The following is a 56,386-nucleotide window of genomic DNA, read 5'->3' as shown; positions in this document are numbered from 1 at the left end:
AAATGCTGCTCTTTCAATAGCCCAGCAGGCGGTGGATTCGGATTGGTGACGATCGCCGGATCAGCGTGCCAAGCTGTCGTGTTGCGAATGCCGCGAAGCCTTGGCCCGGCCCTCTCGATCATCTCCTCCAGCACCGGAGCAATCGCAAGACCGTGGGTCAGATCAGCTCCAGCAACGATCGCAGCACAAGCTCGAAAATCACCGTACTGCCCACTGGCAGACAAAGCCGCGACACCGTTGGCAAACTCCACCTCTCCAACCGATCGGAATTGCTCCTGTCGTGAGATATCGAACATCGTCTTGCACTGGACATAAACGGAAGCCCGCACGTTGTGGCCCGAGTAGGCATCCTGCAGAAGATCCTCGAACAAATATCTGCCGGAAGCGCGATCCCAGAGGTGATGGTGGGCGTCGATGATTTCGAGCTCAGGCTCCAGTACCGGCTCATCCCACTGGCGCAGCCACTCAGGGCGTACCAGGATATGAGGCGATGAAACCGCCAACGTGTCAGTCCCGGTCATAATCAGTGAGCCCGAATATCCGAGATGAACTTCGCCGCCCTTGCGTGGTTTGGGGCATTGAAGAACTGGTCAGGTGCGGCACGTTCCAGAACCTCTCCGACATCCATGAACCAGATCCTATCTGCGACTTCCCGAGCAAATCCCATCTCATGGGTCACGCAGATCATCGTCATCCCTTCGGCAGCCAGATCCTTCATGACCTGAAGCACTTCACCGACCATTTCAGGGTCGAGTGCGCTAGTTGGCTCATCGAACAGCATCACCGGCGGCTCCATCGCCAATGCACGGGCAATCGCCACGCGCTGCTGCTGGCCACCAGATAGCTGAGGCGGCATGGCGTCTGCTTTATGAGCCAGCCCAACCTTTGCCAGTAAATCGCGAGCCTTGACTTCAGCCTCCTGCTTGCTGCGCTTGAGCACCGTTGTAGGCCCAATCATGACGTTCTCCAGAACGCTCATGTGCGGGAAAAGGTTGAATTGCTGAAACACGAAACCGATTCGGCTCCGCATTGCGTTGAGATCCTGCTTCTGCCCGTGCACATCTTCGCCTGAGATCAGGATGCTGCCGGCTTGAATTTCTTCCAGTCGGTTCACAGTCCGGATCAAGGTAGATTTACCCGAACCCGACGGGCCACAGACAACCACTACTTCTCCAGCCGCAACGGTCTCGTTGATTTCGTTGAGCGCCTTGTAGGGGCCATACCACTTGTTTACGTTTTTGAACTCAATCATTTTGATTCCCCTACGAGAAGCTGGCTGCTGTTTTTGCTCTCCGAAACGGCGTTATACGTACCCAGTCGTTTCTTCTGAATTGACTGCTCAACCCACTTGGCAAGCCGGCTCAGGGAGAAGCACAATATGAAGTACATCGCGGCCAACAAGGCGTAGACCTCAAATGGTTTGGTCAGCACCTGGTTATTGATTTGGTACGCAGCAAAAGTCACCTCCTGAGTCCCAATCAGGTACGCGAGGGAGGTATTTTTGGTAATCAGGATGAACTGGTTCAGGATGCTTGGGAGCATGTTGAAGAGCGCTTGCGGAAGTACGATCTTCCACATCGTCTGCCAGTACGTCATGCCAATAGCGCGAGCTGCTTCCACCTGACCTTTCGGAACCGCATTGATCCCAGCTCGGACGACTTCTCCAAGGTATGCCCCTTCGTACAGCACTAAGGCGACAACCATGGTGATCGTGCCGGAGATGTTCACTCCAGTGATCAGTGGGACTGCGAAGTACGTCCAAAAGATCAACAGCAGCAGTGGTACTGCACGGATGACGTAGGTGTACCCCATCGCCACCTTCCGGACTGGGTTGATCGGACTAGTGCGCGCCAGGCCAATGGCGATAGCCAAAGGAAAGGATGCAATCAAACTGACCAACGCTAGAATGACAGTGAGCGCCAGGCCACCTAATGGCCCGTTAGGGTACTGGCCGACCAACAGCAGCACCCCGTAGTCTTGAATAATTTCCAGCATTATCTAGCCATCCTCAGTTCTTGCCGGTGTTGCCACAACGCGCCGAGCGCCATGATGCTCCACGAGCCAGCCAGGTAAAAAAGGCTCGCCACGGCGAAGGTCTGGAAGGTCATGTAGGTCTCACCCTCGATCTGCCGGGTGATGTACATCATCTCAGCCGTACCAATCGCCATCGCCAAAGCAGTCGACTTAAACAGCACGAGCGCCTGGTTCACCATTGACGGAGCAGAGGCTCTGATAGCCTGAGGTATCAGGATTTTGCGCAGAGTCTGAACGTAGGAAATCCCCAATGCTCGCGCAGCCTCCGTCTGTCCACGAGGAAGCGAACGGAATCCGCTGCGAAGGTCTTCAGAGATGTACGCCGCAGCATTGAGAGTAAGAGCGATGATCGCGAAGATCACCTCCCCTCCATGGCCGTTTACCCAATCTTGCAGATGCGTGGGCAGAAGCTGAGGCACGCCGAAATACCAAACGAAAAGCTGCACCAGACTCGGCACGTTTCGGTGGTATTCAACGAACGTGGAAACCACTAGGTTTCCGGCGCTGCCAGGAATCAGGCGAATCCCCATGAGCAAACAGCCCAACAGGAAGGCCAGGACTCCAGAGATAAAAAACAGCTGCAGAGTAACGAAGATCCCGCCCAGAAACAGGCTCAGGTAATCGCCCTGCAGCAGTGAGGCAAAACCATTGAAAATTGACACCAAACACCTCAATCAGGCCGCATTACGCGGCCTGCAGCAATCACTGAAAATCGGAAATAGCGGTTAATTTCTTTTCCCGAACCAGCTTGTATTCGGTGTCGTTGCCATACCAGTGATCCCAGATCGCCTGAAGCTCACCTGTGCTTTCCATCTCGGCCAACGCCTTATCAACGGCTTCGGTAAGAGCCGCCTCGCCCTTCTTGATCCCGATGCAATTCGGCTCAAAATGCAGCGCCTGGTCGAGGAACCGCATGTTCTGATCACGTGCATGGAAGCGAATCGCTGCCGGCACGGTCATCGCCATTCCTTGAACCTTGCCTTGCTGCAAAGCCAGGAACGCTGCCGGAGCATCTTCGAAGCCGATGACCTTGGCATCTGCGATCTGTTGACGCGCATAAAGCTCTGGGGTGGAGCTCTTGACCGCGCTGATACGCTTGTCAGCAAAATCAGCAAAGCTGCTGATACCGGTATCGCTCTTGACCAGAATCTTGATCGGCACCTGGTAATAAGCGCCCGAGAAGTTGATCTGTTCTGCCCGATCCTTGGTGTAGCCAAGCGCCGCCGCGACGACGTCGGTGCGACCGGAAATCAGCGAAGGAATTCGCGCACTGACGGCGATGCCCTGCATTTCCGGTTTAACGCCAAGGTGCTTGGCTAGAGCCTTACATACGTCCACATCCAGGCCGACGATTTCACGGCTTACCGGATCCTGGTAACCAAGCGGAACGCTATCGGTCAACGTTGCACAGCGCAGCGTGCCACGTGCTTTGATGTCGTCCAAGGCATCAGCCATAGCTGTTGTCGATGTGATTACGCATAACAGTGCAAGGGCGGCCCTTTTCATTTTTAAAAGTCTCTTTTTAGGTGGAGGGCAGAAATCAATTTGAGCAAAACTTCTTATTCTGGGCGGTCGCTGAATCTTACTTCAGCGCCTGACAAGCCTCTTTAATCCGGCGGCATCCTTCGGTGATCACCTCGTTGGAAGTGGCGAAAGACATGCGGAGGTAAGGGGACAGGCCATATGCAGCGCCGTCTAGCACTGCCACATTCGCAGTTTCGAGCAGGTAGTCTCGAACGTCCGTGTCGGTCTTCAGGATCGTTCCATCAGGTGCCTGCTTTCCAATCAGTTCCGAACAGTTAGGGTAAGCGTAGAACGCGCCCTCAATCGGCAGACACTTCAGGCCTGGAATGTCATTCAACAGCCCGGAGATCAGGTCACGGCGGGCCGCGAACACTTCAGCGGCTTGGCGAATGAAGGATTCACCCTCATCCAGCGCTGCGACTGCAGCAGCTTGGCTAACAGAAGAGGCACCGCCGATACTCTGGGACATCAGCTTGTCCATGGCTTTGACAAGAGCCACTGGGCCACCACCAAAACCAATGCGCCAGCCAGTCATGGCGTACGCCTTCGAAACGCCATTGATCACGAGCGTCCGCGCCTTGAGTTCGGGAGCAATCACCGAAGGGGCTGCCAGGGCGGCCCCGCCGTAGTTCAGGTGCTCGTAGATTTCATCAGTCATCAACCACACTTGCGGGTGATGCAACAGGACATCCGTCAGAGCTTTCAGCTCGCCCGGGCTGTAGATCGCTCCAGTAGGGTTGTTTGGAGAGTTCAGCACCAACCATTTGGTGCGTGGCGTAATAGCTGCTTCCAGCTGCGCTGCAGTGAGCTTGAAGCCTTGAGAGCCCGGACATTCCAAGATGACAGGAACACCCTCGCAGAGCTTCACGATGTCGGGGTACGAAACCCAGTAAGGCGCAGGAATGATCACCTCGTCGCCCTGATCGACAGTGCAAGTGAAGGCGGTGTAGATCATCTGTTTTGCCCCGGAGCTGACGATGATCTCTTCGGGGGCAAAATCCAACCCATTGTCGCGCTTGAACTTGCGCTGCACGGCAGCCTTCAGCGCCTTGGTACCGGTCGTCGGGGTGTAGTGAGTCTGCCCCTTGAGTGCAGCTGAACTTGCCGCCTCGATAACGTTGGTTGGCGTTACAAAATCAGGCTCGCCGGCGCAAAAGTCGAGAATGGAGATACCGGACGCTTCGAGTGCAGTAGCACGTGCCTTGGCTGCGATACTCGCAGAAGGAGAGAAACGATCAAGTCGGTTGGAAAATGGGTATGTCATGGAGGCTGAGCCCTATTGTCTAAGTCTGGCAAGTCGAGGTTACATAGTCCGGAATTGGATGAATAACGATATTTAGTTTGATTTATTCATACCAATATGGAATCTTTTATGGCCTTTTCTGCCTTCTGCGGAGTCAGACATGATCACGATCAAACAGGTTGAAGCCGTCTACTGGGTGTCGAAGCTGGGCAGCTTCGATGCGGCGGCGGAACACCTGAACACGAGCCAGTCGGCCATCTCCAAGCGCATCCAAGAACTGGAGTTGATGTATGAAAAACCGCTTTTTGACAGAAGCCGCCGTACCGCCCAGCTCACGCCTTTGGGAAATGAAGTGGCGTCCTTGGCACTCTCGCTTCTGAACCAGCGCGACGCCATTCTTCAGCGACTGGAAAGCCCCGAAAACCTTCGGAGAAAACTGCGATTGGGCGTGACCGAGCTCACGGCACTCACTTGGTTGCCCGACCTTGTTCAAGGGATCAGGGAGACGTACCCGAATGTGGAAATCATTCCGGAAGTCGACCTCAGTCCAATCCTGTATGAGCGCCTGACGTCCAACTCGATCGACCTGATCATCGTGCCGGATATTTTTCAGGACAACCGATTCACCTGCACGAGACTGAACTCCGTGGAGAATGCCTGGATGTGCGCCCCAAGCCTGATCGGAGATTCCGGAACGCTGACGCTTAAAGAGCTGACGGGACGAATGCTGCTTGTCCAAGGGGTGCTGTCCGGTATGGGTAAGGCATACGGCCAGTGGTTCAGGGAGGAAGGGGTCGACGTCAGTCGCTCCATCACCTGCAACAACCTCCTGGCTCAGATAGGCATGGCCGTCTCCGGCTTGGCGACTTCCTACCTCCCACTGCACTGTCTGAAACAGCTGCTTGATCGGAATCAGCTCCAGGTGCTCAACGTTGAACCTGCCCTTCCCCAAGTTTTCTACAAGGCCATTCACCGTGCTGCGGAAGAGGATTTGTTCATGACGCAAATCGTTCAGATAGCAGCGAGAACTTGCGACTTCACCAAGTTCATAATCTGAGGCCAATTTCACGAGCGATGAACAGGCGATGGAGTCAGCTGGCCCCACCTCCTGAACCTGATTCATATGCCATTTCATGCCGCTTGAGACTTCACAACTGGCACTTCTTTGGAGGCGCTCGCCACTGGTGTAATCGGCAAGCGGGCCAACGTCAGGCAAGCAACGATACCCAGGCCTGCGATCACCAGAATTGGAACAGTGAATCCACCCGTGGTTTCGCGGAGCATCCCGACCAGTGAGCTGCCCAGGAATCCCGAGAGGCTCCCAATTGCCACAACCATGGCAATACCACCGGCAGCAGCACGGTCTTTCAAAAATTGCGTGGGGATGGTCAAGATCACTGCCATCGATGCAAAGCTACAGACAAGAGCAACGGTCAGACAGGCGAACTTGGCCCACGGAGCGTCGAACATCGTAGAGAAAATGAGGCCTGCGCAAGCACAACCCAGTGCGATCAGCACGTGTTGCTTACGCTCGCCCTTGCGATCAGACCGACGGCCCCAGACAGCCATGGCAACAGCGCTAAGCATGTAAAGTCCCGCCATCGACCAGCCGATGTGCTGTGCCGTCCATCCGAATTCACGGATGATCTGCGGCAGCCACAGCCCTACCGTTTGGTGGGTGATCAGCACGCCGAAATTGACCATCCCGAGTGCCAAAACACTCTTGTTGGTCAGCACAGCCCAGAGCTTGAAGGAAGGCTTATGGGCAGACTCCTGATTGATCGTGGACTGGAGAAAGTTCTGCTCTTCCGGGGTCAGAAACTTCGCTTTTGACGGTTCATCGCGCAGGCAAGCGAACACGACAAATGCCAAGAGTATCGAAGGAGCTGCTTCCACGACGAACAGCAACTGCCAGCCTTTGAGACCAAAAACGCCGTCCACGCCGATGAGCCAAGTGGACAGTGGAGAACTGATCAAACTCGCAACCGGCACCATCATTAGGAACATCCCGGTCGCTCTGCCTCGGTAGTTTTCCGGGAACGCTTTCGCCAGATATAGAACCACTCCTGGGATGAAGCCTGCCTCAGCAACCCCCAAAAGGAATCGAATGCCGATCAGGCTGGTGCCGTCCCAAGCAAATGCAGTCAGTCCCGAAATGATGCCCCAGGTAAGCATGATGCGGGATATCCAGAACCGTGGGCCGAACTTATGGCAGGCCAGATTCGATGGGATTTCGAACAGCAGGTATCCCAGGAAGAAGATGCCGGCGGCAACGCCGAAAGTAGAGGCATCCAAGCCTAGATCAGCGTTCATTTTTAGCGCGGCGAACGAGATGTTCGTGCGGTCGATGTAGCAAGCCAGGTAGCTCACCATCAACAAGGGCATGAGGCGCCAGCTCAATTTTGTTATCGCCGATTTCTCGACGCTGCTGCTTGGATTGTAGTTAGTCATCACGCTAGGCCTGTTAATTATTTTTGTCTATTAGATGGCTGCCTGTGGTCAGGTCGCACATGTCACGCCCGACAATTCATAACCACTTTATGAAAATTGTAAAGCCCCCTCTTGAGCATTTTCATAACGCAGTTATGATAACTGCACGCACCGGCTTCCCCCATCATGTCCGGGCACACCCGCAGGAGACCAACAATGACAACTCGAACTACCCCAGTGACCGACCGTAGCGCATGGACAGCAGCATCGCTGCACAAGGACGAATCCTGGCTGTACCGGCTGGACGAGAAGGTGATCAACGAGCTCGACGCTGCCTTGGCGCGAGTACGCCATCTGCCGATCACCGGCATCACCAAACAGGACTTCCCGCTGGATCACACGCTACTGGTGCTGAAAGCCGTCGATCAGCAAATCCACGAAGGCGTGGGCATGGCCGTGCTGCGTGGCTTGCCTGTGCAGAACTACAGTAAGGAAGATGCGTCTCGAATCTACTGGGGCATTGGGCTGCACTTGGGCATTCCGGTGACCCAAAACTCGCGCGCCCATTTGCTGGGGCATGTGAAGGATGAAGGTGTCACTTACAGCCAAAAAACTCGTGGCTACAACACAAAGGCGAAGCTGAATTTCCACACCGACAACTGCGATATCGTAGGTCTGTTGTGCCTGCGCACTCCGCAGTCAGGGGGCCTAAGTCGCTTCTCCAGCTCGCTCTCGATTTACAACCGGATGTTGGAAACCAACCCTGAGCTTCTGAAACCGCTGTTTGATGGCTTCTTCTACGACCTGAAAGGCGAGCAGCGCCCAGGTGCTGGCGAACTCAGCGACCATAAAATTCCAGTCTTCAGTGACTTCGAGGGAAAGCTGAGCTGCCGTTACGTTCGTAACGCCATCGAGCCCGCATTCACAAAGAGTGGCGAGGAAAAAACCGAGCAGCAGGAAGCCGCGCTGAACCTGTTCGACAAGCTGGCCGACAGCGCTGAATTTTGCTTCGAGATGCAGTTCGAACCCGGCGACATGCAGTTGCTGAACAACCACACAATCGTCCACTCTCGCACCGAGTTCGTTGACTTCGAAGAAGAGGACAAGAAACGCCATCTGCTGCGCTTGTGGCTACGTAACGACACCCGTCCACTCGCTCACGAATTTGCTGAGCGCTTCGGCCCAGGCACTGCTCGCATGGGCGTACCGATCTTTCAGCGCGAGCCTTCCGTAGCCTGATCCCTCCGCGACACCAGGGTGACTGGATTACTCCAGTCGCCCCCCTTCCCTGCTATTTGTCGCCCCAAGAGCCCGACTGATCGTTAGCGCCTGATCGAGCATCAACTGGTGAAAATCTCGACGGTAAGGATCGAACCGGTTATTGATGCCTGAGAGAGTCAATGATCCGAGAAACTCATTGTTTGCGCCAAACAATGGGGCGGCGACCGATGCCAGAAGCGGATCACCAATCCCCGTGGAATGCTCAATCACGTCAATGGTGAGCTCATCGATGTCATGGATCGGTTCTTCAGAAAACCGTCGTAAAATCCGGCTGGTGGCTGTCTGATCCATCGGCAGACGATTACCTGGCAGAATCCCAACCCGGATCATGTGACTAGACTCAGCCCGCAGCCAACACACCCGCCAGTCTCCATCTCGGATGTACACTGAAGAGGTCTCGGTGGTTTGCTGAGTGATGCTGTTCAGCACAGGCTGGATGATCTCACTGATATTTAACGCGCGCTCAAAGGCCCGTCCAAGCTGGAAAGCTCGCGGGCCCAACCGGAACACGCCGTTACCAGTCTTGGTTGCGTATCCCCAGCGCTCGAAGGAAATCATGTAACGTAGGATCACACTTTTAAAAAGGCCCGTACGCTCCTCAAGCTCTCCCAAGGAAAGCTCACGTCCAGTGCCAATGAAGGCATCCAGGAGAGCCAGCGTTCTCTCGGCAGCAGTTACACTGCGATCAACGGACTCGGATTCTTTTGTTTTGGCCATTATCGTAATCGTTGACAAATAATCCGATCATAACGATTAGCCAACTACCTAACAACCAATCACCTGGCGACGCCAGCAAGGTGCGTCCAGAAAGCCCCCGGTGTCAGGATAGTTGTCGCCTCTCCGAATTTTCCTGAAGACGCAGATCGGGGGCGGAAAGAGACTGTTCGTGCCGTACTATTCACCGGAACGCAAAGCCGCATTGCTCAAGATGCTGCTTCCCCCGCTGAGCCTGTCGATGGCGAGGTTGCTCGGCGCGAAGGGGTCAGCGACATGTCATTGGCCAACTGGCGCAGAAAGGCCCGCTCTGAAGGAAACGCAGTGTCCGAGAACAGCCCATCGGCCCAGAACTGGACAGCCGAAACCCAGTTTGCCGTCGTCCTTGAAACCGCCGGTTTGTCCGAAATTGAACTGGCTGAATACTGCCGTCGCAAAGGCCTGTACCCCGAGCAAATCAAGGCGTGGCGGCAAGCCTGCATCAACGGCCAGAAAGCAGACAAAGCCCAGCAAAAAGACGATCGCGAGCAAGCCCGCAAGGACAAGAAACGCATCCAGGAACTTGAGCGCGAACTGCGCCGTAAAGACAAGGCGCTGGCTGAAACCGACGCGTTGCTGGTGCTGCGAAAAAAGCTCAACAATTACTGGGGGATCGACAGCGAGGACAACTGACCGCCTTGCCGGAACGGCAATTACTGGTGACCTGGTTGAGTGAAGCCCGGATGTTGGTGGAATGGGTGTCCGGATGGTCATGGAATCCCCACATAACGCGCAAGACTCTGGAGTTTGCCCCGAGTTTTGTCATCAGCCATCAGCCAATGATTATGCCGAACCAGGCGGCCAATACCTTCACATGTAATAGCCTACCGTTTTCTTCAAGCAATCCGAGTACTCATAAATATCGTCCACCGAGTTGATCGGGTGCCGCGTCTCGTTTTTTTCCTCATCAAAGATCCCGATGTATTTCTGTGAGCGATTAAAATGCAGGCGGCAAATCGGCTTACGATTGTTATCATCCAGCAGGATACCGAAGTAGCTCTGAGTGTCCCGCTGCACGATACGTTTCGCATCAACGACAGAACGCACCATCGCACGAACAATGTGATAACCCTCCAGCTCCTCCAGTGTCGTCAGAATTTTAGCTTCTGAATCGACACTATCAGTCGTACTATTTACGCCCTCCGTAAAGACGCACTTTGGCAGCGAGACTGGCGAGCTTTTCAAAAAAGTCCATGAACGACCTCTGACCTGTTCAGATCCATTGATGAGGATGATGGCAAAATGACCACTCTTGAGAGTAGACATAAAACAGCACAAAGAAAGGCCGCCTTCCAAAAATCGGGTAAACCCAGACAGGTGGGTTAGAAATAACCTCATGATTTAATTTCACGTACAAATCTAATCAAATCAGCATAGCGGGGTGGGCGTCACAGTTCCCGGACAGGCCAAACGGCTGGCTTGGCATGCGGCATTGGTGCTGCACACCGGCAGGAGGCTTACGTAAAGCCTTGGCAGCATCAGCTTTGAATGCTGCCCTCAAGTCAGTCGGTTTCGGGGTACGAAGAGGAGCCCAGCGCCCCTTTTCTTCCTTTTCTCAGCTCAACGCTGAAACATGGTTGATAGCGATAAGCCATCTAACGATAATCCGGCCTCCCTACACTCACGCAAGGATATGCCGTGAAAAAGTCCCTTCTGTTGCTCCCACTGCTCGCCCTGTTGCTGCAAGGCTGCGGTGTGACCATGACCCGCTACGAGCCGAGCTACGAAAACGTCCAACAACTCAAGCAAACTCCACCGCTGCAATCGATCAGCAATGCCGAGGTGAAAGCCGCCTCTGGCCAGGGCTCGCTGATGGTTCGGACTAACCCGATCCGTTCACCGAGCGGCAGCATCCCCCTGCATATTCAGCAGGCCATCAACGAAGAGCTGAGCAAAGCCGGCCTGCTGGATCCGCAAGCAGAGCGGCACCTGAATGTATTGCTGGTCAATAATGAGCTGACGGCAGGAGCCAGCACCGGTACCGGGCAGCTCTCTGCCCGCTTTACTTTGCTCAAGGGCAATGAGGTGGTCTATGACGCGACCAAGGACGTGAACCACGAGTGGAGCAGCAGTTTTTTCGGATTCATTGCGATTCCGAACGCCGCCAATGCCTACAACCCGATGGTGCGTGATTTGCTGAAGGCGCTGTACAGCGACCCGCAGTTCATTCAGGCCTTGAAGAAAGGATAAAAAAGGGCCGCTATTGCGGCCCTTGGTTTATCAAGCCCGTGGTACGCCGGAGTTGAGCGCCGAGTATTTCAGGCCATTGCTCTCGACCATTTGCTTGAGCAGCGCATTGACCTGGCGGCTGAACGTGTCGTTGATCGCCGCTTTCGGGGTATTGCCCATCAAAGGTACAAACCAGATCCCCATCCAGGTATTGATCGAGTCATGGTTGCTCGCATTGCTGATTGCCACCCCTTGTTGGTCAACCGCTTCGAGACTCATGGTGTATTGATCAGTGGCCAGCGCCGGGATGATCATGAGGCTGAGGCCACTGATAAAGCCCATGACCAGTTGGCCACCACCCGCCGGATGGTTGTAAACCTTGAGGTGCAGGTTGTAATCACCAGGCTGCTTCTGGAATTCGTCCAGCGTGACACGACTGAAGAGTCCGGAATCGTTCAGCACTTTTTGCAGTTCAGGCTTGAGCATCTCGCGCGCTTGCGGCACTTCAACGGCTGAGGCGCTTTTTGGCACACCTTGGTAGAACTTGAAGTCCACATACACATTCGGCTTGTTCGAATAGCTGGACATCGATGGCAGCTTCACCGGCGCCACTTCGTCCTTGGTGAAGCTCGCGCAACCACTCAGCCCGAGCACCAGGGCCAACCCCAGAATTTTTCCAATTTGCATGTCGACTTCCCTAATTGATGGCATAGCGCCTCCATGGCCGGAGCGCGGAACGGATTCTAGAGAGTCACCAGTAATAACAAAAGGCCATACTCGAGAAATCTGGCCAAATTGGAAAAAAGCCCCCAGCCTGGTCTTTACAAGGCCCACTCCGCGTGGCCCCATAACGTATTTTTGGCGCATAAGAATGGATATCGAGCTGGCTAAAACCTTTCTGGAAATCGTCAGATGCGGCAGTCTGATTGCCGCCGCGCAGCGATTGCATGTGACCCAGACGGCGATCACCGCCCGTGTGCAAAAGCTGGAAAGCAGCCTCAATAGCAAGTTATTCGTCCGCAACAAAGCGGGGGCCAAACTGACAGCGGACGGGGAAGCTTTCGTTGTCTATGCCAACCAGTTGGTACAAACCTGGGAGGCCGCGGTCAGGGATTTACCCCTGCCCGAAGGTTTCCACAAAATATTGCATATCGGTGGCGAAGTCAGTTTATGCAATCCGCTCATTCTGGATTGGGTTCGTGAAATCCAGAAATCCATACCGACGCACGCCATCAAAACGGAGATCAGGGACGGCTCAACGCTGTTACGACAATTGGAGCTTGGCCTGTTGGATGCGGCCTTGGTTTATCAACCGGCCTACTGGCCCGACTTGCAAGTCGAGCAGATTCTCGAAGAAAAATTGATACTGGTCCGCCTGATCGCCAAACCCGAGCCTTATGTCTACATCGACTGGGGCGTTGGCTTCCGGCACTCCCATGACGCGGCCTTGCCGGAAAAAGCAAAGGCAGCGCTTTCCTTCAACCTGGGGCCCGTCGCCCTGCAATATATTCTCGACAATGGCGGGTCCGGCTACTTCAGGACCCGTGTCGTGCAATCCTATATTGAAAGCGGCATTCTTGAGCGCGTCAGCTCCGCCCCTGAATTCAGCTACCCAACCTTCCTGGTCTATTCTCGTAGCCGATCATCGACCGAGCTGCAACTCGCCATCAAGCTATTAAAAGATATTGTCACCCGGGATAGCGATTGGTCCCAACGCTGGGATCCGCTGATCTGACTAATGCAGGTGCACAATCAAATCGCGGTGCAAGGCCGCGATCAAGTCTGTCTGTGTGATCACCCCGACAAATACGTCATTTTGCAGGACCGGAATACAGTGCAAGCCCTGCTTTGACAGTAACGGTATCAGCTCGACAATATGAGCCGTCGTCGTCACACAGGTCACGGGCGCCTGCATGATGTCTTTCAACAAGGTCTTTTTCTTGACCCCGAACACGCCAGGCAAACCGCTGCTCCGACTGGCTAGCGGGTGTTTGATAATATCCGTAAGGCTGATAATACCGACAATATGGTTTTCTTCATTCAGTACGGGCAAGGTTTTGATGTGGTGGTGCATCAGGATCCGCACCGCCTCTTTAATGGTTGTTTCCGGGGTCCCCGAAAGCACGTCCCTCGACATGATATGGGCAGCTTGAATATCCCCCATGCTCCGTCTTAACGCGTGCTTTTCGGTGGATCGGATAATGCTTTCCAGGTCCTCTTTCGTGACGTCAACAAATCCGTCAATATCCGCCAGTGCCGCGTCAAGGTCATCACTATTAAAACCGACCCGCTCGAACGGAGGGATATCCCGGGTGTGGTTGATCTCCGCCGATGGATTGAGATGGGCTTTGGGGTAGCGAACCCCGGTCAGATTATTGAATACCAGTGCACACCCCAAGAGAACTCCGGCATTCAGCATCACCGGATAAAAAACCTGCAGCCCCAAGGGGGCCAAATCGCTTTGAGACAGCACAACACAGAGCGCCACGGCAGCACCGGGAGGGTGCAGGCAACGAAGCATGAACATGCCGCCAATGGCCAATCCCACAGCGACGCTGGCGCTCAAGAAAGAATGACCGAGTAACGGTACCGCTATCAACGCGGCCACGGTAGCGACAAAATAACTGCCGACTATCGACCAAGGCTGAGCCAGTGCGCCCGTAGAAACAGCAAACAACAAAACGGATGACGCGCCTACCGGACCTATAAGATGAAGCGTCAGCTCCAGCCCATAGACGTATTGGCACACCAGGGCCGTAATAAGAACACCTGCCCACGCCCCGACTGATGCGCGCAACCATTCCCTGGGCCGGGTGTTCAATGGCGCCGGATAAAAACTCGACAAAACAGACTTGATCATTTTTCACACTGAATAAAAAAGGCTCATTAATATTAATGAGCCTGTGTACCGGGGGAGGCACGAAAAAGAGCATTCATTGGAATCAGGTCAGCATTTTGGCAACACTGGACATAGCTGACAAACGCAAAATATTGCTATTTGAATTCATTTTTTTTGATACCAAAATCCTCCACCCCTTCTTTCCTATCGTGTTTCAAGTAGCCACACCCCGGCCCCACCCAAGTGCTCAACTACAAACAGGGCATGGCAACCTAAAAGAGAAGGTTTTTCTGAAGCGGGAGACTAGCGGGTTGAGTGAGCCTTAACCCAATCACTCACCTTTTGCACTACGACGCTTTCGACGCCGTTGTAACCATGATGCGCCATGGCCTCACAAGGATTACCGGAATCATCCCCGCCCTCCACCGTGATCAGTTCCTTGGCCGGGACAGAGGAAAGCTGGCCAAGCAGCGTGGGCGCCAATGCATAGGGGGTGACATGGCAGCCATCGTTACGATGATGCACAACAAGCACAGGAACTTTGATACGAGACAGATCAAACGCGGTGACGCTGCCCACCCCGTCGAGAATACTTGAAGTCAGAACCACACCATCAAATAAACTGTCCGCCGCAAACTTTACACTCACCGAGACTGCGGAGGTCGTGCCACGGCTGGTACCAACCAACCATACTGGGATATTGGACTTTTTCTTCAGAAACTCGGCCACATAACGAATATCCTGAGCGTATCTGTAACTGTCGCGTTCAACCCCGTCGGAGGGCCTATCAACGACAGCAACTTGAAACCCTTGAGCCGCCCACTGATCCCGAGTCCGGACTAGAAAGTTATTCTTGCCCGTGCGGATATCGCCATTGTCATTAATATTGAGTCGACCCTCCCCGCCAGAAAACAAAATCAGACTGGCTCGCGGCTGATCGGGTGTAATCAGAACAAATCGTTCCGTTACCCCTGGCTGCGTAGGTAGGGTATTGGTGGTTTTAGTCGTCGCCGCCAACGTGGGAACGGAAACACAACTAATCAGCAGTATTCTGACAATCCAGGATAGGCGCAACAGAACAGCGCGACGGGTGAGCCTTTCGAAGAATTCCATGAACCACCTCTGACCTGTTCAGCTCCACTGGCGGGAGCCCCAATCATGATCACAGGTTGACAGGTCATTGGGCGGGCTTCAGGAAATGCCACATCGGTGGTGACTTTTTGATGAGTGACCACCGATCAGGCCTAGCCGCCTGAATCAACCGTTACTTCCCGTCAGCCTGCTTCTTCAAGGCCGAGATCAACGCGCCGTTCATAGTGGCCAACGATCCGTACAAGGTCGACAACTCACCATTCAGCGCAGTGACCTGCTGGGCCTTCTGCTCCGGACTCATGTTCTTGTTTGCCTGAAGCTGCTGCAATTGGGCCTGTTTCTCGGCGATCATCTTCTGCAACCGCTCGATCTGCTTGCGCAGTTGCTTGATGTGATCCGGCTCCGAGCTGGCCGCTTGGGCCTGATCGGCTTTGGACGCGCTGACCCCGGCACCGGACAGGTTGACTTTGACCCCTGTCGGGCTATCACTCGTTGCCTTGCCCTCTTTACCGGCATCGGTGGACTTCCCTGTGCCGAGCGGGGACGCTACGGGGACAACAGTGGGGGTATTGATGGTAACGCTGCTGATGGAAACCATGACAGACGCTCATTCAGGTTTAGGTCTCCTTGACATCGACCTGAACCCACCGAACTTTAGCGATATTGTACTAAACCAGATACAAACACCTACAATCGTCTCCCTCAGTGCGTCACCACGCCGCGCTTGACCCCATACATCGCCTCATCCGCATGCTTGAACAGTTGCTGGGCTTCTTCGCCATTTTCCGGATACAGCGCAATCCCGATACTCGCCACGATGCTCAGCTCGAAGGCCTCCCAGGGCACGGGCTTGCCAAGCAGGTGGCGGACCTTGTCGGCCACTCGGTTCGCATGCTCCGGCTGCTGCAAATGCTCCAGCAGGATGACGAATTCGTCGCCGCCGATACGCGCCACGGTGTCGGTCTCCCGGACACATTGTTGCAGGCGTCGAGCCACTTCCTGCAAAAGCAGGTCGCCTACCGCATGCCCAAAGCTGTCGTTGACCTGTTTGAATTTGTCCAGATCGACATAAAGCAGCGCCAGCAGCCCACCCTCGCACCGAGCCCGGGCCAACGCGGCCTTCAGACGCTCCTGGAGGAAAGCCCGGTTCGGCAGGTGGGTCAGTTGATCATAGCGCGCCATGTACTCCAGTCGTGCATGCAGTTGCTTGCGCTCGATAGCCGCCGCGACCTGGGCCGAGACGAATTGCAGCAGTTCCTGGTCGTGCTCGGTGTAGCGCTCGCCACCGCTGCTTTTCACCAGCAGTGCACCAATGGTGCCGTTCTGTGAATTCAACGGCACGCCCAGGCAGGAGGGTGCGCCTTCGATGTTCGACAGCAGCGGCTGGCCGCTGCGCACGACCTCGGCACAGTTACGGTCGACGGCGTTCGGCTCGCGCCGGTCGTCAACGAGGTAGGGGAAACTCAGTTGGTCGCGCTGTTGATCGTAAAGCGCCACGCAGAAGTTCTCCGCCGGCAACCACTCGCCGATGATCCGATGCACCCGCTGGAACAGCGCCAGCAGATCCTCGGTGGCGTGGGCCGCTTCGGAAATCGCGTAGAGCGCCGCTTGTCGGGACTCCGCCAGTTTGCGCTCGGTGATATCCCGGGCCACGGCGATGCGCAATTGGTCGACCTCGGACCAGCGCGCCGACCACATGATATGCACCACCTGGCCGTCCTTGCGCACATAGCGGTTTTCAAAATACGGCTTGGGCTGCCCTCCCATGATTTCGCAGGCAGCCTTGAGCGTGCGCTCCCGATCTGCCGGCAGCACCAGGTTGATCATCGGCAGGCCGATCAGTTCGTCCTGGGTGTAGCCGAAGATCCGCTCACAGGCGGCGCTGACAAAGACGAACCGTCCTTCGACATCCACCGCACACACGGCGTCCATCAGCAGGTCGATAAAGCTGGCCAGCGGTGTGACAGTCTTGGATTCCATCAGAAAGAGATCGCCCCAAAAAAAGTAAGCGTCAACGTCTATCCATGGAAATACCGGCTTCCTGCCCTCCCCTTGCAGCAGATTCAAGCCTTGTTTGGCATCAATCCCGGCAACGCATGGACTAGCGCGTTAACGGCAAAGCCGATAAACATCACGCCGCATAACCGGGTGATTATCAACTCGTGCCGCTGGTAAAACGCCCTGACCCGCCGAGCGCCGACAATACCGATGAGAATAGCGTATGCCACGACACCGCCAAGGAAACTGAGAAAAATCAGCCACGGCAGCATCGACCACTGCAACAGTTCGGCGCGACTGGAGAGCAAGGCGGTGAAGGTCGCGACCGCCACCGGGTAGGCCTTGGGGTTGGTCAGGCCGAACAGGATGCCGTGCGCGAAGGGTTGCCGCGCCGCGCCCTGGGGGGCCTCGGCACTGGAGCGCCGGCTGCGGATCGCCCGCAGCCCCAGCCAGAACAGGTAAAGACCACTGAGCACGCCAAGGATATCGAACGCGCTGCTGCCGATTTCCCGAGCACCGACAATGGCCACCAGCGCCGTACTGCACCAGATCACATCGCCCAACAGGTGCCCGCAGAGAAACCCCGCCCCAGCCAGCCGGCCACGGGCTGCGCCGATACCGAAAACCGCCAGCACGCCGGGCCCCGGGGTAATGCCATAGATAAAGCCGGAGGCGAGCACAGCTATGAGCAACGAAGCAGTCATCGGCAATTCCTCGGCGTGGGGCGGAATGGATCGAAGTCTATCAATCCCGCCGATCCAGCGCATTGACTACCAGGCGGTCGACCCAGCCCCACAGCCGCTGCTTGACCCGCCGCCACAGCGGCCGTGCCTTCCAGTCCTGCAGGCTGACTGGCTGGCTGAGGGCAAAATCAGTGAGGAAACTGGCTTCCACCGCCAGGGTCAACGACGGATCGAGGGCTTCGAGATTGGCCTCCAGGTTGAAGCGCAGGTTCCAATGATCGAAATTGCACGAGCCAATGCTGACCCAGTCATCGATCAGCACCATTTTCAGATGCAGGAAGCACGGCTGGTACTCGAAAATCCGCACCCCGGCCCTGAGCAGGCGCGGGTAATAGCGATGGCCGGCATAGCGCACCGACGGATGGTCGGTACGCGGCCCGGTCAACAGCAGCCGCACATCGATGCCGCGGTTGGCGGCCCGGCGCAGGGAACGGCGGACCTTCCAGGTCGGCAGGAAATACGGGGTCGCCAGCCAGATGCGCTGCTTGCCGCTGTTCAGTGCCCGTACCAGGGAGCGCAGGATATCCCGATGCTGCCGGGCATCGGCGTAGGCCACCCGGCCCAACCCCTGTCCAACCACCGGAACCCGCGGCAAGCGTGGCAGGCCGAAAGGCGCCAGGGGTCGCCAGGCAGCACGTTGCTCGTTGGCCAACCATTGACGATCGAACAACAGTTGCCAGTCGAGCACCAGGGGACCGCTGATCCGCACCATGACTTCGTGCCATTCAAAGCCCTCTTCACCCGGGGTCCAGAACTCGTCGGTCACCCCGGTCCCGCCGACCACGGCCAGGGACTGGTCCACCAACAGCAGCTTGCGATGATCGCGATAGAGATTGCGCACCCAACGGCGCCAGCTCAGGCGATTGTAGAAGCGCAGTTCGACCCCGGCCTCGATCAGGCGCCGGCGCAGACCCAGGGTAAACGCGAGACTGCCGTAATCATCGAACAGGCAGCGCACCCGCACACCGCGTTCGGCCGCCTCGGCCAGCGCCCGGACCATGGCCTCGGCACAGGCGCCGGCCTCCACCAGGTAAAGCTCCAGCTCCACCTGGCATTCGGCCCGGGCAATCGCTTCAAGCATCAGTGGGAAAAAATTCGGCCCATCGATCAACAGCTCGAAAGCGTTGTCAGCCCGCCAGGGGAAGATCGCGCCGGCCATGTCAGCGCGCCGCGAAGATCAGCACCGCGCCCACCGGTACCGACCAGCTGATGGCCGACAGACCGGCGGCCTTGCGCAATACCGCCAGCCCTGGCAGCAGCTCGAAGTCCTCGGCATGCAGTACCAACGGCTCCAGGGTCACCACTTGAAACCGTCGTTCATCCAGCCGGGTCGCCAGCAGCTCGGCGTTGTAGCTGTGCTCCTTGCCGCGCAGCTTCACCACCAGTGGCAGGCGCAGCTCCAGTTGCGCGCCAGGGGCCAGGTCGTTGATCGGCTGGACGTTGATCTGCGCGACGACCTGCGCCTCGGGCCAGGTCTTGATCTCGAACAGGTCACGACGCAAGCGCTCGTCACGCAGGGGAATCCCGGTGCTGACCGACTCCAGCTCAACTTCCAGGGTCGCTACGCCCTGGCGGTCGATCTTGCCGTGCAGGGTCAGGAAGCGGTGGACTTCGGAAATATCGGCGTTGTGGGTGGTGACAAAAGACAGGCGTGAGGACTCGTTGTCCAGGTACCAGTTGGCCTGGGCCGGCAGGGCGAGCACCCCGAGCAGGGCCAGGAATAGGCGGGACCGGTGCATGCAAGCTCCTGATTGGACGTAGGCACCACCTTACCCGCCCGGGATAAAGGTGGCAAACCACGGATCAGGGCTCCAGCCGGCAGCCCTCGTGCGGGCCAACCCAGACAGCGCTGCTGCTGCGTCCCAGCCCTCGGGCGGTGACCCGGTGCTGTTGCGGATCATCGTGGAAGTCGCTGACCGGCACCGACTGTTTGACGTACCCCAGGCAATAGTCCGCCGCATTGTTCATCACATAACGGCAGGAACAGTACTCCTTGGCGGTATAGGCACTGATGATCCCGGGAAAAGCCTGCAAGGCCTGCCGCTCATGCCAGGTCCAAACGCCCAGGGCAAACAGCAGCAGCAACAACAGGCTGACCAGCGGACGCCGGCGCACAAATCCCCGCGGACTCATGGCGCCACCGTCGGCGCGAACGCCGCCAGCGCTCGCTTGAGCAATTCGTTGTGGCGGTAGCTGCCGTCACGGTCATCGCCGTAGCGCACGATGACCAGGTCCGCGCTGGGGATCACATACAATACCTGGCCCCAGTGCCCGAGGGCGGCGAAGGTGTCCGGCGGCGCATCCGGCCAGGGCTTGGCGGCGCCCTTGATCGAGCGATTGAGCCACCACTGGCCGCCCCCCACGGCTTCGTCCTGGCCCGGTTTATAGCCGGCGAAGGGCCGCAGGTTGAAGTTCACCCAGGCCCTGGGCAGTAACCGCCGCTCACCCCAACGCCCCTCACGCTCCATCAACAGGCCGATTCGCGCCAGATCCCGGGCCGTCATATAGACGTAGGATGAAGCGACGAAGGTGCCACTGGCATCGCGTTCCCAGACTGCACTGCGAATGCCCAGCGGGTCGAACAGGGCCGTCCAGGGATAGTTCGGATAACGCTTGGCACCGACAATCTGGCGCAAGGCGGCGGACAGCACGTTGCTGTCACCGCTGGAATAACGGAAGACCCGCCCTGGCCGGCTGTACTCGCCATGGGCGGCGGTATAGCCGGCCATATCGGCGTGCCCCTGGGTATAGAGCATCGCCACCACCGATGACTTCAACGGTGCGTATTCATAGTCCTCCTGCCAGTCGATACCGGAGGACCAGTTCATCAGGTGTTCCAGGGTGACATGGGGATGGGCGCGCATGGGTCGGTAGAAGCGCGCCGCCGACTCATGCAACTGGAACAGGCCTTGGCCATAGGCCACGCCAAGCACGGTGGCCATCACGCTTTTGCTGACGGACCAGGTCAGGTGCGGGGTATTGACGCTGCTGGGACCGGCATACCGTTCGTAGACGATCTGGCCATGGCGGATAACCAGCAGCGCATCGGTACGGACACCTTTTCGTGTGGCATCGTCGCGGCCGGGGAAGGCGTAGGACTCCAGGGTTTCAAGGGCCGGTCCGGACACCTGCGGCCCCTGGGACCAATCTTCGCCCGGCCAGACCTCGGCACGCGCGGTGACGCTGAACGCCAGCAACAAGGCAGGAAAAAAGGTCGAACCCTTGGGCATGGAGCCAGCTCGCAGAAATAGCCTCGCGCCAGCTTAAGCGCGCTTGATGACAATCCTGGTGCAGGGGTTCTCCGGGGCCGAACACAGATCCTGAGCCTGGCTTGCCAGCCAAGCTTTTAGCGTTCTCAAGGACACCTTCGCGGAACTCCGGCAAGCCCTGCCCCTACAGGTTTTGTGGCGCATTCAAGATCTCGGCCCCCTGATTGGCCGGTCCCGAGCCCCTCCTGTCATATAAGCATCACCAAAGCTTCATGGCGATGACACCGGGGCTAAATAGCCTGACTTTGCACAACAAAGTCGACTGGCCGCACCCCTGGCCGGCAACCGGAGACTCGTAATGACCCAGATCGCCCGCATCAGCGACACCGGCAGTGAACGCCGCCTGCAAGCCGAACGCCTGCTGGGCGCCACGGCGTTGCAAGAAGCCCAAGCCTTGCGCTTCAACGTCTTCAGCGGCGAGTTCAACGCCAAGCTCAAAGGCGCTGAGCTGGGCCTGGACATGGATGATTATGATGTGCACTGCGCCCATATCGGCGTACGCGACCTGAGCACCGGCCGCCTGGTGGCCACTACCCGCCTGCTCGACCACAAGGCCGCCAACACCCTGGGCCGTTACTACAGCGAAGAAGAATTCAGCTTGCACGGCCTCGGCCATCTGCAGGGGCCAATCCTGGAAATCGGCCGCACCTGCGTCGACCCGGCCTACCGTAACGGCGGCACCATCGCCGTGCTCTGGGGCGAACTGGCCGAAGTCCTCAACGCAGGCGGCTACAGCTACCTGATGGGCTGCGCCAGCATCTCGATGCAGGACGGCGGGATCCAGGCCCAGGCGATCATGCAGCGCCTGCGCGAACGCTACCTGTGCACCGAACACCTGCGCGCCGAACCGAAAAAGCCGTTGCCATCACTGGATATTCCCGGCAACGTCATCGCCGAAATGCCCCCGCTACTCAAGGCCTATATGCGCCTGGGCGCGAAGATCTGCGGCGAGCCGTGCTGGGATGAGGATTTCCAGGTAGCCGACGTGTTTATCCTGCTCAAGCGCGACGAGTTGTGCCCACGCTACGCGCGGCACTTCAAGGCGGCAGTCTGATGAGCCGCCTACGGGTGTACGGTCGGATAGCCCGGGTGCTGCTGGTGGTGGCGCTCGGTCTGAGCATGGCCAGCGTCTTCGGGGTGTTCGAACGCCTGAGGGTCGCCAATTCCATGGTGCGGCGGCAACGCTGGTCGCGCTTTTTCATGGCGCGCCTGAGCAATGCCCTGCCCTTTCGCGTCACCGTACGTGGCGAGCTGCCGAGCCAGCCGATGCTGTGGGTCAGCAATCACGTGTCCTGGACCGATATCGCCCTGCTGGGTGGCCTGACCCCGCTGTCCTTCCTGTCCAAGGCCGAAGTACGAACCTGGCCGGTGGCGGGCTGGCTGGCCGCGAAAGCCGGCAGCCTGTTTATCCGCCGTGGCTCGGGTGACAGCCAACTGATCCGCAAACAGATGAGCCGTCATCTGGAACAGCACCACCCGCTGCTGATGTTTCCGGAAGGCACCACTACTGATGGTCGGTCGCTGCGTACCTTCCACGGCCGTCTGCTGTCGGCGGCGATCGATGCGGATGTGGCGCTGCAACCAGTGGCCATTCGTTATCTGCGCGACGGCAAGCCCGACCTGCTGGCCCCGTTCATTGGCGACGACGACCTGCTGTCGCACCTGATGCGCCTGTTTTCCAATGACCAGGGCGATGTGGAGATCCAGATACTCGAACCGATCACCTGCAACGGCCAGGAACGCGCGGTACTGGCCTTCCAGGCGCAGCAGGCGGTACAGATGGCATTGTTTGGTGAAGTCGCTGAAGTGAGGCGTTCGGTAACGCGTCAGGCCGAAGCCGCCTGATAAATCTGGAACATTGAAAACATCGCACTACCTGTAGGAGCCAGCTTGCTGGCGATAGCTATCTGATAGTCGACAGCGTAGTCGCCTGAGAAATCGCCATCGCCAGCAAGCTGACTCCTACAAAGGATCGCGTTCATTCAGGGAGTGAGCGTGGGAAAACGCCTGCAACTCGGGATAGAACAGCCGAAAATCCTCGCTCAACGGCTCATACAGCCCTTCCAGCTCGCGCATCGCATGCGCCAGTTCCTCGGGCCGCGACAAACGCCGCGAAATGCCCCGCAGCACCTGCTCCAGCACCGCGAAATCACGGTAGGAACCCAACCAGTCATTGGCCGCCATATAAGGTGCGATCTCGGCCAGGCGCCCAGGTAGATTCCGCTGGTTTTCCAGCACGCGATAGACCTGGGCGGTAAAGCTGTCCAACTCGCCTTCGGCATAGAGCGCCCAATCCCGCGCCAGGCAATGGTCGAAGAACACATCCAGGACAATCCCGGCATAACGCCGCCGCGTCAGGGAAAACCGCGACAGGGCCTGCCCCACCAAGGGGTGCCGATCGGTAAACACATCGATGTGGCGATGCAGTTGAATCGCCGCTTCGATCGACGGGGTGAACTGCCCTTGCACGCGACCTTTGACAAAGTCGCCATAGAGGCTGCCGAGCAGTTGTTCCGGGCGCTGGCCGCCCAGATGCAGGTGTGCGAGATAATTCATGAGCGACAGCTTAGCACTCCGCCGGCCTATATCGTTATAACCCGATATAGCGAATAACGCTGAGATCAGATCAAAATCATATTGGTGTATCGCGAAATACCGATATATATTTCGCCCCATCGCGATATAACGTTTTATCCACCCTGAGCAACGACCATGCCCCTTGACCTCGACGAAATAATAAAAGCGCTGGCACACCCAGTACGCCGAGACATTCTCAGCTGGCTGAAAGACCCGAAAAACCAGTTTCCCGAGCAGTACCACAACCACGAGTACGGTATCTGCGCCGGACAGATCGACCAGCGTTGCGGCCTGTCGCAATCCACCGTCTCCGCGCACCTGGCGACCCTCCAGCGCGCCGGGCTGATCACCAGTCAGAAAGCCGGCCAATGGCACTTCTTCAAACGCAACGAGGAAACCATCCAGGAGTTCCTCCGCATCATGAGCCAAGAGCTCTAATAAGGACCGCACAAGATGCCCCTCTCGTTACTGATCCTGGCCCTGAGCGCTTTCGCCATCGGCACCACCGAGTTCGTCATCATGGGCCTGTTGCCCGATGTGGCGGCGGACCTCGGCGTGTCGATTCCCGGCGCCGGCTGGCTGGTGACCGGCTACGCCCTCGGCGTGGCGATCGGCGCGCCGTTCATGGCCTTGGCCACTGCGCGGCTACCGCGCAAGGCGGCCCTGGTCGCGTTGATGGGGATCTTTATCGTCGGCAACCTGCTGTGCGCCATCGCCAGTGACTACAACGTGCTGATGTTCGCCCGGATCATCACCGCCTTGTGCCACGGTGCCTTCTTCGGTATTGGTTCGGTGGTGGCGGCCAACCTGGTGGCCCCGGACAAGCGCGCCTCGGCGGTAGCCCTGATGTTCACCGGCCTGACCCTGGCCAACGTGCTCGGCGTACCGCTGGGTACCGCACTGGGCCAACAGGCCGGCTGGCGCTCGACTTTCTGGGCGGTGACGGTGATCGGCGTGATCGCGCTGATCGGCCTGATTCGCTACCTGCCGGCCAAGCGTGACGAGGAAAAACTCGACATGCGCGCCGAACTGGCCGCACTCAAGGGCGCCGGGCTCTGGTTATCCCTGAGCATGACCGCACTGTTCGCCGCCGCCGTGTTCGCCCTGTTCACCTACATCGCGCCGCTGCTCGGCGAAGTGACCGGCGTCTCGCCACGGGGCGTGACCTGGACCCTGGTGCTGATGGGCCTGGGCCTGACCGTCGGCAACATCATCGGCGGCAAGCTGGCGGACAAAAACCTCGCCGCGACCCTGATCGGCGTGTTCATCGCCATGGCCGTGCTGGCCACCGTGCTGACCTGGAGCAGCCTGCTGCTGATCCCCGCCGAACTCACCCTGTTCCTCTGGGCCACCGCCTGCTTCGCTGCCGTACCGGCCCTGCAGATCAACGTGGTGACCTACGGCCAGGCCGCGCCCAACCTGGTCTCGACCCTGAACATCGGCGCCTTCAACGTCGGCAACGCCCTCGGGGCCTGGGTCGGCGGCAACGTCATCGCCCACGGCTTCGGCCTCACCCGCGTCCCCCTGGCCGCCGCGGCACTGGCAGTCCTCGCACTGCTGGTGACCCTGATCACCTTTCGCCAGAACAACAACGACGAACTCGCTCCTGCTACCCACTGACTCCTGCTATCAACTGTTACCCACGAGGTTTGTACACATGGCAACTCTTTTCGATTCGATCAAACTGGGCGACCTGGAACTGCCGAACCGCATCATCATGGCCCCACTGACCCGCTGCCGTGCCGATGAAGGTCGCGTGCCCAACGCGCTGATGGCCGAGTATTACGTACAGCGCGCTTCCGCCGGTCTGATCCTCAGCGAAGCCACCTCCGTGGCGCCGATGGGCGTCGGCTACCCGGACACCCCGGGTATCTGGTCCAACGACCAGGTGCGTGGCTGGGCCAACGTGACCAAGGCCATCCACGCCGCTGGCGGGCGGATCTTCCTGCAACTGTGGCACGTCGGCCGAGTGTCCCACCCTTCATACCTGAACGGCGAACTGCCGGTCGCGCCGAGTGCCATCCAGCCCAAGGGCCATGTCAGCCTGGTGCGCCCACTGTCGGACTACCCGATCCCGCGCGCCCTGGAAACCGCTGAAATCGCCGACATCGTCGACGCCTACCGCGTCGGTGCGGAAAACGCCAAGGCCGCCGGTTTCGACGGTGTGGAGATCCACGGCGCCAACGGCTACCTGCTCGACCAGTTCCTGCAAAGCAGCACCAACCAGCGCACCGACAACTACGGCGGCTCCGTGGAAAACCGCGCGCGCCTGATGCTCGAAGTGACCGATGCGGTGATCGAAGTCTGGGGTGCCGGCCGCGTCGGCATGCACCTGGCGCCACGCGCCGACTCCCACGACATGGGCGATGAGAACCTCTCGGAAACCTTCACCTACGTCGCTCGCGAACTGGGCAAGCGCGGTATCGCGTTTATCTGCTCCCGCGAGAAAGAAGCCGGCGACAGCCTTGGCCCACAACTGAAGGCGGCCTTCGGCGGCCCTTACATCGCCAACGAACGCTTCACCAAGGACAGCGCCAACGCCTGGCTGGCCAGCGGCAAGGCCGATGCGGTGGCCTTCGGCGTGCCGTTCATCGCCAACCCGGACCTGCCCGCCCGCCTGCAGGCTGATGCGCCGTTGAACCCCGCGCACCCGGAAACCTTCTATGGCAAAGGCCCGGTCGGCTACATCGACTACCCGACGCTGTAAGCAGCACCCGGCAAGCCCCGCCAACAGAAAGCCCCGGCCCGCAAGCGCCGGGGCTTTCTGTTGGCGATGGCAGGGCAACCGCCTTCAACTCGCCGCTTTATTGAAGTGACCCACCTCTATTGAGGAATAAGCCTACATACGGTACTGCCCTTTGCTCGGGGTATTTTCGGTAACAAACCCCATACTTACCCAGTGCCCCGCCGGAATCGGCCAGGCACGCAGTGTCATGGGATGACGCTGCCTCAAAGACCTCATTAAAAGGAATTAATCAGATGACTCCCCTCTTGCAGTCCATCAGCCTCGCCCTGTTCTGCGCCGTGCTCTCGGGACTGATTTCTCTCGCCGCCTTCGCCACCGGCACCTCTGGCATCGCCCCCCTCGGACCTGGCGCGTCAGAACCCGAGCCGGCAAAATCGGGCGTTTCCAAAATAGTCACCTCCATCGAGATCAGCAACGACTCCCCCGACGCCCTCGAACTGCTGGGCACCGGTCTCGACCTGGGCGGCGCTGCGCCATCGAGTTTCAACATCGCCAGTGGCGAGCGCCGGGAACTGGTACTGGACGGTCCGAGGGCCTGGTTCATCTATGGCGCCGGGTCGCGCAAGTGTCGCTTCGTCGCCCAACATAGCCTGCAGGAACGCTTCGCCAACACCCAACATCCCAACTACCTGCCCATCTGGATCAGGAAGGCCGAGTCCATCGGTGAGCGCCAGGCCTCCTGCAAAGCGCGCCTGAGTAAAACCCTCAAGGCGCCGCCCTACAGCTACAACGTCAAGTTCAGTATGAGTTGAGTGGCACAGCGGCCACACTGAACGACGATTGCGTTGAAGATCTCGATAAACCATTGGCGCGGAAAACGCCCCTCTCGCCGCTGGCCAGGTTCTCAGCGCGTGCGCTGGCCCCAGGCCGCCGCGAGCCCACTGAGGCAGATCACCGAAATGCCCACTACGCCGAATGCATCCGGCGTGTGATCGAAGATCAGATAGCCGTACATCCCCGCGAAGAGAATCTGCCCGTAACTGAACGGTGCCAGCATCGCTGGCGCCGCATGCCGGAACGCCTGGGTCAACAGCATGTGGCCGAGCATGCCGCAGGTGCCCAGGCCAAGCATGAACAGCCCATGCCCCCAGGTGGGGGTAGTCCAGAAAAACGGCAGCAAAGCCGTCATGATCAGACTATTGAGGATACCCGTGAGAAAGTTGCTGGTAGTCGGGCTGTCGACACCGCTGAGCATCCGCGTCAGCAATTGATAGAAGCCAAAGCACAGGGCCGAACACAGTGGCAGGGCTACCGCCGGGGTGAACAAGGCGCCACCAGGGCGGACCACGATCAGCACGCCGACAAAACCAGCGATCACCGCCGCCCATTGGCCACGACCGACCCGTTCCCCCAATAGAGGCACGGACAAAGCCGTCACCAGCAAGGGCGCGAGAAAGTTGACCGCCGTGGCTTCGGCCAAGGGGATGTAGCGCAGCCCCGTGGTGAAAAACAAGCTGGTGCCGATCAGGCACAACGCCCGCAGCAACTGCAGGCCTGGCCGTTGGGTACGCACCACGGCGGAGAAGCCGCTGCGGGGCACAAAGATCACCAACATCAACAAGGTATGCACCACGTAGCGGGCCCAGACCACCATGACGATGGGATAGAACCCGGACAGGTACTTGGACAACGCATCGTGGCTGGCAAACATCAGCACCGCCAGGCCGATCAGGGCTATGCCCTTGAGCGGCTGCTCGGAACCCTTGTGCAACAAATCGGGCACACTCATTCACAAACTCGCAACACATTCGCTACAAAATACGTAGCTTACTAACTACCAAGATAGAGCGGTCGGGTAGATAATGGTCCGCTGCTGTCCGTCGATACAGCGCGTCAACTCTACTCGCGTCCGATTCTGATACAACTAGAATCAATTACGCATTTTGCCTTAATTGCGCAGGCCAGGACTCAAGCGCAGCATGTCCAGCCCGGTATCGACCAGACGTTCCGCTTCCGATTGCAGCTCAAAGCTGTCGGAGACCAGCAGCCATTGAGCAATAATCCCATGGATATACGCGTGTATGGCGATGGCGGCGCGGGGAGGGTCGAGATCTCCCGGCAATTGCCCGCGGGCAACGGCATTACGCAGGGTCAAACCGATCTTCAGATTGCAGTCCACACTGGCGGCCTGGCGCTGACGGCGCAGGTCACACATTTCATCGGTGAACTCGCACTTATGAAACAGAATTTCGTTGATTCGCCGGGTCTGGGGGTCCAGCGCAACCTGACGAAGCACATGAATCAGCAACGTGCGCATGCAGCCCAGCGGATCAAGTTCTTCTTCGCTCTCGCTCGCCCGGGCCAAGGTATCCAGCGGTTCGTGGAGGCTGTCGAGCATCGCCTGCACCAGTTCGGCCTTGTTGCTGAAATGCCAATAGATCGCGCCCCGGGTCACCCCCGCCAGAGTCGCGATATCGGCCAGGGTCGTGCGCGCCACACCTCGCTCATAGAAAGCTTTTTCGGCAGCTTCAAGTATCTGTCTCCGGGTCTCCTGAGCTTCCTCTTTGGTGCGACGGACCATGGCAGTAAAACCTCAATCAGGGTGCCGCGGACGAACGCCGGGCTTAATCGGAACTTAATGGCGGGAGGCGATTGTTGTGCCTTTTCCCGGGCTAAATCACATGCTTTGTAACTATTTCCGCGCAAAGCGCAAGTATTTACAAACAACCATGAATGTAAGTATATTCATTAGCAACCTATTTATCCACCCGGACCACCTTTCTTACCCTTCCACTTTTCTTGTGCGCATCGTGCGCGCCTGACCCGAGGATTTTCATGCAACTCAAGCCAGCTGTTACCGCTCTGGTCACCGCCGTCGCCCTGGCATCGCTGCTCAGCGGATGTAAAGAGGAAAAGGCTGCTGCGCCAGCCGCTCCTCCCGCACCTCAGGTCGGCGTCGTTACCCTGCAAACCCAGGCTTTTACCCTGACCTCCGACCTGCCCGGTCGCACCACGGCGTACCGCATCGCGGAAGTCCGTCCACAGGTCAATGGCATCATTCTCAAGCGTCTGTTCAAGGAAGGTGGCGATGTCAAAGCCGGCCAACAGCTGTACCAGATCGACCCGTCGGTCTATGAAGCGACCTTGAAAAGCGCCGAAGCGAACCTGCAATCGACCCGTTCGATTGCCGATCGCTACAAGCAGCTGGTCAACGAACAGGCCGTCAGCCGCCAGGATTACGACACCGCCGTCGCCAACCGCCTGCAATCGGAAGCGGCCCTGCAAAGTGCCCAGATCAACGTGCGTTACACCAAGGTGTACGCGCCGTTGTCCGGGCGTATCGGCCGTTCTTCGGTCACCGAAGGCGCACTGGTCAGCAGCGGTCAGAGCACTGCCATGGCGACGATTTCGCAACTCGACCCGATCTACGTCGACGTGACCCAGTCCACCGCCGAACTGCTGCAGCTGCGTCGCGAGCTGGAAAGCGGTCGCCTGCAGAAAGCCGGCGACAATGCCGCCTCGGTCAAGCTGACCCTGGAAGACGGCAGCCAGTACAAGCAGGACGGCAAGCTGGAGTTCTCCGAAGTCACCGTGGATGAAACCACCGGCTCCGTGACCCTGCGCGCGGTGTTCCCGAACCCGGATCACACGCTGCTGCCCGGCATGTTCGTGCATGCCCAGTTGCAGGCCGGTATCAACAGCGCGGCAATTCTCGCCCCGCAACAAGGCGTGACCCGCGACCTGAAAGGCACCCCGACCGCGCTGGTCGTCGGCCCGGACAACAAGGTCGAGCTGCGTCAGCTCAAGGCCAGCCGTACCGTCGGCAGCCAGTGGCTGATCGAAGACGGCCTGAAAGCCGGCGATCGGGTGATCACCGAAGGTCTCCAGTTCGTCCGTCCTGGCGTTGAAGTCAAGGCCAGCGAAGCCACTAACGTGAAGGCAGCCAACCCGGCACCTGCCCCGGCAACAGTTAAAGCCGCGGGCAGCAAAGGGGAGTAAACCATGTCGAAATTTTTTATCGACCGTCCAATCTTCGCCTGGGTGATCGCCCTGGTGATCATGTTGGTCGGGGCTCTATCGATCCTCAAGTTACCGATCAACCAGTACCCGGCCATTGCACCGCCGGCCATCGCGATTGCCGTGACCTACCCGGGCGCTTCGGCGCAGACCGTACAGGACACCGTGGTCCAGGTGATCGAGCAGCAGCTCAACGGTATCGACAACCTGCGTTATATCGAGTCGTCGAGTAACTCCGACGGCAGCATGACCATCACCGCGACCTTCAATCAGGGCACCAGCCCCGATACCGCGCAGGTCCAGGTGCAGAACAAACTGAACCTGGCCACCCCGCTGCTGCCGCAAGAAGTGCAGCAGCAGGGTATCCGCGTGACCAAGTCGGTGAAGAACTTCCTGATGGTGATTGGTGTCGTCTCCACGGACGGCAGCATGAACCGCGACGACTTGGCGAACTACATCGTTTCCAACATGCAGGACCCGATCTCGCGGACCGCCGGTGTCGGTGACTTCCAGGTGTTCGGCGCCCAGTATGCGATGCGCATCTGGCTCGACCCGGCCAAGTTGAACAACTTCAAACTGACCCCGGTGGACGTGAAAACCGCCATCGCCGCACAGAACGTCCAGGTCGCTTCCGGGCAACTGGGTGGGCTGCCGGCCATGCCCGGGCAACAGTTGAACGCCACCATCATCGGCAAAACCCGCCTGCAGACCGCCGAACAGTTCAAGGCGATCCTGCTCAAGGTCAACCAGGACGGCTCGCAAGTGCGCCTGGGTGATGTCGCCGATGTCGCCCTTGGCGGTGAAAACTACAGCATCAACGCCCAGTTCAACGGCAAGCCGGCGTCAGGGCTCGCCGTGAAACTCGCTGCCGGCGCCAACGCCCTGGATACCGCCAAGGCCTTGCGCAAGACCATCGCCGGACTTGAGCCGTTCTTTCCGCCTGGCATGCAAGTGGTTTACCCGTACGACACGACTCCGGTCGTGACTGAATCGATCAAGGGCGTGGTTGAAACCCTGGTCGAGGCGATCGTGCTGGTGTTCCTGGTGATGTTCCTGTTCCTGCAGAACTTCCGCGCCACCATCATCACCACCATGACGGTACCGGTGGTCTTGCTGGGGACTTTCGGGATCCTCGCGGCCGCCGGTTTCAGTATCAACACCCTGACCATGTTCGGCATGGTGCTGGCCATCGGCTTGCTGGTGGACGATGCCATCGTCGTGGTGGAAAACGTCGAACGGGTGATGAGCGAGGAAGGCTTGTCGCCCAAGGAAGCCACCAAGAAATCCATGGGGCAGATCCAGGGCGCACTGGTGGGTATCGCCCTCGTGCTCTCGGCGGTATTGCTGCCCATGGCGTTCTTCGCCGGTTCCACCGGGGTGATCTACAAGCAGTTCTCGATCACCATCGTGTCCGCCATGGCCCTGTCGGTGATGGTCGCCCTGATCTTCACCCCGGCGCTGTGCGCCACCATGCTCAAGCCGATTGCCAAGGGTGACCACGGCACGGCCAAACGCGGCTTCTTCGGCTGGTTCAACCGCAACTTCGACCGTAGCGTACGCGGCTATGAGCGCACCGTGGGCAGCATCCTGCGCCACAAGGCGCCGTACCTGCTGGTCTACGTGATCATCTTTGCCGGCATGATCTGGTTATTCATGCGCATTCCGACCTCGTTCCTGCCGGAAGAAGACCAGGGCGTACTGTTTGCCCAGGTGCAGACTCCAGCCGGCTCCAGCACCGAACGGACCCAGGCGGTCCTCAACGAGATGCGTGAGTATCTGTTGACCAAGGAATCCGACACCGTGTCTTCGGTGTTTACCGTGAGCGGTTTCAACTTCGCCGGTAATGGTCAGAGCTCAGGCCTGGGCTTCATCATGCTCAGGCCCTGGGGTGAACGCACCAGCCAAAACAGCGTGTTCGGCCTCGCCGCCCGTGCGCAGCAACACTTCTTCTCGTTCCGCGACGCGATGGTATTTGCCTTCGCCCCTCCGGCCGTATTGGAGTTAGGTAACGCCATCGGTTTCGACGTCTATCTGCAAGACCAGGCCGGTATCGGTCACGACAAGTTGATGGCCGCGCGTAACCAGTTCCTCGGCTTGGCCGCGCAAAGCAAGGTGCTCGCCCAGGTGCGTCCAAACGGTCTGAACGACGAGCCGCAATACCAACTGAGCATCGACGACGAACGCGCCAGTGCCCTGGGCCTGTCCCTGTCGGACATCAACAACAGCTTGTCGATTGCCCTGGGTGCCAACTACGTCAACGACTTCATCGACCGTGGTCGGGTGAAGAAGGTCTTTGTGCAGGGCAAGCCGAGTTCACGGATGAGCCCTGAAGACCTGCAGAAATGGTACGTGCGCAACAGCGCCGGGGTCATGGTGCCGTTCTCCGCGTTCGCCAAGGGCGAGTGGGTCTACGGCTCGCCGAAGCTGTCGCGCTTCAACGGCGTTGCCGCCATGGAAATCCTTGGTGCGCCGGCCCCCGGCTACAGTACCGGCCAGGCCCTGGCGGAAGTCGAGGCGATTGCCGCGAAACTGCCGGCCGGCGTCGGGATCTCCTGGACCGGCCTGTCGTACGAGGAGAAGCTGTCCGGCTCCCAGGCGCCAGCACTGTTCGCCCTGTCGCTGCTGATGGTGTTCCTGTGCCTGGCCGCACTGTACGAAAGCTGGTCGATTCCAATCGCCGTGGTCCTGGTGGTACCGCTGGGGATCATCGGTGCGCTGTTGGCGACGACCTTCCGCGGGCTGTCCAACGACGTGTACTTCCAGGTGGGCTTGCTGACGACCATCGGCCTGGCGGCGAAGAACGCTATCCTGATCGTCGAGTTCGCCAAGGAACTGCATGAACAGGGTCGCAGCCTGATCGACGCCGCCGTCGAGGCGTGCCGGATGCGTCTGCGGCCGATCATCATGACCTCCCTGGCATTCATCCTCGGCGTGGTACCGCTGGCGATTTCCACCGGCGCCGGCTCAGGTAGCCAGCACGCCATCGGTACGGGCGTGATTGGCGGTATGATCACCGCAACGATTCTGGCGATTTTCTGGGTTCCGCTGTTCTTCGTGTCGGTGTCGTCCATCGGCGGTGAGAAAAAGCACAAGAAGTCAGACACTACTGAAACTCCAAGCAACGAGGCTGGCCAATGAGCAAGTCCCTTCTCAGTGTAGCGGTCGCGGCCTTCGTGCTCAGCGGTTGCTCGTTGATCCCCGACTACCAGCGCCCCGCAGCCCCGGTAGCGGCGCAGTACCCGCAAGGACCGGCCTACTCGCCGGCCCAGGCGGCGAACGTCGCGGCCGCCGAACAGGGCTGGCGCCAGTTCTTCAACGACCCGGCGCTGCAACAGCTGATCCAGGTGGCCCTGGAAAACAACCGCGACCTGCGGGTCGCGGCGCTGAACATCGACGCCTACCGCGCCCAGTACCAGATCCAGCGCGCCGACCTGTTCCCGGCGGTCAGCGCCACGGGCAGCGGCAGTCGTCAACGGGTGCCGGCCAACGTCTCGAGTACCGGCAAAGCAACGATCAATAGTCAGTACTCGGCGACCCTCGGGGTCAGCGCCTATGAGCTGGATCTGTTCGGCCGTGTCCGCAGCCTCAGCGAAAAAGCGCTGCAGACCTATTTCGCCAGCGAAGAAGCGCGCCGTACCACCCAGATCAGCCTGGTGGCCAGTGTGGCCAACGCCTACCTGACCTGGCAGGCCGACAAGGAACTGCTCAAGCTGACCCAGGACACCCTGACGGCCTACGAGGAAAGCTACAAGCTGACCGCCCGCAGCAATGAAGTCGGCGTGGCGTCCGCCCTGGACCTGAGCCAGTCGCGGACCTCGGTGGAAGGTGCGCGGGTCAAACTGGCACAGTTCACCCGCCAGGTGGCCGAAGACCAGAACAGCCTGACCTTGCTGCTCGGTAGCGGTTTGCCGGCCAACCTGCCGGCAGCCCAACCGCTGTCGGCCAAGCTGCTCAGCGAGATGCCGGCCGGCCTGCCGTCCGAGTTGCTGCAACGGCGTCCGGACATTCTCGGCGCCGAGCACCAACTGCTGGCGGCCAATGCCAATATCGGCGCCGCCCGCGCGGCGTTCTTCCCGAGCATCAGCCTGACCGCCAATGCCGGGACCTTGAGCCCGGACATGGGCGGTCTGTTCAAGGGCGGTTCGGGAACCTGGTCGTTCGCGCCGAGCATCAACATTCCGATCTTCAACGCCGGTAGCCTGAAAGCCAGCCTGGATTACTCGAAAATCCAGAAAGACATCAGCGTCGCCAACTACGAGAAAGCCATTCAGACCGGCTTCCAGGAAGTCTCCGATGGCCTGGCGGCACGCCAGACTTTCAACCAGCAGCTGCAGGCCCAGCGTGACCTGGTCGCCGCCAACCAGGATTACTACCGCCTGGCCGAGCGTCGCTATCGCATTGGTGTCGACAGCAACCTGACCTTCCTCGATGCTCAACGCTCGTTGTTCAGTGCTCAGCAATCGCTGATCAGCGATCGCCTGTCGCAGCTCACCAGCGAGGTCAACCTGTACAAGGCCCTCGGCGGCGGCTGGTACGAGCAGAGCGGTCAGGCCCATCCGATCGACGAAACACCACCGAAGGGCTGAGACCTTTCACGCACCACGAAAAACCCGCCGCTGGCGGGTTTTTTTATGCTGGCATTGTTCTGTTCGATAATCGCCCAAAACCCACAAACCTCAATTGAACTACCTGGTTAATTCACCGCACCATTCTCCGCACTGACCCATAGCCATAACAACAGGTTCGCCCACCATGTCTCGATACCCCGCGCTCAGCGGCTGATCACACTCGCCCGTTCCTCGTTCGAATCGCTTGTCTGCAACCAACGGTTGCAGCTGCGCCCTGCTTCACCCCTAACAATTAGAGAGACCGATCCATGAAGCCACTGAACCCGAGCAAGCTGTCCTCCCACGCCCTGCTGGCCATCGCCATGGCCAGCGCGACCCTGCCGGTGCTGGCCGAAGAGCATGGTTTTGTGGAAGATGCCCAGGCCAACCTGAACCTGCGTAACTTTTTCATCAACCGCAACTTCATCAATCCAGCCTTCCCTCAGAGCAAGGCTCAGGAATGGACGCAGAGTTTTATCCTGGATGCCCGATCGGGTTTCACCCAGGGCACCGTAGGCTTCGGCGCCGATGTGCTCGGCACATTCTCGGAGAAGCTCGACGGCGGTAAAGGCACCGGCGGTACCCAGTTGCTGCCGCTGGACGGCAACGGACGCCCGGCCAGCAACTTCGGGCGCCTGGATGTGGCCTTGAAAGCGAGGATTTCCAAGACGGAATTGAAAGTCGGCGAATGGATGCCGGTGCTGCCGATCCTGCGCTCGGACGATGGTCGTTCGCTGCCGCAGACCTTTCGTGGCGGCCAGATCACCTCGAAGGAAATCGATGGCCTGACCCTTTACGGCGGCCAGTTCCAGAACAACAGCCCACGCAACGACTCGAGCATGACGGCCATGTTCATGAACGGTAAGCCGGGCATCACCTCCGACCGCTTCAACTTCCAGGGCGGCGAATACAGCTTCAACGACAAGCGCACCCTGATCGGAGTGTGGAATGCCCAGCTCAAGGACATCTACAGCCAGCAGTACCTCAACCTGGTGCACAGCCAACCGCTGGGCGACTGGACCCTGGGCGCCAACCTCGGCTACTTCTACGGCAAGGACGACGGCAGCGCCAAGGCTGGCGAGCTGGACAACAAGACCTGGTCCGGACTGTTCTCAGCCAAATATGGTGGCAACACCTTCTATGTCGGCTTGCAGAAACTCACCGGCAACAGCGTCTGGATGCGCGTCAACGGCACCAGCGGCGGCACCCTGGCCAACGATAGCTACAACAACAGTTACGACAATGCCCGCGAGAAGTCCTGGCAGTTGCGCCATGACTACAACTTCGCCGCGCTCGGCATTCCGGGGCTGACCCTGATGAACCGCTATATCAGCGGCGACAACGTGCACACCGGGGCCATTACCAACGGCAAGGAGTGGGGTCGCGAATCGGAACTGGGCTACACCCTGCAAAGCGGCACCTTCAAAAATCTCAGCGTGCGCTGGCGCAATTCGAGTATCCGCAAAAGCTTCAGCACCAATGAGTTCGATGAGAACCGGCTGATCGTCAGCTATCCGATTTCGTTGCTATAGGCGTCCGCCGCCTTAGTGTGAATTCTTATCCCACCACCAGTTCCAGAACCCGGGCAACTGCACGGGCATGGAACTGTCCTGAACCGTACGGGCCATCACGGCCCGCAACAATGCCGAGCGATCCGTATAGAAGGGTTGCTCGGCCGTCGGCACGCCGGTGTCCCGTGCGCAGTCCATCAGGATCTGCAAATACTCCTGCATATGCCGGGCGGTGTAGCGGTTGAGGTCGTGGAAAGTCACCACCACCGGAATCACTCCATCGACCACCGGCATCTTCCCCTGGGCAATCTGCTCACGCACTTCGGCCAGGTGCTTGAGCAGGTTGGCCCGCCGTTGTGGACTGGCGGTGATGCCCCAGACCTTGCCGTCATTGGCACTCAGGTCCGTCAACAAAACGTGCATATCATGACGCTGGTAGGCGGCGAAGGTGCGCTTGTCGTAATTCCAGAACGGTGGGCGCAGGATCGTCGGTGGCGCGCCAGTGATCGCCGCAATATCCGCGCTACCGTCGGTGAGTGACTGTTCCAGCTCCTCCGGGCTCAGCGAGCGGTGATTGGTGTGCCAGGGAGTCGCGGTATGAAAGCCGAGGATATGTCCCTCGGCATACTCACGGCGCATCAGCGCACGACCTATGTCACTGTTGCCGGCTCGGGGGGCACGGGTCTGGACAAAGAACACGGCCTTGATACCCGGCTGGATCGGGTTGTGGGCCAGGTCATCGAGCACCGATGCCGTCGGGTTCCAGAAACTCGAGGCGCTGGGTCCGTCATCGTAGGTCAGCAGGAAACGAATCGGTGGTTGCGAGCGCAGGGCTTGCTCGGTCTTCGGGGTCAGGGGCATCGGCGGACCGATGCAGCCGCCAAGGCTCGCGACAATCACGAGCCCTGACAACAGTGCGGCAAACGACTTCATGGGATTGGGCAAGTCCGGATCAAGGTAATGGCAAAAGGGTCATCACATTAATCAGAGCACAACCGCAAGGCAGCGTTCAGGCCATCGCGAAAGTTTCATCTAAAAGAGAAAAGTTTCACTCGCACTGCCTTACACACTGGCGGACAGGAAATCCAGCACCCGCTGGCTGAAATCATCGCCGGCCTGCACATTGGACAGGTGCGCGGCATGGAATTCGGCGTATTCGGCACCCTCGACATGCTGCTGGATAAAGATCCCTCCCGAAGGCGGTGTCACCGCATCCTCGGTGCCGGAAATCACCAGCAGCGGCAGCTGAATCTGCGCCAACTGCTCACGGAAATCCGCATCGCGCACCGCGCAGCAGTTGGCCGCGTAGCCCTCGGGCGAGGTGGCGGCGAGCATCTCGGTAATCGGCTTGACCCGATCCGGGTGCGCCTCGGCGAACGCCGGGGTGAACCAGCGGGAAACCGCCCCATCGCGTAGCGCCAGCATGGCCGTCTGGCCGCCCGTCGAAACGGCTTCGATCCGCGGATTCCAGCCAGCCGCATCACCGATCTTCGCCGCCGTGTTGCAGACAATCAGCCGGTGCAGACGATGACCGGCATGGATGCCCAGCCACTGACCGATCAGCCCGCCCATGGACAGGCCACAGAAGTGCGCCCGATCAATCTCCAACGCATCGAGCAACGCCAGGACGTCGCGCCCCAGTTGCTCGATGCTGTAAGGCCCCGGTGTCACCAGCGAACGGCCATGGCCACGGGTGTCGTAACGCAATACTCGAAAGTGCTCGGCAAACGCCGGTATCTGGGTGTCCCACATCCCCAGGTCGGTGCCCAACGAGTTGGACAACACCAGTACCGGAGCCCCTGGCGGACCCTCCAGTTGGTAATGCAGTTCACCTTCGGCAAGTCGTACGAAACCCACGTTCATCCCCTTCAAGTAAAAAACCCATGTATTGCCCGCTGGTTGCAGCGCTCAGGCGCGCCCCTCAAGGGCGCGCGAAGCGATCAATGATCGTGCTGCAGGTAGGCCGCTTCTTTCGGCAGGCGCAAGCTGAACAGGAAGGCGACGGCCATCATCACCGTCACATACCAGTAGAAGACGTTTTCCATCCCGACCGACTTCAGGTTCAGGGCCACATATTCCGCCGAGCCACCAAAGAGCGCATTCGCCACCGCATAGGCCAGGCCCACGCCCAGTGCCCGCACATGGACCGGGAACATCTCGGCTTTGACCAGGCCGCTGATGGAGGTGTAGAAACTGACGATCGCCAGCGCCAGGGTGATCAGCACGAAGGCCAGGAACGGGCTGGTCACGGTCTTCAGGGTCAGCAGGATCGGCACGGTGCACAGGGTCCCCAGAGCGCCGAACCAGAGCATGCTGTTACGCCGGCCGATGCGGTCCGAGAGCATGCCGAACAACGGCTGCATGCACATATAAAGGAACAGCACGGCGGTCATGATGAAACTGGCGGTCTTGGCCGTCATGCCGGCGGTATTCACCAGGTATTTCTGCATGTAGGTGGTGAAGGTGTAGAAAATCAGCGAGCCGCCGGCGGTATAGCCGAGCACGGTGATAAAGGCGGCCTTGTGATCGCGAAACAACGCCCGCATGCTGCCGGCGTCCTTGTCCTGGCGGGTTTCCTTGCTGGTGGTTTCCTTCAGGGCCCGGCGCAGGAACAGCGAAATCAGTGCCGCGATGGCGCCGATCACGAACGGAATCCGCCAGCCCCAGGCCTTGAGCTCCGGTTCGCTGAGGAACTGCTGCAGGATCACTACCACCAACACCGCCAGCAACTGGCCGCCGATCAGGGTCACGTACTGGAACGAAGCGAAGAAACCGCGCTGGCCGCGCAGGGCCACTTCACTCATGTAGGTCGCGGTGGTGCCATATTCACCGCCCACCGACACGCCCTGAAACAGTCGTGCCACCAGCAACAGCGCCGGCGCCCAGGCGCCGATAGTCGCGTAGCCAGGCAGGAAGGCAATGACCAGGGAGCCGCCGCACATCATCAGCACCGAGATCATCATGGAGTTCTTGCGGCCGTGCTTGTCGGCCACGCGACCGAACAACCAGCCACCGATGGGACGCATCAGGAAGCCGGCGGCGAATACCCCGGCAGTGTTGAGCAACTGCACCGTGGGGTCGTCGGAGGGAAAAAACGCCGGGGCGAAGTAGATGGCGCAGAAGGCATAGACGTAGAAGTCGAACCACTCGACCAGGTTGCCGGAAGAGGCACCGACAATCGCAAAAATTCTCTTGTTACGTTCTTCGGAGGTGTACGGCATCGTTGTTGTTGTCATGTCTCATCACTCGAAGGAGGTAAGTTGCAGTCTAGACATACTTTGCAACAGGCCTGTTTTGCAAGAACAATCGCCCGAATGACCGTGCGTGGCAGTCATCCGGGCGCCTGTTTTGTTGCCTGTGGTTCTCAGACGCGCTCAATCGCCAGTGCCAGCCCCTGCCCGACGCCGACACACATAGTCGCCAGGCCCTTGCCGCCGCCGGTTTTTTCCAACTGGTGGAGCGCTGTCAGCACCAGGCGTGCGCCACTCATGCCCAGCGGATGACCGAGGGCGATGGCGCCACCGTTCGGGTTGACCTGCGGCGCATCGTCAGCGATGCCCAGTTCACGCAGTACCGCCAGACCCTGGCTGGCGAAGGCTTCGTTCAGTTCGATAACGTCGAAGTCGCTGACCGCCAGCCCCAGACGCTCGATCAACTTGCGCACCGCCGGTACCGGGCCGATCCCCATGACCCGGGGCTCGACACCCGCACTGGCCATGCCGAGCACCCGGGCACGGGCGGTCAGGCCATGTTTCTTCACCGCCTCGGCAGACGCCAGGATCAGCGCAGCGGCACCATCGTTGACACCGGAGGCATTGCCGGCGGTCACGGTCTTGTCCGGGCCGTTGACCGGTTTGAGCCTGGCCAGAGTCTCCAGCGTCGTGTCCGCTCGAGGATGTTCATCGTGCTCGACCACGGTTTCGCCTTTTTTGTGGGCGATACGCACCGGCACGATTTCTTCAGTGAAAAAACCGCCGGCCTGGGCCGCAGCCGCCCGTTGCTGGCTGCGCAGGGCAAAAGCATCCTGGTCGGCGCGGGACACCTGATAATCGTCCGCCACGTTGTCAGCGGTCTGCGGCATCGCATCGACACCGTACTGGGCCTTCATCAGCGGGTTGATAAAGCGCCAGCCGATGGTGGTGTCTTCCAGTTTCATGTTGCGGGAAAACGCCGCGTCCGCCTTGCCCATCACGAACGGAGCACGGGACATGGACTCCACGCCGCCAGCAATCGCCAGCTCCATCTCGCCGCTGGCGATGGCCCGGAACGCGGTGCCGATTGCGTCCATGCCCGAGGCGCAGAGACGGTTGAGGGTTACCCCGGGAATACTCGAAGGCAATCCCGCCAACAACAGCGCCATGCGTGCGACGTTGCGGTTGTCTTCACCGGCCTGGTTGGCGCAGCCAAAAAACACTTCATCGACCTCGCCCCAGTTCACCGACGGATTGCGCTCCATCAGCGCCTTGATCGGCACGGCCGCCAGGTCATCGGCGCGCACACCGGCCAGGCCACCGCCGAAGCGACCGATGGGGGTACGAATGGCATCACAGATAAAGACGTCGCGCATCATGCTTCTCCGGGGGCTTGGCCGTGGGCCGCGGCGGTACGAGCTTCGAGGTCACGCAGGGCAGTCAGTTCAAGCTCGGTCGGCGCCGCCGTGCTGTCCACCTGCTCGGCGAAGCGCACGGCCCAGCCAGTGGCGGCGATCACTTGCTCACGGGTTACCCCCGGGTGCAGCGCGGTGACGATAAATTCGTTGCTGTGCGCTTCCGGCTCCATGATGCACAAGTCGGTGATGATCCCCACGGGACCGGCACCCGGCAGGCCCAGGCGCTTGCGCGAATCGCCGCCTTCGCCGTGACCGACCGAGGTGATGAAGTCCAGCTTGTCGACGAAGGAGCGCGCCGACTGCTTGAGGATGATCAGCACGCTTTTCGCCGAACCGGCGATTTCCGGGGCACCACCGGCACCGGGCAGGCGGACCTTGGGCGAGAAATAGTCGCCGACCACGGTGGTGTTGATATTGCCGAAACGGTCGACCTGGGCCGCGCCGAGAAAGCCGACATCAATACGCCCGCCTTGCAACCAGTAGCGGAAGATCTCGCCGGTGGGCACCACGCTGTCAGCGGTTTCCGCCAGTTCGCCGTCACCGATGGACAGCGGCAACACACTGGGCTTGGCGCCAATCGGGCCCGACTCGTAGATCAGTACCACGTCCGGCGAAGAGGTCAGCCGTGCCAGATTGGCGGCCTTGGACGGCAGGCCGATGCCGACGAAGCAGACCGAACCGTTCTTCAGCCGACGGGCGGCGGCCACCGTCATCATTTCATTGGTGGTGTAGGTCATTACTTAACCTCCGAAGCGTGGGCCAGTTTGCTCTGGAACTCGGCAAAGTTCGCGGTGCCATGGATGTACTCGTCGATCCAGGCGGTGAAGGTCGCGCGGTCGCGGGCAATCGGATCCCAGGCCTGGTAGAAGCGGTTATCGCGCTCGTTATAGCCATGGGCGTAGGACGGATGGGCACCGCCAGGGACATGACACACCGCGCTCAGGGCCCAGGTCGGCAAGACGCAGGCGTTCATTGGCGCCTGCAAGTCGTCGACAATTTCCTCGACCGTGACAATGCAGCGTTTCGCCGCCAGGGCCGCTTCCTTCTGCACACCGAGAATGCCCCAGAGCAGCACATTGCCCTTGCGGTCGGCTTTCTGCGCATGGATCACGGTGACATCCGGGCGTACCGAAGGCACGGCGGCCAGCACTTCACCGGTGAAGGGACAGGTGACCGTCTTGATCAGCGGATTGACCTTCGGCAGGTCGGAGCCGGCGTAGGCCCGCAGGACCGCGAACGGCAAGCCGGAGGCACCGGCCACATAGGCGTTGGCCAGGTCGGCATGGCTGTGTTCTTCGATTTCCAGCGGGTGTGGCCAGTGTTTCTCGACGGCATCGCGCAGACGGTGCAACGAACCTACACCGGGATTTCCACCCCAGGAAAAAATCAGTTTGCGGGCGCAACCGGCACCGATGAGCTGGTCATAGACCAGGTCGGGGGTCATGCGCACCAGCGTCAGGTCTTTCTTGCCCTGACGAATGATTTCATGACCCGCCGCGGTCGGAATCAGATGGGTAAAGCCTTCGAGCGCGACGGTATCGCCGTCGTTGACGAACTGCTTCACCGCTTCATGCAGCGAAAGGATTTCAGCCATGGGTGCAGACTCCCGGGTTCAACCTGCCTGAGGGGCGGCGCGAAGTTCAGCGCCGTGATGAGCTCAGGGTAAGCCGGGGATCGGCGGCCAAACAATCCGATAATCGATTAACTGTTCGATAATCGAACGAATTGTTTGCAAGCTACCATTTTATCCGACAAGCATTTTGCCCTGGAAAGCAGCGCCGCGTGTGGCTCAGGAAAACAACTGCGCACTCAGCTCGCGACTGGCCTTGAGCATGCTCGGCAGGAAACGCTGCTCCAGCTCGGTACAACTGACACGTCCGGCATGGGCACTGACGTTCAACGCCGCCAGCACTTGCCCGGAGGCGTCATAGACCGGCACGGCAATCGAGCGCAAGCCTTGCTCCAGTTCCTGGTCGACAATGCACCAGCCCTGCTGGCGCACCTGCTGCAGACATTCGAGCAGCGCTTCGGGGGTATGCAGGGTCCGGCTGGTCTTGGCGTGCAGGTCGGCGTGTTCGAGGTACTCATGCAAGGAAGCATCGTCCAGCGCCGCCAAGAGGATTCGGCCCATGGACGTGCAATAGGCCGGCAACCGGCCGCCTACCGAGAGATCAACCGAGATCAGCCGCCGGGTGGTGGCGGAACGGGCGATATAGAGGATGTCGTCACCTTCCAGGGTCGCCATGTTGCAGGCTTCGTGCAGTTGCTCGCTCATGCGGTCGAGATAGGGTTGCGCCGACACCGCCAGGGGCGTGGATGACAGGTAGGCGTGGCCCAGGGTCAGTACCTTGGGCAGCAGCGAATAGGTCCGTCCGTCGGTGGTGGCGTAGCCGAGCTTGATCAAGGTATGCAGGCAACGGCGCACCGCCGCGCGGGGAATTTCCGTGCGGTGGCTGATCTGCGCAATGGTCAGGTGCCGCTTGCGCTCCTGGAACGCCTGCACCACCGCCAGGCCACGGGCCAGCGACGTCATGAAGTCAGGATCGCCGGTCAACGCCTGGATACGTTTGGCCGGCGAGGCCACGATGGGCGGCGCCACGGAGGCGAAGGCATCACGCAATTGGTCGTTCATTACAAATTCCTTGTCTGCCGTGGAAACCCATTACAAGCCGGGCCCAGGCGATTAGACAAGCCAGGGCCGCGCGACTTTGTGCGATTATCGAACCAACGACCGATAATCGCAATTGACCCTGATCGTCGTAGCTTATACCTTGGCGCGCCGCTGCGGTTTTCCCGGGATACTGGTCAGGTACCCACCGGGAACTCCGTCGGTCCGGCCTCACCCACGAAGTGAGGCCGTTTTTTTTACCTCCTTGCTGGGTGGTCATCGCAAGGCGTGCCGATCCAGAAGTTGAACAGCCATTCTGCAACTGCATCAGCAGACCACTTCCAAGTATCAGGCTTATTGCAATGCAACTTGAGTTGATAACTGTCGTCAAAAAACAGGCAGCGGTTAGCCCGCCCTCAAGTTACAGTTAAAAACTCCTACATCACAAAACTCACCGACAAAGTTGACGAACTCCCTTATCTTCGCGATAGTGTCAGTCAAACCGACCGCTATAATTCCCTGTGCGACCTCAAGGCCGTCTGGCCCGACTGGGGTTCCGACTGTCAGCGCTCAATCACGAAATTGAACGTCTCGTCAGGGCGGTTGTGTTTAATGGAATACAATCACTCAACTCAAATTAGGTAGTACTGTGACGAAAGACGAACTGCGCGCGGAACTTGAGCGCCAGGAGCAACGTTACAAGGATGTTTACGGCGGGGCTGTCACCACCTACGCCGCCCAACCCGATCCAGAACGCAAACCCTGGCGCAAACGAGCCAGTCTTCTGGACCAGGCGTTTACCCAGGAACTGCAAAAGATGGAAAAGGAACTCAAGACCGAAGAGCCTTAGGCTTATCGGTATTGAACCTTGCCGAGCCCTGCCCTTCGCCACCAGACCTTTCCTACCCGGATAACGCCTGGCCCGCTGGACGCCAAGACCTACGCCATCCGCGTGTCAACCGTCGGCCCTGAGCACCTGCTCAGGTCAAATGGCGTCAGGCAGGCCCTCACCTGAAAGTTTTCTGGCATAATCGCGCCCCCTTATGACCGGGTCAGAAAACCTTCATGATCGATTTATTCAGCGGACTGGATGCCTGGGTGCTTGTGAGCCTGGTGCTCGCCCTGGCCTTTGTCCTCAGCTTCGAGTTCATCAACGGCTTTCATGACACCGCTAACGCGGTGGCCACTGTGATCTACACCAAAGCCATGCCGCCGCACCTGGCGGTATTCTTTTCCGGGGTGTTCAACTTCCTCGGCGTGCTGCTGGGCGGGGTCGGGGTTGCCTACGCCATCGTTCACCTGTTGCCGGTCGAGCTGCTGATCAACGTCAACACCGGACATGGTCTGGCCATGGTGTTTTCGCTGCTGGCGGCGGCCATCGCCTGGAACCTGGGCACCTGGTATTTCGGCATTCCGGCCTCCAGTTCCCACACCCTGATCGGCTCGATCCTCGGTGTCGGCCTGGCCAACGCCCTGCTCAATGGCATTCCCGTGAGCGAAGGCGTGAACTGGCAGAAAGCGGTCGATATCGGCGCCTCGCTGATCTTCTCGCCGATTGCCGGCCTGGTGCTGGCGGGCCTGATACTGGTTGGCCTGAAATGGTGGCGTCCGGAGTCCAAGATGCACAAGACCCCGGAACAACGGCGCAAGATCGACGACAAGAAGCACCCGCCGTTCTGGAACCGTCTGGTGCTGGTGCTCTCCGCCATGGCCGTGAGCTTCGTGCACGGTTCCAACGATGGCCAGAAAGGTATCGGCCTGATCATGCTGGTGCTGATCGGTATCGTCCCGGCGCAGTTCGTCCTTGACCTGAGCACCACCACGTACCAGATCGAACGCACCCGCGACGCGACCCTGCACCTGAGCCAGTTCTATCAGCGTAATAACGCCACCCTGAGCGAATTCCTCGCCCTGGGTAAAAACGTGGCCGACGATATGCCGGGCAAATTCCGCTGCAACCCGCAACGGACCGAACCCACCATCAACGCCTTGATGAGCAACCTCACGGGCGTGACCGACTACCATTCGCTGTCGGCGGAAAAACGCATTGAAGTGCGTCGCGGCCTGCTCTGCCTGGATGACACCGCCAAGCAGGTCAGCAAGTTGCCAGGCCTGGATTCCCGTGAAAAGGCCGACCTGGAAAAACTGCGCAAGGACCTGACCGCCACCACCGAATACGCGCCGTTCTGGGTGATCATCGCGGTGGCGCTGGCCCTCGGCCTGGGCACCATGATCGGCTGGAAACGCGTGGTCCTGACCATCGGCGAGAAGATCGGCAAGCAGGGCATGACCTATGCCCAGGGCATGTCGGCACAAATCACCACCGCCGGCTTGATCGCCCTGGCGAACATCGTCGCCCTGCCCGTCTCGACCACCCACGTCTTGTCGTCGGGTGTGGCCGGGACCATGATTGCCAGCAAAAGCGGCCTGCAAGGCAGCACCATCAAGACCATCCTGCTGGCCTGGCTGCTGACCCTGCCAATGACCATCGGCTTGTCCGCCGGTCTGTTCTGGCTGGCGACGAAAGTGCTCGGCAACTGATCCCGGGCGAATAACGAAAAAAGGTGCGCTCCCGCCGGGACCGCACCTTTTTTATTTCCCGGTATGACCGGGATCCAATGCCAATAGCCGATTCGACACCGGCAAAAAAAGAGCAAAAAAAAGGGCGACCGAAGTCGCCCAAAATGCCTTGCGTGCTCGTTCCCTGGAAGCTCTACGGTTTTTTCCGTTTATGTGAGTCTTTCCAGATAAAAAATCCAAAACCGGCGAAGAACATCACCATGAGGCCGACAGTCAGCACTCCGGCGATCACCACGTTATCGAAGAACATGACTGGCCTCCTGCACTTGCCTTGTTGCGATGGAGCTAAGTTAGCCCAGCAGGCACAGTGAAAAATTGACCAGGGTCAATGCCGCCCAAGGCAGGGCGCGGGAGAAGGGGAATAACTGATCCATATCAAGAATCAGTGGGCTATCAGCGCTTTTTCGGCTTGTTCTTCGGTTTTTTCTTGCCTTTGCCCAGCGGCAGGGCCTGTTCGAACGCCTGACGAACTTCATTCAAGCGCTTTTCATTGAGATCATGGACACGCTTGGCCCGTTCAGTATCAAGGTCGATCAACTTGTCATCTTGGTTCATGGTCAGATTACATCGCTATCCGTCGAGTTCCATCGAAGGGTCACTGTCGGCCACCTTCGACACGCGCTATGGACTCATAATGCGGGCAAGTCGGCCGCTTATCCAGACCTCCCGCGCAACAAGACCTGGGCAGTCGCCCGATTTCCCAGCACAATCCCCTGACCCCGATTGCCCGCCAAGGAGCGCTGAAGTGGCGTTGCACCAAGATCTGCCGCCCTTGATGGCCCTGCGCGCGTTCGAGGCCGTGGCCCGTCATCTGAGCTTCATCAAGGCCGCCGACGAGCTGTGCGTCAGTCAAAGTGCGATCAGCCACCAAGTGCAGAAACTCGAACAGCATCTGGGCCAGCGACTGTTTGTCCGACGCACTCGCGCCATCGATCTCACAGAAGAAGGTGGTCGGTACTACCAACAAATCCGCCCGGCCCTGGAACAGATCGCCCAGGCCAGCCGTCAGCTCAGCCTGCCCCGGCAAAACCAGGTGCTACGCATCGGCTTGCTCGCCTCCTTCGCCACCCTCTGGCTGGCCCCGCGCCTGGCCGGCTTTATCCGTCGTTACCCGCAGATCAAGGTCGAACTGGAGCCCTCGATTCAACTGGCCGATGTGGCGGGCGCCGAGGTGGACCTGGCGATCCGCTATGGCAAAGGCGGCTGGCCCCATGTCAACGCCGTGCGCCTGATGGGCGAACGCCTTTTCCCGGTTTGCAGCCCGTCCTTCAAGGCCGATGGCGTCGAACAAGGCCCGCGGCTCATGTCACAGGCGCAGCAACCCTTCGAATGGATCGACTGGTCCCGCCATCATCGCCTTGATCTCCAGCACTACCCCAGCGTCATGCTCCACGACTACAACATCGTGGTCGAGGCGGCTATCGCCGGGCAGGGCATCGCCATGGGTCGCCAACATTTGATCGGCCGACATCTCAAGGAAGGTACGCTGGTGAATGCCTTCGACCTGCCGGCCTATGAAGGCGAGATCGGCTACTGGCTGGTCAAGCCCAACGCGGCGCTGAGTCCCGCCGCCGAATCCTTCTGCGAGTGGTTGCGGGAGCAGTGCAGCGCCGCCGACGCATGAATTATCTGGATACGTCGGATTGAATCTATGCGTTTGTCGGGTCATGGCGCGCCCAGCATGCTCAAGCCTCTTTCCCGGAGGTTTACCCATGAATGATTCCCTGTCCGACCGAGTGGCCCAACTGGGCCTGAACCTGCCGCAGCCGGGGCAGCCGATCGCCAACTATGTGAACTACGTCATCAGCCAGCACCAGCTGTTCATTTCCGGGCAGATTCCCCTGCAAGGCGGCAAGCCAGCCTTTATCGGTCGCCTGGGTGACACCCTGGACGAAGCAGAAGGCGCGCAGGCCGCGGAGCTCGCCGCACTCGGTCTGCTGGCCCAACTGGGCCACGCCCTTGACGATGATCTCTCACGCCTGCTGCGGATTGTCCGGCTCGGGGTCTTTGTCGCCAGCAGCCCCGACTTCCAGCGCCAGGGGGTCGTGGCCAACGGCGCCTCCAATCTGCTGGTCAATGCCCTGGGCGACAAGGGCCGCCACGCGCGTACCGCCGTCGGTGTCGCCAGCCTGCCCAGCGGTGTGGCCGTGGAGATCGACGCGATTTTCGAGCTGCGGCCATGAACGATTCACTTGCGCACCAGATCGCCCACCTGCGGGCCGCGACGCCCGGCTGCTCCCGGGTGATCCATTTCAATCACGCCGGCGCCTCCCTGCCCAGCCAGGCCACGCTGGACGCCATCACCACGCAACTGCTGAGGGAAGCGACAATAGGCCCCATGGAAGCCGGCGTTGAAGGTGCCAGATTGCAGGAGCAAGCTCGTCACTGGGCGGCCAGACTGCTCGGCACCGACAGCGCCGCAATTGCCTTTACCAGCAGCGGCTCGGCGGCCTGGGGCATGGCGTTCAGTGCCCTGGGCGGCTGGCGGGCGGGCGACCGGATCCTGGTGGGACGGCATGAATGGGCTGGCAACCTGGCCTGCATGAGCCAGGCCCTGCAGTCCGGGGCCCGGCTCGAGGTGATCCCCTGTGACGAGAGCGGCGCGGTGTCGGTGTCCGCCCTGGAGCGGATGATCGACTCACGCGTGAAGCTGATCGCCCTGACCTGGCTCCCGGCCAACGGTGGCCTGATCAATCCGGCACAGGCCATCGGCGAAGTGGCGCGGCGGCATGGTATTGCCTACTTCATCGATGCTGGACAGGCCCTGGGCCAGCTGCCCTGTGATGTCCAGGCCCTGGGCTGCGACGTACTCAAGGGCGCCGCCCGCAAGTTCCTGCGCGGCCCGCGGGGCACGGCGCTGCTGTATGTACGCCCGGCATTCATGGCGCAGCTGCAGCCAGTCCAGCTCGATGTGCTCTCGGCGCCCTGGGACGGCCACGCCTTTACCCCGCGGGCCGATGCCCGCTGCTTTGAAACCAGCGAAGTCTCCCTGGCGCTGCTGGCCGGACTGGCGAATGCACTGAAAGAGGCCGTGGAGTTGGGGATCCAGCGAATTCATCGGCGAATCCAGGCGTTGAGCCAGCCCCTGCGCCAGGCACTGGGGCAGATCAATGGCCTGGAACTGCACGACCTGGGCCGGCCCGGACAACAATCAGGGCTGATTGCGTTCACGCTGGAAGGTTGGGATGTGTTTGAACTGAAACAGCGGCTGACCGAAAGCGGCATCAACCTGGGGGCCAACGGCACGGCTTACACGCCACTGGATATGCGCGCGCGGAACCTGCCGGCTGTCGCACGGATCGCCGTCAGCCACCTCAATACCGGGGAAGAAATCGACACCCTGCTCCAGGCCCTGCGGACCCTGGCCAACGAGCGCCGTCAGACTTCGACATCCACCAACAGGCCCTGACGCGGCTGATCTTCCATCAGCGCCACCACGGGTACAGTGTTGTCGGCATTCAACTCATCGCCCGGGACGGCCAGGTGCAACTCGGGGTCATCGTCGGCTTCACGCCGGCGTTGCTGTTGTTCCTGCTGGCGCCGCTGTTCCTCGCGCAGCAGCCAGCCGGCCTCGTCCGGGTCACGCTTTTGCAGGTCGATGGTGCTCTCATTGGAGCTTTCCTGCACCGGCACCACGGGGGGGATGTCCGGTCGCGGTCGAATCGGATCGGTCTGGGACGTAATCGGTACGACACTCAGGGGCAGTATCGGTGGCAGCATGATGGCATTCTCCTGTCGTCAGGCTGTCGGCGGCGAGCTCGGCGACTTGAGCCCAGGAGGGTCAAAGTGTGACCGGATTAACACACAAAGGTGCCCGACATGCCGATGAGCTACCCTTTCTTCCAGGTCTCGCACCTGCAAAGGCAGGGTGCTCGCTAAAAGCGCGGTATTTGTGAGCTTCTTTTGGCCTGAAAGCGTCGATTCCGTTAACATAGTCGGCTTTTTCAAGGCGGGAGTCAGGCAGCATGGCGCAGCAGTATCAACCGGGGCAACGCTGGATCAGTGACAGCGAAGCGGAGTTGGGTTTAGGCACCGTTCTGGCACAGGACGGCCGCTTGTTGACCGTGCTCTACCCGGCCACTGGCGACACTCGCCAGTATGCGCTACGGAATGCGCCCCTGACCCGCGTGCGATTCTCACCGGGCGACACCATCACCCACTTCGAAGGCTGGAAGATGACCGTGCGGGAAGTCGACGATGTCGACGGATTGCTGGTCTACCACGGTCTCAACGCGCAGAACGAAGCCGTCACGCTGCCGGAAACCCAGCTGTCGAACTTCATCCAGTTCCGCCTGGCCAGCGACCGCCTGTTCGCCGGGCAGATCGACCCATTGGCCTGGTTCTCGCTGCGCTACCACACCCTGGAACACACCAGCCGGCAATTGCAGTCCTCGCTCTGGGGGCTGGGCGGCGTGCGCGCGCAACCGATCGCCCACCAGTTGCACATTGCCCGGGAAGTTGCCGACCGCATCGCGCCACGGGTCTTGCTGGCCGACGAAGTGGGCCTCGGCAAGACCATCGAAGCCGGTCTGGTGATCCATCGCCAGCTGCTCTCGGGGCGCGCCAACCGTGTGCTGATCCTGGTCCCGGAAAACCTGCAACACCAGTGGCTGGTGGAAATGCGCCGGCGCTTCAACCTGCAGGTCGCGCTGTTCGACGCCGAACGCTTTATCGAAAGCGATGCCAGCAACCCGTTCGAAGACACCCAGTTGGCCCTGGTGGCCCTGGAGTGGCTGGTGGAAGACGAGAAGGCCCAGGATGCGCTGTTCGCCGCCGACTGGGACCTGCTGGTGGTCGACGAAGCCCACCACTTGGTCTGGCATGAAGACCAGGTCAGCCCGCAATATGCCCTGGTCGAACAGTTGGCCGAAACCATTCCCGGCGTCCTGCTGCTGACCGCGACCCCGGAACAACTGGGCCAGGACAGCCACTTCGCCCGCCTGCGCCTGCTTGATCCGAACCGTTTCCATGACCTCAAGGCCTTCCGCGCCGAGAGCGAGAACTATCGCCCGGTGGCCGAAGCCGTCCAGGAACTGCTGGACAAAGGCCGCCTGTCGCCTGCCGCGCACAAAACCATCCAGGGTTTCCTGGGTGACGAAGGCGAAGCCCTGCTGACCGCCGTCAACGCTGGCGACAGCGATGCCAGCGCCCGCCTGGTGCGTGAACTGCTCGACCGTCACGGCACCGGCCGCGTGCTGTTCCGCAACACCCGCGCCGCAGTGCAGGGTTTCCCGGAGCGCAAGCTGCACGCCTACCCGCTGCCATGCCCGGACGAGTACCTCGAACTGCCGTTGGGCGAACACGCCGAGTTGTACCCGGAAGTCAGCTTCCAGGCCCAGCCGGACACCGACGACGAAGCCCGCTGGTGGCGCTTCGATCCGCGCGTCGAGTGGCTGATCGACCAATTGAAAATGCTCAAGCGCACCAAGGTCCTGGTGATCTGCGCCCACGCCGAAACCGCCATGGACCTGGAGGACGCCCTGCGCGTGCGCTCCGGCATTCCGGCCACGGTCTTCCACGAAGGCATGAACATCCTCGAGCGTGACCGCGCCGCCGCCTACTTCGCCGATGAAGAGTTCGGCGCCCAGGTGCTGATCTGCTCGGAAATCGGCAGTGAAGGTCGCAACTTCCAGTTCTCTCACCACCTGGTGCTGTTCGACCTGCCGTCCCACCCGGACCTGCTGGAGCAGCGCATTGGCCGTCTCGACCGGATCGGCCAGAAACACGTGATCGAACTGCATGTGCCGTACCTGCAGACCAGCCCGCAAGAACGCCTGTTCCAGTGGTACCACGAAGCGCTGAACGCCTTCCTCAACACCTGCCCGACCGGCAACGCCCTGCAGCACCAGTTCGGCCCACGCCTGCTACCGCTGCTGGAAAACGCCGATGACGGCCAGTGGCAAGCGCTGATCGACGAAGCCCGCGGTGAGCGTGAACGCCTCGAAGCCGAACTGCACACCGGTCGCGACCGCCTGCTGGAACTCAACTCCGGGGGTGCCGGCGAAGGTGACGCGCTGGTCGAGGCGATCCATGAGCAGGATGACCAGTTCGCCCTGCCTATCTATATGGAAACCCTGTTCGATGCCTTCGGTATCGACAGCGAAGACCATTCGGAAAACGCCCTGATCCTCAAGCCGAGCGAGAAGATGCTCGACGCCAGCTTCCCGCTGGGCGACGACGAAGGCGTGACCATCACCTACGACCGCAACCAGGCGCTGTCACGCGAAGACATGCAGTTCATCACCTGGGAACACCCGATGGTGCAAGGCGGCATGGACCTGGTGCTGTCCGGCTCGATGGGCAACACCGCCGTGGCGCTGATCAAGAACAAGGCGCTCAAGCCCGGCACCGTGTTGCTGGAACTGCTTTATGTCAGCGAAGTGGTCGCACCGCGCTCGCTGCAACTGGGCCGCTACCTGCCGCCGGCGGCGCTGCGCTGCCTGCTGGATGCCAATGGCAACGACCTGTCGACCCGGGTGGCGTTCGAAACCCTGAACGACCAGTTGGAAAGCGTGCCACGGGCCAGTGCCAACAAATTCATCCAGGCCCAGCGCGACAGCCTGACGCCGAAGATCAACGCCGGCGAAGCCAAGATCGCACCGCGTCACGCCGAGCGCGTGGCCGAGGCCCAACGGCGCCTCGCGGCGGATACCGATGAAGAGCTGGCACGCCTGACCGCGTTGCAGGCGGTCAATCCGAGTGTGCGTGACAGTGAACTGCTGGCCTTGCGTCAACAGCGTGAACAAGGCCTGGCCATGCTGGAAAAAGCCGCGCTACGCCTGGAAGCGATTCGGGTGCTGGTGGCTGGTTGATGTAATCCGTCGCTGTGGGAGTCGGTGCTCTTAAGCGCCCCTTCGCGGGCAAGCTCCGCTCCCACAGGGTCTGTGTCGTGCACAAATTCCAGGTTTGACACAGGCCTTGTGGGAGCGGAGCTTGCCCACGAAGAAGGCGCCTCGCTCTCAAGCAGTAACCGGCACCACAGCCGGCGCATCCGCCAGCATCCCCTCGCGCATACGCTGCGCATCCTTGCTGAAACAGCGCGCCGCCTGGAACAGGAACGCCAGCGTCAGCAACAAGGCGCCCGGAATCAGGTACATCGCGTCATGCAGCCCGACGGCCTTGAACGCCTCGCTCATCTGCTCGGCTCCCGCCGCCAGCATCGCCGCATGGGCGAAATGATCGGACAGCAAACCCACCACCACCGGCCCCAGGCCACCCCCCAACAGATACAGGCCGGCAAAGTACACGGCCATGGCCGTCGCCCGCAGCCGCGGCTCGACCACGTCCTGAATCGCCGTATAAACACAGGTGTAGAAGTTGTAGGCAAACAGCCAACCGACACTGAACACCGCGACGAACACCCCGATCTCGATCCGCCCGGCATGCAGTGCCCAGGCCGTGGTCAGCGTCGAGATCACCAGACTCACGGCGGCGAACAACAGCCGGCCATTGGCAATGCGCTGGTGCAATTTGTCCGCGACCCAACCGCCCAGCGTCAATCCAAGCAAGCCGGTGACCCCGACGATCAAACCGGTCGCCACCGCGGCTTCCTGCAACGGCATGAGGAAGTAGCGCTGCAGCATCGGCACCAGAAACGAGTTACAAGCGTAGGTGGCAAAATTGAAGGTCAGCCCCGCCAGTACCAGCCAGAGAAACGTCGGGATCGCCATCAACCGACGCACCGGACGGTCGACCTTCTCCTGGGACACCTTCACCGTTTCCGCCGCACCGCGTTTCGGCTCCTTGATAAAGAACATGAACCCCGCCAGCAGCAACCCTGGCACCGCCGCGATAAAGAACGGTGCACGCCAGCTGTCGAAGGCCTTGACCATGGCGCCGGTGGTAAAGAATGCCAACACCAGTCCCAGCGGCAAGCCAAGCATGAAGATGCCCATGGCCCGCGCCCGACGATGCGCCGGGAACAGGTCGCCGATCAGCGAGTTGGCCGCGGGTGCATAAGCGGCCTCGCCGATCCCCACCCCCATGCGCACCAGCAGGAAGGTCGCGAAACTGCCCACCAGGCCGTTCGCCGCCGTCAGCCCACTCCAGACCGCCAGCCCGCAACCCATCAGCTTGCTGCGCGAACCGTTGTCGGCCATCCGCCCCAAAGGCAGGCCGGCAATGGCATAGACAATGGTGAACGCGGTGCCGATGATGCCGATCTGGAAATCGCTCAGGTGCCATTCCATGCGGATCGGCTCGATGATGATCGCCGGCAGGGTGCGGTCGTAGAAATTGAAGAGGTTGGCGAGGAACAACAGGAACAGAATGCGCCAGGCATTCGCCGCTTGGGTCGAGTTCTGCATGGGGGTCCGTCTCTTTTATTGTTATAGGGGCTTGCCCGCCAGACGCGTTGAGCCCGGAACCTTCAATCTAGTGAGCGGCGCCTGGACTGTCTGCCACCATTCGTGGCGCTGATACCCGGCAATGCCCTGCCCAGGCACCTGATCGCGGCGACACAGGCGACCGCGGCGAAGGTTATGCAAAAAATACCCTCCAAAGCCCGGGCCGAAGCCTAGAATAGCCGCCGATGACCTCCCCCCACTTCCTCCGTGACCTTCCATGCCCGACGCTAATCCGTGTCTGAATTGTGGTGCCTGTTGTGCGTACTTCCGCGTGTCCTTCTATTGGGGAGAATGCGCCTCGGCCGGTGGCCTGGTGCCCGACGAACTGGTCACCCAGGTCGGCCCCAACCATGTGGCCATGCTCGGTACCGAATGCAGCTCGCCGCGCTGCACCGCACTTGAGGGCGAAGTCGGCCAGCAGGTCAGTTGCTCGATCTACCACCAACGCTCAAGCACCTGCCGGGAATTCGAGGCTTCGTGGGTCGACGGCGTGCACAACGAGTACTGCGACAAAGCCCGCGCGGCTGCCGGACTGCCACCGCTGGAGCCGGAACAGGCCGAGCGCTTAATACCCATCGCTATTTAGATCATTTCCAAATCATCGGCCTCACTCTGCCAGGCCCCCCTTGCAGCCTGGGGTGAGCGTCTATAGTCCAACTCAACCAGCGCCGGCAATTCCCCAGCACTGCGTTCAGTGCGCTGATAGTACAAAATTCATAAAAAGTTCCCCGCCAATTAAAGAACGCCATTTTTTGGCCGATGCTTCGGTAATACAAGCAAGGCTCTCCCCTAGGAGCGCCTAGGGATAGACCCTATCGCTCAGGCCCATATCGCGAGGTACAGTCGCGATCTCTCACTCCGTGATGGCGCGTTGATATCCTTTCGACCGCCGAACCAGACCAGGCAAATGGCGCACAATGACCTCTAAAAATACTCCAGCCAACGTAGTATCCGATCTGACGTTGCCACCGGTCGCGGAAAAAACCTACAAGGCCTACTCCACTCCCCGTCCGCTGTCGACTCAGCAGTACCTGTACTTCACCGAAACCAACACCGACCGCATCCTCGACAACCTCGACGGCCTGCGCGACATGGTGTTCCCCCGCTCGCCCCATACCGAAGGCGAAAGCGAGGCGCGCCGTGAGCAGGAATTCCCCTCCGTGTGCCTGATCGGCCTGGGTCGCTGCGGTTCGAACATTGCCCTGGACGTCGCGGAACTGGTGTACAACGCCCGCAAGTTCTACCTCAACGAGTTCAACAACGAAGACAAGGTCAGCGACAAGGGCTACCGCCCGGCGCAATGGATCCGCAACAACCTGCGCCTGGTGCAGAACAAATCCGCCAAGCCGGTGTTCCTGGTGGAACCCCTGGTGATGCTCGGCGACCTGGACAAGGACATCGCCGGGCGCATTCGTTTCTCGCGCAAGGGCGAAAAAAGCGGCTTTATCCGCGACTACAGCAAGATGAAGAT

At 59.8% G+C, this 56,386-nt stretch carries 54 protein-coding genes and 2 pseudogenes (2 of these 56 only partly in view); 23 read left to right on the top strand and 33 right to left on the bottom strand.

Features of this window, described 5'->3' with window-relative positions; genetic code table 11:
- The 6 genes from AC07T0_RS01575 to AC07T0_RS01550 form a co-directional block, all read right to left on the bottom strand.
- A protein-coding gene (locus AC07T0_RS01575) for an amidohydrolase family protein (RefSeq protein ID WP_494999543.1) crosses the window boundary here: on the bottom strand, positions 1–521 show its 5' portion. The gene continues 520 nt to the left of window position 1, outside the view; 521 of the gene's 1,041 nt are visible here — the first part of the coding sequence; it begins with the start codon at positions 519–521; its stop codon lies off the left edge, out of view.
- A gap of 2 nt (positions 522–523) precedes the next feature.
- Complete coding sequence (locus AC07T0_RS01570; protein ID WP_494999542.1) at positions 524–1,252, bottom strand: amino acid ABC transporter ATP-binding protein; 729 nt, start codon at positions 1,250–1,252, stop codon at positions 524–526.
- The gene (locus tag AC07T0_RS01565; protein WP_494999541.1) at positions 1,249–1,995 is read right to left on the bottom strand and encodes an amino acid ABC transporter permease; all 747 of its coding nucleotides are present in this window, start codon (positions 1,993–1,995) and stop codon (positions 1,249–1,251) included. Before AC07T0_RS01565 ends, AC07T0_RS01570 begins: the two co-directional genes overlap by 4 nt.
- The gene (locus AC07T0_RS01560) at positions 1,995–2,696 is read right to left on the bottom strand and encodes an amino acid ABC transporter permease (protein WP_494999540.1); all 702 of its coding nucleotides are present in this window, start codon (positions 2,694–2,696) and stop codon (positions 1,995–1,997) included. Before AC07T0_RS01560 ends, AC07T0_RS01565 begins: the two co-directional genes overlap by 1 nt.
- 40 nt (positions 2,697–2,736) lie before the next feature.
- Positions 2,737–3,489, bottom strand: coding sequence for a transporter substrate-binding domain-containing protein (locus AC07T0_RS01555; RefSeq protein WP_494999539.1), 753 nt, complete (start codon positions 3,487–3,489; stop codon positions 2,737–2,739).
- A gap of 127 nt (positions 3,490–3,616) precedes the next feature.
- A complete protein-coding gene (locus tag AC07T0_RS01550; protein WP_494999538.1) occupies positions 3,617–4,822 on the bottom strand; it encodes a pyridoxal phosphate-dependent aminotransferase in 1,206 nt (401 codons plus the stop codon).
- A 139-nt stretch (positions 4,823–4,961) separates the two neighbouring features.
- On the opposite strand from AC07T0_RS01550, the gene AC07T0_RS01545 reads away from it, so the two are divergent.
- Positions 4,962–5,858 carry a LysR family transcriptional regulator gene (locus AC07T0_RS01545; protein WP_494999537.1) on the top strand — a complete coding sequence of 299 codons (897 nt, stop codon included), beginning with the start codon at positions 4,962–4,964 and terminating at the stop codon, positions 5,856–5,858.
- Positions 5,859–5,932: 74 nt separating this feature from the next.
- Here the strand turns inward: AC07T0_RS01545 and AC07T0_RS01540 are convergent, their stop codons facing one another.
- Positions 5,933–7,252, bottom strand: coding sequence for an MFS transporter (locus AC07T0_RS01540; RefSeq protein ID WP_494999536.1), 1,320 nt, complete (start codon positions 7,250–7,252; stop codon positions 5,933–5,935).
- Between the two features lie 195 nt (positions 7,253–7,447).
- Here AC07T0_RS01540 and AC07T0_RS01535 point away from each other — a divergent pair, with 195 nt between their 5' ends.
- Positions 7,448–8,470 (top strand): TauD/TfdA family dioxygenase, encoded by a 1,023-nt coding sequence (locus AC07T0_RS01535; RefSeq protein ID WP_494999535.1) that lies wholly within the window; start codon positions 7,448–7,450, stop codon positions 8,468–8,470.
- Positions 8,471–8,497: 27 nt separating this feature from the next.
- Here AC07T0_RS01535 and AC07T0_RS01530 read toward each other — a convergent pair whose 3' ends face one another.
- Positions 8,498–9,229: an IclR family transcriptional regulator gene (locus tag AC07T0_RS01530; protein WP_494999534.1), complete on the bottom strand. Its 732-nt coding sequence runs from the start codon at positions 9,227–9,229 to the stop codon at positions 8,498–8,500.
- 169 nt (positions 9,230–9,398) lie between these two features.
- Here AC07T0_RS01530 and AC07T0_RS01525 point away from each other — a divergent pair.
- Positions 9,399–9,945 (top strand): annotated as a pseudogene (locus tag AC07T0_RS01525) (transposase); the annotation flags it as partial.
- A gap of 130 nt (positions 9,946–10,075) precedes the next feature.
- Here the strand turns inward: AC07T0_RS01525 and AC07T0_RS01520 are convergent.
- Positions 10,076–10,375: pseudogene (locus AC07T0_RS01520) on the bottom strand (restriction endonuclease); the annotation flags it as partial.
- Positions 10,376–10,903: 528 nt separating this feature from the next.
- Here AC07T0_RS01520 and AC07T0_RS01515 point away from each other — a divergent pair.
- Positions 10,904–11,455, top strand: a complete 552-nt coding sequence (locus AC07T0_RS01515; protein ID WP_494999533.1) for a hypothetical protein — start codon at positions 10,904–10,906, stop codon at positions 11,453–11,455.
- 30 nt (positions 11,456–11,485) lie between these two features.
- Here the strand turns inward: AC07T0_RS01515 and AC07T0_RS01510 are convergent, their stop codons facing one another.
- Complete coding sequence (locus AC07T0_RS01510; RefSeq protein ID WP_494999532.1) at positions 11,486–12,121, bottom strand: hypothetical protein; 636 nt, start codon at positions 12,119–12,121, stop codon at positions 11,486–11,488.
- Between the two features lie 184 nt (positions 12,122–12,305).
- Here AC07T0_RS01510 and AC07T0_RS01505 point away from each other — a divergent pair, with 184 nt between their 5' ends.
- Positions 12,306–13,169, top strand: a complete 864-nt coding sequence (locus tag AC07T0_RS01505) for a LysR family transcriptional regulator (protein ID WP_494999531.1) — start codon at positions 12,306–12,308, stop codon at positions 13,167–13,169.
- Here AC07T0_RS01505 and AC07T0_RS01500 read toward each other — a convergent pair whose 3' ends face one another.
- The 9 genes from AC07T0_RS01500 to AC07T0_RS01460 form a co-directional block, all read right to left on the bottom strand.
- Positions 13,170–14,294, bottom strand: coding sequence for an HPP family protein (locus AC07T0_RS01500; protein WP_494999530.1), 1,125 nt, complete (start codon positions 14,292–14,294; stop codon positions 13,170–13,172).
- A gap of 282 nt (positions 14,295–14,576) precedes the next feature.
- The gene (locus tag AC07T0_RS01495; RefSeq protein WP_494999529.1) at positions 14,577–15,386 is read right to left on the bottom strand and encodes an alpha/beta hydrolase; all 810 of its coding nucleotides are present in this window, start codon (positions 15,384–15,386) and stop codon (positions 14,577–14,579) included.
- A 151-nt stretch (positions 15,387–15,537) separates the two neighbouring features.
- Positions 15,538–15,963, bottom strand: coding sequence for a hypothetical protein (locus AC07T0_RS01490; RefSeq protein WP_494999528.1), 426 nt, complete (start codon positions 15,961–15,963; stop codon positions 15,538–15,540).
- Positions 15,964–16,067: 104 nt separating this feature from the next.
- The gene (locus AC07T0_RS01485; protein ID WP_494999527.1) at positions 16,068–17,345 is read right to left on the bottom strand and encodes a diguanylate cyclase domain-containing protein; all 1,278 of its coding nucleotides are present in this window, start codon (positions 17,343–17,345) and stop codon (positions 16,068–16,070) included.
- Positions 17,346–17,428: 83 nt separating this feature from the next.
- Positions 17,429–18,067: a LysE family translocator gene (locus tag AC07T0_RS01480; protein WP_494999526.1), complete on the bottom strand. Its 639-nt coding sequence runs from the start codon at positions 18,065–18,067 to the stop codon at positions 17,429–17,431.
- Positions 18,068–18,107: 40 nt separating this feature from the next.
- On the bottom strand, positions 18,108–19,265 hold the full coding sequence (locus tag AC07T0_RS01475) for a phospholipase D-like domain-containing protein (RefSeq protein WP_494999525.1): 1,158 nt from the start codon (positions 19,263–19,265) through the stop codon (positions 18,108–18,110).
- Between the two features lies 1 nt (position 19,266).
- A complete protein-coding gene (locus tag AC07T0_RS01470) occupies positions 19,267–19,845 on the bottom strand; it encodes a YceI family protein (protein WP_494999524.1) in 579 nt (192 codons plus the stop codon).
- A 64-nt stretch (positions 19,846–19,909) separates the two neighbouring features.
- A complete protein-coding gene (locus AC07T0_RS01465) occupies positions 19,910–20,239 on the bottom strand; it encodes an amidase (protein ID WP_494999523.1) in 330 nt (109 codons plus the stop codon).
- Entirely contained in the window at positions 20,236–21,336 is a 1,101-nt protein-coding gene (locus AC07T0_RS01460; RefSeq protein ID WP_494999522.1) for a serine hydrolase domain-containing protein, read from the bottom strand. The genes AC07T0_RS01465 and AC07T0_RS01460 overlap by 4 nt, the downstream gene beginning before the upstream one ends.
- Before the next feature lie 337 nt (positions 21,337–21,673).
- On the opposite strand from AC07T0_RS01460, the gene olsB reads away from it, so the two are divergent.
- Positions 21,674–22,429 (top strand): L-ornithine N(alpha)-acyltransferase, encoded by a 756-nt coding sequence (olsB, locus tag AC07T0_RS01455; RefSeq protein ID WP_494999521.1) that lies wholly within the window; start codon positions 21,674–21,676, stop codon positions 22,427–22,429.
- Positions 22,429–23,220, top strand: coding sequence for a lysophospholipid acyltransferase family protein (locus AC07T0_RS01450; protein ID WP_494999520.1), 792 nt, complete (start codon positions 22,429–22,431; stop codon positions 23,218–23,220). Before olsB ends, AC07T0_RS01450 begins: the two co-directional genes overlap by 1 nt.
- Before the next feature lie 117 nt (positions 23,221–23,337).
- Here AC07T0_RS01450 and AC07T0_RS01445 read toward each other — a convergent pair whose 3' ends face one another.
- Positions 23,338–23,931 (bottom strand): acyl carrier protein phosphodiesterase, encoded by a 594-nt coding sequence (locus tag AC07T0_RS01445; RefSeq protein ID WP_494999519.1) that lies wholly within the window; start codon positions 23,929–23,931, stop codon positions 23,338–23,340.
- Between the two features lie 156 nt (positions 23,932–24,087).
- On the opposite strand from AC07T0_RS01445, the gene AC07T0_RS01440 reads away from it, so the two are divergent.
- From AC07T0_RS01440 to AC07T0_RS01425, 4 genes are all read left to right on the top strand, one after another.
- Complete coding sequence (locus AC07T0_RS01440; protein ID WP_494999518.1) at positions 24,088–24,390, top strand: ArsR/SmtB family transcription factor; 303 nt, start codon at positions 24,088–24,090, stop codon at positions 24,388–24,390.
- 15 nt (positions 24,391–24,405) lie between these two features.
- Positions 24,406–25,572: an MFS transporter gene (locus AC07T0_RS01435; protein WP_494999517.1), complete on the top strand. Its 1,167-nt coding sequence runs from the start codon at positions 24,406–24,408 to the stop codon at positions 25,570–25,572.
- A gap of 37 nt (positions 25,573–25,609) precedes the next feature.
- Positions 25,610–26,659: an alkene reductase gene (locus AC07T0_RS01430; RefSeq protein WP_494999516.1), complete on the top strand. Its 1,050-nt coding sequence runs from the start codon at positions 25,610–25,612 to the stop codon at positions 26,657–26,659.
- Positions 26,660–26,931: 272 nt separating this feature from the next.
- Positions 26,932–27,450 (top strand): hypothetical protein, encoded by a 519-nt coding sequence (locus AC07T0_RS01425; RefSeq protein WP_494999515.1) that lies wholly within the window; start codon positions 26,932–26,934, stop codon positions 27,448–27,450.
- Between the two features lie 92 nt (positions 27,451–27,542).
- Here AC07T0_RS01425 and AC07T0_RS01420 read toward each other — a convergent pair whose 3' ends face one another.
- Complete coding sequence (locus AC07T0_RS01420) at positions 27,543–28,427, bottom strand: DMT family transporter (RefSeq protein ID WP_494999514.1); 885 nt, start codon at positions 28,425–28,427, stop codon at positions 27,543–27,545.
- A gap of 159 nt (positions 28,428–28,586) precedes the next feature.
- A complete protein-coding gene (locus tag AC07T0_RS01415) occupies positions 28,587–29,219 on the bottom strand; it encodes a TetR family transcriptional regulator (protein WP_494999513.1) in 633 nt (210 codons plus the stop codon).
- A gap of 254 nt (positions 29,220–29,473) precedes the next feature.
- Here AC07T0_RS01415 and AC07T0_RS01410 point away from each other — a divergent pair, with 254 nt between their 5' ends.
- The 4 genes from AC07T0_RS01410 (at position 29,474) to AC07T0_RS01395 (ending at position 36,794) form a co-directional block, all read left to right on the top strand.
- Positions 29,474–30,637 (top strand): efflux RND transporter periplasmic adaptor subunit, encoded by a 1,164-nt coding sequence (locus tag AC07T0_RS01410; protein ID WP_494999512.1) that lies wholly within the window; start codon positions 29,474–29,476, stop codon positions 30,635–30,637.
- A gap of 3 nt (positions 30,638–30,640) precedes the next feature.
- Entirely contained in the window at positions 30,641–33,793 is a 3,153-nt protein-coding gene (locus AC07T0_RS01405; RefSeq protein WP_494999511.1) for an efflux RND transporter permease subunit, read from the top strand.
- Entirely contained in the window at positions 33,790–35,241 is a 1,452-nt protein-coding gene (adeC, locus tag AC07T0_RS01400; RefSeq protein ID WP_494999510.1) for an AdeC/AdeK/OprM family multidrug efflux complex outer membrane factor, read from the top strand. The genes AC07T0_RS01405 and adeC overlap by 4 nt, the downstream gene beginning before the upstream one ends.
- 290 nt (positions 35,242–35,531) lie before the next feature.
- Positions 35,532–36,794, top strand: a complete 1,263-nt coding sequence (locus AC07T0_RS01395) for an OprD family porin (RefSeq protein WP_494999509.1) — start codon at positions 35,532–35,534, stop codon at positions 36,792–36,794.
- Positions 36,795–36,806: 12 nt separating this feature from the next.
- Here AC07T0_RS01395 and AC07T0_RS01390 read toward each other — a convergent pair whose 3' ends face one another.
- From AC07T0_RS01390 to pcaR, 7 genes are all read right to left on the bottom strand, one after another.
- On the bottom strand, positions 36,807–37,706 hold the full coding sequence (locus AC07T0_RS01390; protein ID WP_494999508.1) for a polysaccharide deacetylase family protein: 900 nt from the start codon (positions 37,704–37,706) through the stop codon (positions 36,807–36,809).
- A gap of 129 nt (positions 37,707–37,835) precedes the next feature.
- Positions 37,836–38,630 (bottom strand): 3-oxoadipate enol-lactonase, encoded by a 795-nt coding sequence (gene pcaD / locus AC07T0_RS01385; RefSeq protein ID WP_494999507.1) that lies wholly within the window; start codon positions 38,628–38,630, stop codon positions 37,836–37,838.
- An 83-nt stretch (positions 38,631–38,713) separates the two neighbouring features.
- A complete protein-coding gene (locus AC07T0_RS01380; RefSeq protein ID WP_494999506.1) occupies positions 38,714–40,009 on the bottom strand; it encodes an MFS family transporter in 1,296 nt (431 codons plus the stop codon).
- A 128-nt stretch (positions 40,010–40,137) separates the two neighbouring features.
- Positions 40,138–41,343: a 3-oxoadipyl-CoA thiolase gene (gene pcaF, locus AC07T0_RS01375; RefSeq protein ID WP_494999505.1), complete on the bottom strand. Its 1,206-nt coding sequence runs from the start codon at positions 41,341–41,343 to the stop codon at positions 40,138–40,140.
- Positions 41,340–42,119 (bottom strand): CoA-transferase subunit beta, encoded by a 780-nt coding sequence (locus AC07T0_RS01370; protein WP_494999504.1) that lies wholly within the window; start codon positions 42,117–42,119, stop codon positions 41,340–41,342. Before AC07T0_RS01370 ends, pcaF begins: the two co-directional genes overlap by 4 nt.
- Positions 42,119–42,976 carry a CoA transferase subunit A gene (locus AC07T0_RS01365; protein WP_494999503.1) on the bottom strand — a complete coding sequence of 286 codons (858 nt, stop codon included), beginning with the start codon at positions 42,974–42,976 and terminating at the stop codon, positions 42,119–42,121. Before AC07T0_RS01365 ends, AC07T0_RS01370 begins: the two co-directional genes overlap by 1 nt.
- A gap of 195 nt (positions 42,977–43,171) precedes the next feature.
- Positions 43,172–44,014, bottom strand: a complete 843-nt coding sequence (gene pcaR, locus AC07T0_RS01360) for a pca regulon transcriptional regulator PcaR (RefSeq protein ID WP_494999502.1) — start codon at positions 44,012–44,014, stop codon at positions 43,172–43,174.
- Between the two features lie 625 nt (positions 44,015–44,639).
- Between pcaR and AC07T0_RS01355 the strand changes: the two genes are divergently transcribed.
- Both AC07T0_RS01355 and AC07T0_RS01350 read left to right on the top strand, forming a co-directional pair.
- A complete protein-coding gene (locus tag AC07T0_RS01355; protein ID WP_494999501.1) occupies positions 44,640–44,840 on the top strand; it encodes a hypothetical protein in 201 nt (66 codons plus the stop codon).
- Positions 44,841–45,055: 215 nt separating this feature from the next.
- Positions 45,056–46,531: an inorganic phosphate transporter gene (locus tag AC07T0_RS01350; RefSeq protein ID WP_494999500.1), complete on the top strand. Its 1,476-nt coding sequence runs from the start codon at positions 45,056–45,058 to the stop codon at positions 46,529–46,531.
- A 172-nt stretch (positions 46,532–46,703) separates the two neighbouring features.
- On the opposite strand, the gene ccoM is transcribed toward AC07T0_RS01350, so the two are convergent.
- Positions 46,704–46,820, bottom strand: coding sequence for a cytochrome c oxidase subunit CcoM (gene ccoM / locus AC07T0_RS01345; protein WP_017127681.1), 117 nt, complete (start codon positions 46,818–46,820; stop codon positions 46,704–46,706).
- Between the two features lie 143 nt (positions 46,821–46,963).
- Positions 46,964–47,125 (bottom strand): hypothetical protein, encoded by a 162-nt coding sequence (locus tag AC07T0_RS01340; protein ID WP_494999499.1) that lies wholly within the window; start codon positions 47,123–47,125, stop codon positions 46,964–46,966.
- Between the two features lie 190 nt (positions 47,126–47,315).
- On the opposite strand from AC07T0_RS01340, the gene AC07T0_RS01335 reads away from it, so the two are divergent.
- The 3 genes from AC07T0_RS01335 to AC07T0_RS01325 all read left to right on the top strand — a co-directional run bounded on the left by AC07T0_RS01335 (position 47,316) and on the right by AC07T0_RS01325 (position 49,979).
- Positions 47,316–48,194 carry a LysR substrate-binding domain-containing protein gene (locus AC07T0_RS01335; protein ID WP_494999498.1) on the top strand — a complete coding sequence of 293 codons (879 nt, stop codon included), beginning with the start codon at positions 47,316–47,318 and terminating at the stop codon, positions 48,192–48,194.
- A gap of 88 nt (positions 48,195–48,282) precedes the next feature.
- A complete protein-coding gene (locus AC07T0_RS01330) occupies positions 48,283–48,753 on the top strand; it encodes a RidA family protein (RefSeq protein WP_494999497.1) in 471 nt (156 codons plus the stop codon).
- Positions 48,750–49,979: an aminotransferase class V-fold PLP-dependent enzyme gene (locus AC07T0_RS01325; RefSeq protein ID WP_494999496.1), complete on the top strand. Its 1,230-nt coding sequence runs from the start codon at positions 48,750–48,752 to the stop codon at positions 49,977–49,979. Before AC07T0_RS01330 ends, AC07T0_RS01325 begins: the two co-directional genes overlap by 4 nt.
- Here the strand turns inward: AC07T0_RS01325 and AC07T0_RS01320 are convergent.
- Positions 49,949–50,290 (bottom strand): aspartate-semialdehyde dehydrogenase, encoded by a 342-nt coding sequence (locus AC07T0_RS01320; RefSeq protein WP_494999495.1) that lies wholly within the window; start codon positions 50,288–50,290, stop codon positions 49,949–49,951. The two genes, AC07T0_RS01325 and AC07T0_RS01320, sit on opposite strands and share 31 nt — an antisense overlap.
- A gap of 245 nt (positions 50,291–50,535) precedes the next feature.
- Here AC07T0_RS01320 and rapA point away from each other — a divergent pair, with 245 nt between their 5' ends.
- Entirely contained in the window at positions 50,536–53,382 is a 2,847-nt protein-coding gene (gene rapA, locus AC07T0_RS01315; RefSeq protein WP_494999494.1) for an RNA polymerase-associated protein RapA, read from the top strand.
- Between the two features lie 147 nt (positions 53,383–53,529).
- Here rapA and AC07T0_RS01310 read toward each other — a convergent pair whose 3' ends face one another.
- Positions 53,530–54,876, bottom strand: a complete 1,347-nt coding sequence (locus AC07T0_RS01310) for a spinster family MFS transporter (protein ID WP_494999493.1) — start codon at positions 54,874–54,876, stop codon at positions 53,530–53,532.
- Between the two features lie 256 nt (positions 54,877–55,132).
- Between AC07T0_RS01310 and AC07T0_RS01305 the strand changes: the two genes are divergently transcribed.
- Both AC07T0_RS01305 and AC07T0_RS01300 read left to right on the top strand, forming a co-directional pair.
- The gene (locus AC07T0_RS01305) at positions 55,133–55,501 is read left to right on the top strand and encodes a YkgJ family cysteine cluster protein (RefSeq protein ID WP_494999492.1); all 369 of its coding nucleotides are present in this window, start codon (positions 55,133–55,135) and stop codon (positions 55,499–55,501) included.
- A 331-nt stretch (positions 55,502–55,832) separates the two neighbouring features.
- A protein-coding gene (locus tag AC07T0_RS01300; RefSeq protein WP_494999491.1) for a hypothetical protein crosses the window boundary here: on the top strand, positions 55,833–56,386 show its start. 1,621 nt of this gene lie beyond the right edge of the window; only the first 554 of its 2,175 coding nucleotides appear in the window; its start codon is at positions 55,833–55,835; its stop codon lies beyond the right edge, outside the window.

The sequence above is a fragment of the Pseudomonas sp. GW821-FHT04D07 genome, assembly GCF_059420225.1.
Note: the sequence above shows the minus strand (reverse complement) of the source record. Positions and strands in the feature narration are given on the sequence as shown.

Excerpts from the sequence above, each read along its gene's own strand:
- AC07T0_RS01570 (WP_494999542.1), bottom strand. The coding sequence starts at position 1,252 with ATGATTGAGTTCAAAAACGTAAACAAGTGGTATGGCCCCTACAAGGCG.
- AC07T0_RS01565 (WP_494999541.1), bottom strand. The coding sequence starts at position 1,995 with ATGCTGGAAATTATTCAAGACTACGGGGTGCTGCTGTTGGTCGGCCAG.
- AC07T0_RS01555 (WP_494999539.1), bottom strand. The coding sequence starts at position 3,489 with ATGGCTGATGCCTTGGACGACATCAAAGCACGTGGCACGCTGCGCTGT.
- AC07T0_RS01550 (WP_494999538.1), bottom strand. The coding sequence starts at position 4,822 with ATGACATACCCATTTTCCAACCGACTTGATCGTTTCTCTCCTTCTGCG.
- AC07T0_RS01545 (WP_494999537.1), top strand. The coding sequence starts at position 4,962 with ATGATCACGATCAAACAGGTTGAAGCCGTCTACTGGGTGTCGAAGCTG.
- AC07T0_RS01540 (WP_494999536.1), bottom strand. The coding sequence starts at position 7,252 with ATGACTAACTACAATCCAAGCAGCAGCGTCGAGAAATCGGCGATAACA.
- AC07T0_RS01535 (WP_494999535.1), top strand. The coding sequence starts at position 7,448 with ATGACAACTCGAACTACCCCAGTGACCGACCGTAGCGCATGGACAGCA.
- AC07T0_RS01530 (WP_494999534.1), bottom strand. The coding sequence starts at position 9,229 with ATGGCCAAAACAAAAGAATCCGAGTCCGTTGATCGCAGTGTAACTGCT.
- AC07T0_RS01510 (WP_494999532.1), bottom strand. The coding sequence starts at position 12,121 with ATGCAAATTGGAAAAATTCTGGGGTTGGCCCTGGTGCTCGGGCTGAGT.
- AC07T0_RS01505 (WP_494999531.1), top strand. The coding sequence starts at position 12,306 with ATGGATATCGAGCTGGCTAAAACCTTTCTGGAAATCGTCAGATGCGGC.
- AC07T0_RS01500 (WP_494999530.1), bottom strand. The coding sequence starts at position 14,294 with ATGATCAAGTCTGTTTTGTCGAGTTTTTATCCGGCGCCATTGAACACC.
- AC07T0_RS01495 (WP_494999529.1), bottom strand. The coding sequence starts at position 15,386 with ATGGAATTCTTCGAAAGGCTCACCCGTCGCGCTGTTCTGTTGCGCCTA.
- AC07T0_RS01490 (WP_494999528.1), bottom strand. The coding sequence starts at position 15,963 with ATGGTTTCCATCAGCAGCGTTACCATCAATACCCCCACTGTTGTCCCC.
- AC07T0_RS01485 (WP_494999527.1), bottom strand. The coding sequence starts at position 17,345 with ATGGAATCCAAGACTGTCACACCGCTGGCCAGCTTTATCGACCTGCTG.
- AC07T0_RS01480 (WP_494999526.1), bottom strand. The coding sequence starts at position 18,067 with ATGACTGCTTCGTTGCTCATAGCTGTGCTCGCCTCCGGCTTTATCTAT.
- AC07T0_RS01475 (WP_494999525.1), bottom strand. The coding sequence starts at position 19,265 with ATGGCCGGCGCGATCTTCCCCTGGCGGGCTGACAACGCTTTCGAGCTG.
- AC07T0_RS01470 (WP_494999524.1), bottom strand. The coding sequence starts at position 19,845 with ATGCACCGGTCCCGCCTATTCCTGGCCCTGCTCGGGGTGCTCGCCCTG.
- AC07T0_RS01465 (WP_494999523.1), bottom strand. The coding sequence starts at position 20,239 with ATGAGTCCGCGGGGATTTGTGCGCCGGCGTCCGCTGGTCAGCCTGTTG.
- AC07T0_RS01460 (WP_494999522.1), bottom strand. The coding sequence starts at position 21,336 with ATGCCCAAGGGTTCGACCTTTTTTCCTGCCTTGTTGCTGGCGTTCAGC.
- olsB (WP_494999521.1), top strand. The coding sequence starts at position 21,674 with ATGACCCAGATCGCCCGCATCAGCGACACCGGCAGTGAACGCCGCCTG.
- AC07T0_RS01450 (WP_494999520.1), top strand. The coding sequence starts at position 22,429 with ATGAGCCGCCTACGGGTGTACGGTCGGATAGCCCGGGTGCTGCTGGTG.
- AC07T0_RS01445 (WP_494999519.1), bottom strand. The coding sequence starts at position 23,931 with ATGAATTATCTCGCACACCTGCATCTGGGCGGCCAGCGCCCGGAACAA.
- AC07T0_RS01440 (WP_494999518.1), top strand. The coding sequence starts at position 24,088 with ATGCCCCTTGACCTCGACGAAATAATAAAAGCGCTGGCACACCCAGTA.
- AC07T0_RS01435 (WP_494999517.1), top strand. The coding sequence starts at position 24,406 with ATGCCCCTCTCGTTACTGATCCTGGCCCTGAGCGCTTTCGCCATCGGC.
- AC07T0_RS01430 (WP_494999516.1), top strand. The coding sequence starts at position 25,610 with ATGGCAACTCTTTTCGATTCGATCAAACTGGGCGACCTGGAACTGCCG.
- AC07T0_RS01425 (WP_494999515.1), top strand. The coding sequence starts at position 26,932 with ATGACTCCCCTCTTGCAGTCCATCAGCCTCGCCCTGTTCTGCGCCGTG.
- AC07T0_RS01420 (WP_494999514.1), bottom strand. The coding sequence starts at position 28,427 with ATGAGTGTGCCCGATTTGTTGCACAAGGGTTCCGAGCAGCCGCTCAAG.
- AC07T0_RS01415 (WP_494999513.1), bottom strand. The coding sequence starts at position 29,219 with ATGGTCCGTCGCACCAAAGAGGAAGCTCAGGAGACCCGGAGACAGATA.
- AC07T0_RS01410 (WP_494999512.1), top strand. The coding sequence starts at position 29,474 with ATGCAACTCAAGCCAGCTGTTACCGCTCTGGTCACCGCCGTCGCCCTG.
- AC07T0_RS01405 (WP_494999511.1), top strand. The coding sequence starts at position 30,641 with ATGTCGAAATTTTTTATCGACCGTCCAATCTTCGCCTGGGTGATCGCC.
- adeC (WP_494999510.1), top strand. The coding sequence starts at position 33,790 with ATGAGCAAGTCCCTTCTCAGTGTAGCGGTCGCGGCCTTCGTGCTCAGC.
- AC07T0_RS01395 (WP_494999509.1), top strand. The coding sequence starts at position 35,532 with ATGAAGCCACTGAACCCGAGCAAGCTGTCCTCCCACGCCCTGCTGGCC.
- AC07T0_RS01390 (WP_494999508.1), bottom strand. The coding sequence starts at position 37,706 with ATGAAGTCGTTTGCCGCACTGTTGTCAGGGCTCGTGATTGTCGCGAGC.
- AC07T0_RS01380 (WP_494999506.1), bottom strand. The coding sequence starts at position 40,009 with ATGACAACAACAACGATGCCGTACACCTCCGAAGAACGTAACAAGAGA.
- pcaF (WP_494999505.1), bottom strand. The coding sequence starts at position 41,343 with ATGATGCGCGACGTCTTTATCTGTGATGCCATTCGTACCCCCATCGGT.
- AC07T0_RS01370 (WP_494999504.1), bottom strand. The coding sequence starts at position 42,119 with ATGACCTACACCACCAATGAAATGATGACGGTGGCCGCCGCCCGTCGG.
- AC07T0_RS01365 (WP_494999503.1), bottom strand. The coding sequence starts at position 42,976 with ATGGCTGAAATCCTTTCGCTGCATGAAGCGGTGAAGCAGTTCGTCAAC.
- pcaR (WP_494999502.1), bottom strand. The coding sequence starts at position 44,014 with ATGAACGACCAATTGCGTGATGCCTTCGCCTCCGTGGCGCCGCCCATC.
- AC07T0_RS01350 (WP_494999500.1), top strand. The coding sequence starts at position 45,056 with ATGATCGATTTATTCAGCGGACTGGATGCCTGGGTGCTTGTGAGCCTG.
- ccoM (WP_017127681.1), bottom strand. The coding sequence starts at position 46,820 with ATGTTCTTCGATAACGTGGTGATCGCCGGAGTGCTGACTGTCGGCCTC.
- AC07T0_RS01340 (WP_494999499.1), bottom strand. The coding sequence starts at position 47,125 with ATGAACCAAGATGACAAGTTGATCGACCTTGATACTGAACGGGCCAAG.
- AC07T0_RS01330 (WP_494999497.1), top strand. The coding sequence starts at position 48,283 with ATGAATGATTCCCTGTCCGACCGAGTGGCCCAACTGGGCCTGAACCTG.
- AC07T0_RS01325 (WP_494999496.1), top strand. The coding sequence starts at position 48,750 with ATGAACGATTCACTTGCGCACCAGATCGCCCACCTGCGGGCCGCGACG.
- AC07T0_RS01320 (WP_494999495.1), bottom strand. The coding sequence starts at position 50,290 with ATGCTGCCACCGATACTGCCCCTGAGTGTCGTACCGATTACGTCCCAG.
- rapA (WP_494999494.1), top strand. The coding sequence starts at position 50,536 with ATGGCGCAGCAGTATCAACCGGGGCAACGCTGGATCAGTGACAGCGAA.
- AC07T0_RS01310 (WP_494999493.1), bottom strand. The coding sequence starts at position 54,876 with ATGCAGAACTCGACCCAAGCGGCGAATGCCTGGCGCATTCTGTTCCTG.
- AC07T0_RS01305 (WP_494999492.1), top strand. The coding sequence starts at position 55,133 with ATGCCCGACGCTAATCCGTGTCTGAATTGTGGTGCCTGTTGTGCGTAC.